This is a genomic window from Oleidesulfovibrio sp. (assembly GCF_047973035.1).
GTDB lineage: Bacteria > Desulfobacterota > Desulfovibrionia > Desulfovibrionales > Desulfovibrionaceae > Oleidesulfovibrio.
In genome coordinates, this window is sequence record NZ_JBKEBF010000036.1 from 57,672 (window position 1) to 115,021 (window position 57,350).

47 protein-coding genes and 2 tRNA genes (1 of these 49 only partly in view) are annotated in these 57,350 nt (G+C 51.4%); 34 read left to right on the plus strand and 15 right to left on the minus strand.

Features of this window, described 5'->3' with window-relative positions; translation table 11 throughout:
* Window positions 1-1,352, plus strand: the 3' portion of a protein-coding gene (locus ACK5LI_RS12015; RefSeq protein WP_416949626.1) for a FapA family protein. Its footprint begins 589 nt before the window's first position; only the last 1,352 of its 1,941 coding nucleotides appear in the window; its start codon lies off the left edge, out of view; its stop codon occupies window positions 1,350-1,352.
* A gap of 99 nt (window positions 1,353-1,451) precedes the next feature.
* On the opposite strand, the gene ACK5LI_RS12020 is transcribed toward ACK5LI_RS12015, so the two are convergent.
* The 3 genes from ACK5LI_RS12020 to ACK5LI_RS12030 form a co-directional block, all read right to left on the minus strand.
* Window positions 1,452-1,859: a calcium-binding protein gene (locus tag ACK5LI_RS12020; protein ID WP_416949628.1), complete on the minus strand. Its 408-nt coding sequence runs from the start codon at window positions 1,857-1,859 to the stop codon at window positions 1,452-1,454.
* Window positions 1,860-2,091: 232 nt separating this feature from the next.
* Window positions 2,092-2,167 (minus strand) — tRNA-Asn (locus ACK5LI_RS12025).
* Between the two features lie 390 nt (window positions 2,168-2,557).
* Window positions 2,558-2,633: transfer RNA gene (locus ACK5LI_RS12030), tRNA-Asn, on the minus strand.
* A 277-nt stretch (window positions 2,634-2,910) separates the two neighbouring features.
* On the opposite strand from ACK5LI_RS12030, the gene lysS reads away from it, so the two are divergent.
* From lysS to ACK5LI_RS12100, 14 genes are all read left to right on the plus strand, one after another.
* Window positions 2,911-4,416: a lysine--tRNA ligase gene (gene lysS, locus ACK5LI_RS12035; RefSeq protein WP_416949719.1), complete on the plus strand. Its 1,506-nt coding sequence runs from the start codon at window positions 2,911-2,913 to the stop codon at window positions 4,414-4,416.
* A gap of 53 nt (window positions 4,417-4,469) precedes the next feature.
* Window positions 4,470-5,696 (plus strand): lipoprotein-releasing ABC transporter permease subunit, encoded by a 1,227-nt coding sequence (locus ACK5LI_RS12040; RefSeq protein ID WP_416949630.1) that lies wholly within the window; start codon window positions 4,470-4,472, stop codon window positions 5,694-5,696.
* Between the two features lie 11 nt (window positions 5,697-5,707).
* Window positions 5,708-6,388, plus strand: coding sequence for an ABC transporter ATP-binding protein (locus ACK5LI_RS12045; RefSeq protein ID WP_416949632.1), 681 nt, complete (start codon window positions 5,708-5,710; stop codon window positions 6,386-6,388).
* Window positions 6,372-9,053 (plus strand): outer membrane protein assembly factor BamA, encoded by a 2,682-nt coding sequence (gene bamA / locus ACK5LI_RS12050; protein ID WP_416949634.1) that lies wholly within the window; start codon window positions 6,372-6,374, stop codon window positions 9,051-9,053. The genes ACK5LI_RS12045 and bamA overlap by 17 nt, the downstream gene beginning before the upstream one ends.
* Window positions 9,054-9,237: 184 nt before the next feature.
* Window positions 9,238-11,043 carry an N-acetylmuramoyl-L-alanine amidase gene (locus ACK5LI_RS12055; RefSeq protein ID WP_416949636.1) on the plus strand — a complete coding sequence of 602 codons (1,806 nt, stop codon included), beginning with the start codon at window positions 9,238-9,240 and terminating at the stop codon, window positions 11,041-11,043.
* A 142-nt stretch (window positions 11,044-11,185) separates the two neighbouring features.
* Entirely contained in the window at window positions 11,186-11,719 is a 534-nt protein-coding gene (locus ACK5LI_RS12060; protein WP_416949638.1) for an OmpH family outer membrane protein, read from the plus strand.
* 12 nt (window positions 11,720-11,731) lie between these two features.
* The gene (gene lpxD / locus ACK5LI_RS12065) at window positions 11,732-12,775 is read left to right on the plus strand and encodes a UDP-3-O-(3-hydroxymyristoyl)glucosamine N-acyltransferase (RefSeq protein WP_416949640.1); all 1,044 of its coding nucleotides are present in this window, start codon (window positions 11,732-11,734) and stop codon (window positions 12,773-12,775) included.
* Window positions 12,775-13,239: a 3-hydroxyacyl-ACP dehydratase FabZ gene (gene fabZ, locus ACK5LI_RS12070; protein ID WP_416949642.1), complete on the plus strand. Its 465-nt coding sequence runs from the start codon at window positions 12,775-12,777 to the stop codon at window positions 13,237-13,239. Before lpxD ends, fabZ begins: the two co-directional genes overlap by 1 nt.
* Before the next feature lies 1 nt (window position 13,240).
* Entirely contained in the window at window positions 13,241-14,026 is a 786-nt protein-coding gene (lpxA, locus tag ACK5LI_RS12075; RefSeq protein ID WP_416949644.1) for an acyl-ACP--UDP-N-acetylglucosamine O-acyltransferase, read from the plus strand.
* A 149-nt stretch (window positions 14,027-14,175) separates the two neighbouring features.
* On the plus strand, window positions 14,176-15,027 hold the full coding sequence (locus ACK5LI_RS12080) for an LpxI family protein (RefSeq protein ID WP_416949646.1): 852 nt from the start codon (window positions 14,176-14,178) through the stop codon (window positions 15,025-15,027).
* Between the two features lie 27 nt (window positions 15,028-15,054).
* On the plus strand, window positions 15,055-16,230 hold the full coding sequence (locus tag ACK5LI_RS12085) for a PLP-dependent aminotransferase family protein (RefSeq protein WP_416949648.1): 1,176 nt from the start codon (window positions 15,055-15,057) through the stop codon (window positions 16,228-16,230).
* 270 nt (window positions 16,231-16,500) lie between these two features.
* Window positions 16,501-17,304, plus strand: a complete 804-nt coding sequence (gene thiM, locus ACK5LI_RS12090; protein ID WP_416949650.1) for a hydroxyethylthiazole kinase — start codon at window positions 16,501-16,503, stop codon at window positions 17,302-17,304.
* Window positions 17,301-17,945: a thiamine phosphate synthase gene (gene thiE / locus ACK5LI_RS12095; RefSeq protein WP_416949652.1), complete on the plus strand. Its 645-nt coding sequence runs from the start codon at window positions 17,301-17,303 to the stop codon at window positions 17,943-17,945. The genes thiM and thiE overlap by 4 nt, the downstream gene beginning before the upstream one ends.
* Window positions 17,946-17,994: 49 nt before the next feature.
* Entirely contained in the window at window positions 17,995-18,327 is a 333-nt protein-coding gene (locus ACK5LI_RS12100; RefSeq protein ID WP_416949654.1) for a NifB/NifX family molybdenum-iron cluster-binding protein, read from the plus strand.
* Window positions 18,328-18,433: 106 nt separating this feature from the next.
* Here ACK5LI_RS12100 and ACK5LI_RS12105 read toward each other — a convergent pair whose 3' ends face one another.
* Entirely contained in the window at window positions 18,434-19,180 is a 747-nt protein-coding gene (locus tag ACK5LI_RS12105; protein WP_416949656.1) for an FAD/NAD-binding family oxidoreductase, read from the minus strand.
* Between the two features lie 193 nt (window positions 19,181-19,373).
* On the opposite strand from ACK5LI_RS12105, the gene ACK5LI_RS12110 reads away from it, so the two are divergent.
* From ACK5LI_RS12110 to yjgA, 13 genes are all read left to right on the plus strand, one after another.
* Complete coding sequence (locus ACK5LI_RS12110; protein ID WP_416949658.1) at window positions 19,374-22,328, plus strand: NAD-glutamate dehydrogenase domain-containing protein; 2,955 nt, start codon at window positions 19,374-19,376, stop codon at window positions 22,326-22,328.
* A gap of 196 nt (window positions 22,329-22,524) precedes the next feature.
* Window positions 22,525-22,701 (plus strand): hypothetical protein, encoded by a 177-nt coding sequence (locus tag ACK5LI_RS12115; RefSeq protein ID WP_416949661.1) that lies wholly within the window; start codon window positions 22,525-22,527, stop codon window positions 22,699-22,701.
* A 50-nt stretch (window positions 22,702-22,751) separates the two neighbouring features.
* A complete protein-coding gene (locus ACK5LI_RS12120; RefSeq protein WP_416949663.1) occupies window positions 22,752-23,570 on the plus strand; it encodes a transporter substrate-binding domain-containing protein in 819 nt (272 codons plus the stop codon).
* Between the two features lie 166 nt (window positions 23,571-23,736).
* Entirely contained in the window at window positions 23,737-24,750 is a 1,014-nt protein-coding gene (locus ACK5LI_RS12125; protein WP_416949665.1) for an ABC transporter permease subunit, read from the plus strand.
* Entirely contained in the window at window positions 24,747-25,478 is a 732-nt protein-coding gene (locus ACK5LI_RS12130; RefSeq protein ID WP_416949667.1) for an amino acid ABC transporter ATP-binding protein, read from the plus strand. Before ACK5LI_RS12125 ends, ACK5LI_RS12130 begins: the two co-directional genes overlap by 4 nt.
* A 194-nt stretch (window positions 25,479-25,672) precedes the next feature.
* Window positions 25,673-26,401, plus strand: coding sequence for a LysE family translocator (locus ACK5LI_RS12135; RefSeq protein WP_416949669.1), 729 nt, complete (start codon window positions 25,673-25,675; stop codon window positions 26,399-26,401).
* Window positions 26,402-26,454: 53 nt separating this feature from the next.
* Entirely contained in the window at window positions 26,455-26,925 is a 471-nt protein-coding gene (locus ACK5LI_RS12140) for a hypothetical protein (RefSeq protein ID WP_416949671.1), read from the plus strand.
* Between the two features lie 61 nt (window positions 26,926-26,986).
* Window positions 26,987-27,811: a MogA/MoaB family molybdenum cofactor biosynthesis protein gene (locus ACK5LI_RS12145; RefSeq protein ID WP_416949673.1), complete on the plus strand. Its 825-nt coding sequence runs from the start codon at window positions 26,987-26,989 to the stop codon at window positions 27,809-27,811.
* A gap of 52 nt (window positions 27,812-27,863) precedes the next feature.
* Entirely contained in the window at window positions 27,864-29,171 is a 1,308-nt protein-coding gene (locus tag ACK5LI_RS12150) for an HD-GYP domain-containing protein (RefSeq protein WP_416949675.1), read from the plus strand.
* Entirely contained in the window at window positions 29,155-30,012 is an 858-nt protein-coding gene (locus ACK5LI_RS12155) for a 4-hydroxybenzoate octaprenyltransferase (protein ID WP_416949677.1), read from the plus strand. The genes ACK5LI_RS12150 and ACK5LI_RS12155 overlap by 17 nt, the downstream gene beginning before the upstream one ends.
* 34 nt (window positions 30,013-30,046) lie before the next feature.
* Window positions 30,047-30,361: a hypothetical protein gene (locus tag ACK5LI_RS12160; protein WP_416949679.1), complete on the plus strand. Its 315-nt coding sequence runs from the start codon at window positions 30,047-30,049 to the stop codon at window positions 30,359-30,361.
* A gap of 329 nt (window positions 30,362-30,690) precedes the next feature.
* On the plus strand, window positions 30,691-31,107 hold the full coding sequence (locus tag ACK5LI_RS12165) for a hypothetical protein (RefSeq protein WP_416949681.1): 417 nt from the start codon (window positions 30,691-30,693) through the stop codon (window positions 31,105-31,107).
* A gap of 98 nt (window positions 31,108-31,205) precedes the next feature.
* On the plus strand, window positions 31,206-31,730 hold the full coding sequence (gene yjgA, locus ACK5LI_RS12170; RefSeq protein ID WP_416949683.1) for a ribosome biogenesis factor YjgA: 525 nt from the start codon (window positions 31,206-31,208) through the stop codon (window positions 31,728-31,730).
* Between the two features lie 42 nt (window positions 31,731-31,772).
* Here the strand turns inward: yjgA and ACK5LI_RS12175 are convergent, their stop codons facing one another.
* A complete protein-coding gene (locus ACK5LI_RS12175; RefSeq protein ID WP_416949685.1) occupies window positions 31,773-33,413 on the minus strand; it encodes a sigma 54-interacting transcriptional regulator in 1,641 nt (546 codons plus the stop codon).
* Window positions 33,414-33,748: 335 nt separating this feature from the next.
* Here ACK5LI_RS12175 and ACK5LI_RS12180 point away from each other — a divergent pair, with 335 nt between their 5' ends.
* Window positions 33,749-34,846, plus strand: coding sequence for an HDOD domain-containing protein (locus ACK5LI_RS12180; RefSeq protein ID WP_416949687.1), 1,098 nt, complete (start codon window positions 33,749-33,751; stop codon window positions 34,844-34,846).
* A 273-nt stretch (window positions 34,847-35,119) separates the two neighbouring features.
* Here the strand turns inward: ACK5LI_RS12180 and ACK5LI_RS12185 are convergent, their stop codons facing one another.
* From ACK5LI_RS12185 to larB, 4 genes are all read right to left on the minus strand, one after another.
* Complete coding sequence (locus ACK5LI_RS12185; RefSeq protein ID WP_416949689.1) at window positions 35,120-36,256, minus strand: pyridoxal phosphate-dependent aminotransferase; 1,137 nt, start codon at window positions 36,254-36,256, stop codon at window positions 35,120-35,122.
* A 233-nt stretch (window positions 36,257-36,489) separates the two neighbouring features.
* Window positions 36,490-37,578 (minus strand): glycosyltransferase family 4 protein, encoded by a 1,089-nt coding sequence (locus tag ACK5LI_RS12190; RefSeq protein WP_416949691.1) that lies wholly within the window; start codon window positions 37,576-37,578, stop codon window positions 36,490-36,492.
* Complete coding sequence (locus ACK5LI_RS12195) at window positions 37,578-38,663, minus strand: glycosyltransferase (protein ID WP_416949693.1); 1,086 nt, start codon at window positions 38,661-38,663, stop codon at window positions 37,578-37,580. Before ACK5LI_RS12195 ends, ACK5LI_RS12190 begins: the two co-directional genes overlap by 1 nt.
* On the minus strand, window positions 38,654-39,457 hold the full coding sequence (larB, locus tag ACK5LI_RS12200) for a nickel pincer cofactor biosynthesis protein LarB (protein WP_416949695.1): 804 nt from the start codon (window positions 39,455-39,457) through the stop codon (window positions 38,654-38,656). The genes ACK5LI_RS12195 and larB overlap by 10 nt, the downstream gene beginning before the upstream one ends.
* Window positions 39,458-39,640: 183 nt before the next feature.
* Here larB and ACK5LI_RS12205 point away from each other — a divergent pair, with 183 nt between their 5' ends.
* The 4 genes from ACK5LI_RS12205 to ACK5LI_RS12220 all read left to right on the plus strand — a co-directional run bounded on the left by ACK5LI_RS12205 (window position 39,641) and on the right by ACK5LI_RS12220 (window position 45,922).
* Window positions 39,641-41,068: a sigma 54-interacting transcriptional regulator gene (locus ACK5LI_RS12205; protein ID WP_416949722.1), complete on the plus strand. Its 1,428-nt coding sequence runs from the start codon at window positions 39,641-39,643 to the stop codon at window positions 41,066-41,068.
* Between the two features lie 340 nt (window positions 41,069-41,408).
* Window positions 41,409-43,340, plus strand: a complete 1,932-nt coding sequence (locus ACK5LI_RS12210) for an aconitate hydratase (RefSeq protein WP_416949697.1) — start codon at window positions 41,409-41,411, stop codon at window positions 43,338-43,340.
* Between the two features lie 36 nt (window positions 43,341-43,376).
* Window positions 43,377-45,266: a SurA N-terminal domain-containing protein gene (locus ACK5LI_RS12215; RefSeq protein ID WP_416949699.1), complete on the plus strand. Its 1,890-nt coding sequence runs from the start codon at window positions 43,377-43,379 to the stop codon at window positions 45,264-45,266.
* Between the two features lie 149 nt (window positions 45,267-45,415).
* The gene (locus tag ACK5LI_RS12220; RefSeq protein ID WP_416949701.1) at window positions 45,416-45,922 is read left to right on the plus strand and encodes a hypothetical protein; all 507 of its coding nucleotides are present in this window, start codon (window positions 45,416-45,418) and stop codon (window positions 45,920-45,922) included.
* 143 nt (window positions 45,923-46,065) lie between these two features.
* On the opposite strand, the gene dnaB is transcribed toward ACK5LI_RS12220, so the two are convergent.
* From dnaB to rpsF, 4 genes are read right to left on the minus strand one after another with little or no spacing between them, the layout of a single operon-like run.
* Entirely contained in the window at window positions 46,066-47,541 is a 1,476-nt protein-coding gene (dnaB, locus tag ACK5LI_RS12225; RefSeq protein ID WP_416949703.1) for a replicative DNA helicase, read from the minus strand.
* Window positions 47,495-48,001: a 50S ribosomal protein L9 gene (gene rplI / locus ACK5LI_RS12230; RefSeq protein WP_416949724.1), complete on the minus strand. Its 507-nt coding sequence runs from the start codon at window positions 47,999-48,001 to the stop codon at window positions 47,495-47,497. The genes dnaB and rplI overlap by 47 nt, the downstream gene beginning before the upstream one ends.
* A gap of 13 nt (window positions 48,002-48,014) precedes the next feature.
* Entirely contained in the window at window positions 48,015-48,278 is a 264-nt protein-coding gene (gene rpsR / locus ACK5LI_RS12235) for a 30S ribosomal protein S18 (RefSeq protein WP_416949705.1), read from the minus strand.
* A gap of 1 nt (window position 48,279) precedes the next feature.
* Complete coding sequence (gene rpsF, locus ACK5LI_RS12240; protein WP_416949707.1) at window positions 48,280-48,585, minus strand: 30S ribosomal protein S6; 306 nt, start codon at window positions 48,583-48,585, stop codon at window positions 48,280-48,282.
* A 369-nt stretch (window positions 48,586-48,954) separates the two neighbouring features.
* Here rpsF and ACK5LI_RS12245 point away from each other — a divergent pair, with 369 nt between their 5' ends.
* Window positions 48,955-51,243 carry an LPS-assembly protein LptD gene (locus tag ACK5LI_RS12245; protein ID WP_416949709.1) on the plus strand — a complete coding sequence of 763 codons (2,289 nt, stop codon included), beginning with the start codon at window positions 48,955-48,957 and terminating at the stop codon, window positions 51,241-51,243.
* A gap of 385 nt (window positions 51,244-51,628) precedes the next feature.
* Here ACK5LI_RS12245 and ACK5LI_RS12250 read toward each other — a convergent pair whose 3' ends face one another.
* Both ACK5LI_RS12250 and ACK5LI_RS12255 read right to left on the minus strand, forming a co-directional pair.
* Window positions 51,629-52,987, minus strand: coding sequence for a TolC family outer membrane protein (locus ACK5LI_RS12250; RefSeq protein ID WP_416949711.1), 1,359 nt, complete (start codon window positions 52,985-52,987; stop codon window positions 51,629-51,631).
* Window positions 52,988-53,128: 141 nt separating this feature from the next.
* On the minus strand, window positions 53,129-57,350 hold a 4,222-nt coding region (locus ACK5LI_RS12255), incomplete at its 5' end, for a type I secretion C-terminal target domain-containing protein (protein ID WP_416949713.1).

Sequence of the window (57,350 nt, forward strand, 5' to 3'; positions counted from 1 at the left end):
GCTTGGGGATGCCCATAACGCTTGAACGTATGCAGCGCCTTTTGTCTGATATGGGTGTGGTGGCCCCTCTTAACGAAGGGCTGGTGCGCAATGCTTTGCTGCGCGCTGCGGAGACGGGCGGTGCGATTCAGGATGTTGAACTGGCGCGCGGAGTGTTGCCGCATCATGGTACAGATGGCTGTCTGGAACTGCTCTTTGATACAATGGAAATGGCAGGCACTGTGACTGAAGACGGGGCCATTAACTATAAGGCTCGCGGTGCAGTGCCTGTTGTTTGTGAAGGAGATCCTGTTGCCATGTTGTTCCCGCCGACGTCAGGCGAGGCGGGAAAGGATGTTTTCGGGGAAGTCGTTCCTGCAATACAAGGACGCCCTGTTCCTTGCGTCTTGTGCCCTGCAAGTATTCTGGAAGATGAAGACGGTGTTACGTTACGGGCAAAGATCGATGGCGTTGTGCAGCATGCCAAAGGGCGTCTTTCTGTAGAAGACTTGTTTATTGTCAGTAGCGATGTAGGGATGGAGACAGGCAATGTTGAACTGCAGCGCGCAGCATTGCTTGTCCGGGGCAACGTGTTAAGCGGGTTTTCCGTACGGGCTCCTGCCAACGTTACTGTTCAGGGGGTGGTAGAAGCCGCTTCTGTGCATGTTGGCGGAGACTTTCTGGCGGGGGGGCTGGTTTTGCAAAAGCAGGGAGAAGTTTTTGTGGAAGGTTGCCTGAATGCCGGCTTTATAAATGAAGGAACCGTTGTAGTTCAGGGGAACGTGCAAGTAAAAAAGTCTATCGATAATTCACAGCTTACTTGCGATGGCTTTGTGGCTCTAGGGCATACCGGCAGGATTGTCGGAGGCACGCTTCGCTGCAAGGGCGGGCTGCGAACCGGGCAGCTGGGAAATGATCTGGGTGTGCGGACTCATATCATCGTTGATCTGGACATGAAGGCTCTGGAAGATATGGAAGAAGAGGTGTTGACAAAAACAGCTGCTGTAAAAAGAATTAATCAGGCACTGGGAACAGGAAGTGATGAGGAGATATTGAAGCAGACTCGTCAGGATAAATATAAGGCTGTCGAAAAGCTGTTGATGATCCGTCAGGAGGCTGCCGTTGCTGCGAAAGAGGGGCATGCCAAATTGAAAGACCTCAAGAAGCAATGTCGCGAACGATTGTCATCTGTGAGTGTTCAGGTCAGCGGAGTAGTGTATCCCGGTGTTATTGTAACATTTGAAAATCGCTCGTTTGTGGTCAGCAGCCCTGTTTCGCAGTGCGAATTCAGGCTGGCGCCAAGTGGCAAAAGCGTAGAGCTTCGTTCGCTGGGTAAAATCATCGGAGAGTCTGAACTGTCGGATGATGACTAAACGCCACGGGTAATTTGTTTTTGGGCGTGGCTTTCTACGCTTTTTTTGTGTCCTGATACGGGCATAAAAAAAGGCCGGATAAACCGGCCTTGCATCTTGCTATTCTTTCGGGGGCTCTATCATCATTTTTCCGCCTTCGGGCTTCTGTCCTGAAGGGGGCATGATAAGCTGCTTCCCACCTTCCTTTTTCATCATTCCCTTCGGTGGCATGGTCATGCCTTCCGGTGGCATTTTCATGCCGGAAGCAGAGTCCATGCCTTCCATCCCTTTTCCGTCTTTGCCGTGACGATCGCGGAACATGTGCCATTCTTCATGGCTCATCTGTTTGTCATTGTTCGTGTCAATGGCGGCAAAAGCAGGCTCGCGCATTGATGGATAAGCAGCCGAGAATTCTTCCCAGTTGACTACTCCATCGCCGTTGGTGTCCATGCGGCCGAATTCCTCACCGGCGGCAAGGGGCCCCGCGCTGATTAATATAAAAGCGCTGGCAAGTAATAACCGTTTCATGTGTATATCCTCGTGTTTATCTGCTGAAAATGACATGGCCGGCTTAGAAGGGCGTACAGGTTGCCTTGCTTGAGCAACGTCTCCGGCGTGTTACATTGTTCCATGTTCTAGGTAGCGCAGGCAAAATCGTCAAGTCTGAGTTGCCGGATGTTCTGGAATAACACAAACAAGTTGCAGGAAAAAAGTGATAGGAAAAAGAAAAAGCCCCTACCGAAGTAGGGGCTGTATTCTCTGGCTCCCCGGGACGGACTTGAACCGCCAACCTAGTGATTAACAGTCACCCGCTCTGCCTATTGAGCCACCAGGGAGTATGTCGTTGAACGCTGTCTCGCTCAACGAGGGAGGTGTATATGTGGTATCTAATCAGGCGTCAAGCAAAAAAAGAAAAAGGTGAAAAAATATTTCGCATTGCCCGTCTGACGCTGAATGCATTTTGGGGGATTGCGGTATTACTATATTGATGCAGAGTGTCAGGAGGCTGGGGGGTTGGCGCCAGCGACAAAATGAGATGCAAGTGAATTGTGCTTGCAGGGGGGGGCAGGCACTATAAAGTCAGAAAGAGTAGCTTCGTGCCCTCTGGCCAATGTGGAAATGATGCGTGCTGGTTGCAGAAATATTTTGACGTAAGGCCGGACTGTTCGTGCGGGTGGGAAAGCGTAAAAAGAAAAAGCCCTTACCGAAGTAAGGGCTAAATTCTCTGGCTCCCCGGGACGGACTTGAACCGCCAACCTAGTGATTAACAGTCACCCGCTCTGCCTATTGAGCTACCAGGGAGTGTTGTAAGGACAACTCATGTCCGGCGAAGGGCAGTGATATAGAGAACCGGCGTATTCGTCAAGCAGAAAATGTCGCGAAATGAAAAAAATCTTAAAAAGCCATGAAGGGTCAGGGTTCCTTGACGAGTCGACTCAATTGGAATACCCATACCCGATTCAGCGTTAGCGACTAATAAAAGAGCATGGAGATATTTCCCTTGAGTAATCAAGATTCCTCAAACCGCAAAAAAATCAAGCTTCCCACCAAGTCCGAGCATTCTGCTTACTTTATGCCCATGCTTACGAGGCTTGATGAACGTGACGAACTGAACGAAGTCATTAAAGGCCGTGTCGCCAAGTCCTGTGACATGCTGGACGCCGGGGTAGAACTTTTCCCCAATCACTTTAATAAAGATACGGATCTGGCAGAAGTTCTGGCAGGTTATGAAGGCCTTGAGGCCGAAGAGCTGGAAAATCTCGAGCAGGAATTCAGCTGTGCCGGTCGTATCGTTTCCAGCCGCTCTTTTGGCAAGGTGGCTTTTTTTCACCTGCTGGATAAAAGTGGAAAAATGCAGTGCTATGCTTCCCGTGATACTCTCGGGCAGGAACAGTACAGCATTTTTAAGAAATTTGACATCGGCGACATCGTTGGAGTTACGGGTACGCTTTTCCGCACCAAAACCGGTGAATTGACTATTCAGTGCAGTGTGGTGCAACTGCTTACCAAATCTATCCGTCCGCTCCCCGAAAAATACCACGGACTCAAGGACGTCGAGACAAGATACCGCCAGCGCTACGTTGACCTTATCGTAACTCCCCGTACCCGCGAGATTTTCCGCAAACGCGGCCAGATTGTGCGTGAGTTCAGAGACTTTATGGAAGAGCACGGGTTCATGGAAGTGGAAACTCCCATGATGCAGCCGATTCCCGGCGGTGCTACCGCAAAGCCCTTCATTACACATCACAATGCGCTTGATATGCAGCTTTATATGCGTATTGCGCCGGAGCTGTACCTCAAGCGTCTGCTTGTAGGCGGCTTTGAAAAGGTGTTCGAAATCAACCGTAACTTCCGAAACGAAGGTATTTCCACGCAGCACAACCCGGAATTCACCATGTGTGAATTTTACTGGGCTTACGCGACCTTCGAAGATCTTATGGATCTGACGGAACAGTTGTTTGCCCGCATTGCAAAAAAAGTGTGCGGCGATACTGTCGTCACGTATCAGGGTGATGAAATTGACCTTGCACCCGGTAAGTGGACGCGACTTACTTTCCACGAATCTCTTGAAAAGATCGGCGGTCATTCCCCCGAGCTTTATAACGATTATGACAAGCTTGCCGCATATGTGCGCGAGCGTGGTGAAAAAGTGATGGAAGGTGAAAAGCTGGGCAAATTGCAGGCCAAGCTTTTTGACCTTGATGTAGAATATAAGCTTATTCAGCCTCACTTCATTTATCACTACCCGACTGATATTTCGCCGCTTTCCCGTCGGAATGATAAAAAACCCGACGTTACCGACCGTTTTGAACTGTTTATGACCGGTCGTGAAATGGCAAATGCTTTTTCCGAGCTGAATGACCCTGTGGATCAGCGTAAGCGCTTTGAAGATCAGGTAACGGAAAAAGAAGCCGGTGATGATGAAGCACACTTTATGGATGAAGACTACCTGCGAGCGCTTGAGTATGGTATGCCACCTGCTGCTGGGCAGGGGGTAGGCATTGACCGCCTTGTCATGCTGATGACCGACTCGGCTTCCATCCGCGAGGTTATTCTCTTCCCGCTGCTGAAGCTGGAAAGCTAGCAGGCTGCGTTCGCGTCGCCTCTATCAATTTTACGGAAGGATTATTCCACAGCATGCGTTTTGAGCTGTTTGTAGCGTTGCGCTATCTGTTTGCCCGTCGCAGGCAGACATTTATCTCTGTCATCTCCATTATTTCGGTACTTGGGGTGGCGCTGGGCGTTGCGTCGCTGATAGTGGTTCTGGGGGTGATGAACGGCTTTACGGTAGATATCCGCGAAAAGATTCTGGGCGTGAACGCTCATGTAATCACGCTGGCTGCCGGAGGCGGTGTTTCCGATTATCCCCAGCTTATCAAAAAGCTTGATGGCATACCGCAGGTGAAAGGGGCAACCCCCTTTATTTATTCCGAGGTTATGCTTTCCACTCGCTACGGGGTAAAAGGGGTTGTGCTTCGCGGTGTCGACCCTGCTACTGCTCCCAGTGTTCTGGGTATTGCTGATCGTATGGTCTCCGGCTCTTTGGCAGACCTTGAACGAGAAGGTTCTCCCGGTGTAGTGATAGGCAAAGAACTCGCAAAACGCCTTGGTATTATTGTAGGAAGCAGAGTTAACCTGCTTTCTCCTTCCGGCGAAAAAACAAGCGCGGGGTTTACCCCGCGCATTCTTGCTTTCAAAGTGGTGGGAATTTTTTCCACCGGTATGTTTGAATACGATTCCTCATTAGGATTCGTTTCGCTTGATTCTGCCCGCGAGTTACTCGGGATGCCTGAAGGAACGGTTTCCGGACTGGAAATTGTTGTGGATGATATCTACAGCGCCGACAAGGTTGCTACGCAAGTAACTGAAGCGCTGGGCGGGTATCCTTTCTATAGCCGTAACTGGATGGAAATGAATGCCAACCTGTTTGCAGCGCTCAAGCTGGAAAAGGTCGGCATGTCCATTATGCTTACCCTGATTGTGCTGGTAGGGTCTTTTTCCATTATTACTACATTGGTGATGCTGGTTATGGAAAAGTCCAGAGATATTGCCATTATGATGTCCATGGGCGCGACCAAAACAAATATCCGGCGCATTTTCATGCTGCAGGGAAGCATTATCGGGCTGGTGGGGACATCGCTTGGTTTTGTGCTGGGGATGGGTGTCTGCTGGTTGCTTAAGCGATACCAGTTTATCAAGCTGCCCCCCGGTGTGTACTCAATGGATCATCTGCCGGTACTTTTGCAGTGGCAGGATCTTGTGGCTATCGGAATCGGAGCTATGTTGCTATGCTTTCTGGCAACCATTTACCCCGCACGACAGGCTTCTTCTCTGGAACCTGCAGAGGCACTCCGGTACGAGTAATGGAAAAAAATATGTTTTTATATAACCTCAAGGGTGTTGGAAAAGAATATCAAGGCCCTGCAGAAAAGGTTATAATATTCAAAGAGTTGAGCATTGATGTCGCAGAAGGGGATTCCATTGCCGTTGTCGGAGCTTCCGGCTCCGGTAAATCCACCCTATTGCATCTCTTGGGAACCCTTGATAATCCTTCTTGGGGCACCGTATTATTCAGGGAGAAGAATATTGCGGATATGTCTGCGGGGCAGAAGGCGCTGATGCGCAGTAACGATGTTGGATTTGTTTTTCAGTTTCATCATCTGTTGCCGGAATTTAATACGCAGGAAAACGTGGCTATGCAGGCCATCATTGCCGGTGTGCCTCGTCACGTTGCTTTGAAAAAAGCAGCCGAAGCGATGGAGCTTGTCGGCATTTCCGGCAGGGCTCGCCACAAGGTGGGAACCCTGTCCGGCGGAGAGCGACAACGGGCCGCTATTGCCCGGGCTATACTTATGCGTCCTGCGGTGCTGCTGGCCGACGAACCTACGGGAAATCTCGATGAACGCACCGGTGACAGCGTAGGGAATCTGCTGCTGGAATTGAACAGGGAGTTGGGGATGACGCTTGTTGTGGTGACACACAACAGCTCCTTGGCTTCTCTCATGAATAGACGTCTAGAATTGAGAGCTGGAGAACTTTATGACCAGAATTGCTAGGCTGTGGCTTTATGCGGCCTCATGCCTGCTGGTTTGTCTGGGGGCCTTTCAGGCTAATGCCGCCACACCCGCGAACTTGCGTGTGCTTGTACTCCCTTTTGAAGTAAATGCTGAGCCTGACTTGGCCTATCTGGAAGACAGCCTGCCTGATCTGGTCATTGAACGACTGGTCGCGCAGGGCTTTTCTGTTGTTCCCCGTGAAGAAGTACAAAAGCTGCTGGCAGAGCAGGGTCTGAAGACTCTTGATCTTGCTTCTGTGCGTGACTTGTCGCTGCTGGCCCGTGCAAACTATGCACTTTACGGTAGCTTTACGCAGCTTGGTGAAAGCATCAGCCTTGACGCCCGCCTTGTTGAGGCTTTGGGCGTTCAGCCTGCAAAGCCTTTGTTTATCCAGAAAGAAGGCCTCATCAATATTCTTCCCGCTGTGGATGAAATGGCGCAGCGCGTAGCTGCCAATCTGCTGAAGCAGGACTCCATTGCTGAAGTGGAAGTCCGCGGAACTAAAGTTCTTGATGCCGACGTTGTGCTTATGCGCCTTAGTTCCCGTAAGGGAGATAAGCTTGATCCTAAAATGATCAACCGCGAAATTAAGCGCATTTACGACCTCGGCTATTTCAGCGACGTTAAAGCCACGGCAGAGCAGACCTCAGACGGGCTTAAACTTATTTATACCGTACAGGAAAAGCCGCGGATCGAAGCGATTACGGTAGAAGGTTCCGATGCGGTTGATACCGATGAAATTTTCAGCGTCATGAGTACGAAGACCGGCTCGGTCATGAACGAAAAGCTTATGTCGCAGGATATTATTAAAGTGACTGACCTGTACCGCCAGAAGGGGTACTATCTTGCAGAAGTTTCGCATCGGGTTGTGGAAGGCACGAAAGGGGCTGCCAGCCTTGTGCTTTCTGTGAACGAAGGCCAGAAGCTCTACATCAAGGAAGTACGCATTGTCGGTGCGGAGCAGATTGATGAAAGTGATATTCTGGACGAACTTGCTCTGCGTCCGCGCAACATGATTTCGTGGATTACCGGTACAGGCGTGTTGCGTGAAGAGTATCTTGAGCGTGATGGTGCCGCAATCGGCGCTTATTACCTGAACCGTGGTTTTATGGATGTCCGCGTGTCTGATGCGGATGTCGTTTACGAAGAAGACGGTATTATTGTTGCCTTTGCCGTTAAAGAAGGCACCCGTTATAAAGTTGGTAAAGTGGAATTCCGTGGCGATCTTATCGATACCGATGAAAAGCTCTTTTCACTTACAAAGATGGATGAGTTCGCAAACGGCGAAGGGTTCTTCAACTACGAAGAACTGCAGAACGATACCAAGAAGCTTACTCAGTACTATAACGACTACGGCTATGCTTTTGCCGACAGTAACTTCCGTACAGAGCGTCGTGACGGCGATATCGTAGACATCACGTATGTTATCAATAAAAAACAGAAAGTGTATGTCCGCCGTGTGGAAGTGGAAGGAAACAAGCATACCAGAGACAATGTTATCCGCCGTGAAATGCGTTTGACTGACGGAGACCTGTACAGCGGCAGCAAGTTGCGCCGCAGTAACCAGCGTCTTAATAACCTTGGTTACTTTGCGCAGGCTGATATTGAAATGATTCCCACTTCCAATCCTGAAGAAGTGGATCTGAAAGTTAAGGTAAAAGAGAAAAATACCGGACAGATTGCTGCTGGTGTGGCGTATTCTACGTACTCCAGCTTTGGTATCGGCGGCTCAATCAGCGAAGCCAACCTGTTTGGTAAAGGCTACCGAGCTGCTCTTACTGCTACGTTCAGTGGTCGTGATAACGAGTTTGATTTTACCTTTATCAACCCTCACTACAACGACACCAAGCTGCAGGTAGGCGTGAACGCGTATCTGCGTGACAGCGACATGGACGACTACGACAAGTCGACCATCGGTGGCGTGCTGAGCTTTGCTTACCCGCTGGGTGAATACACTCGTGCCAGCTGGTATTACCGTCTTGACCAGTACAAGTACTCTAACGTTGATGATGACGCTGCAAAGACTATCCGTGACTATGAAGGAACCAACCTCGCCAGTGTCACCGGATTTGCCATCAGCCGCGATACCATCGACAACCGTATGCGTCCGACAGGTGGTACGTATGTAAAGGGTGCTATCGATTATGGCGGAGGCATGCTGCAGGGTACGGACCACTTTATCAGGCTCTTCGGTGATGCACGCTACTTCCAGAAGCTTACCAATGACCACGTAATCCATTTGCGTGTACGTGGCGCAACCTTGTTCGAGAACGACAGCAGCGAAGAGATTCCTGTGCACGAAAGGATTTACCTTGGTGGCATCAACTCTATTCGTGGCTACGACAGGCGGGATATTTCGCCTAAAGACCCCGAAAGCGACGACAGCATAGGCGGTACTCGCGCGGCATACGCAAACCTCGAATACATCTGGTACTTCGATGATGAAATGGGCATCTACTTTATTCCCTTCTTCGACTCCGGTTTCGTTATCGATCCGGAACAGGGACAGGAGTGGGCAGATGAGATCAAGAGCAGTGTGGGTCTGGAAGTCCGCTGGCAATCTCCTCTTGGCAACCTGCGCTTTGCTTACGGCTATCCGCTTAACAAGGTGGACGGCAAGCGCAAGAGCGGCAAGTTCGAGTTTACCATGGGCCAGACCTTCTAATCTGAGCTGATAACAAAGGGGATGTCTTTATGGCATCCCCTTTTTTTGTTGTCTTTTGACTGGTGAGTTATCGCAGCTTTATACAGCGGGTTGCGATAAATGATACTATGCCGTATTGTCTGGCATCTTCAGAACAGTTCGGCAGCAGAAAGCTGCAGCCGTTTATGGATATCTCATAATGCCTATGTCTATAAGGTTATACCCCCGTCTGCTGTGGCAATGTCTTATCATAGCGGTTTTATTGGCGTGCATGCCTGTTCCTCAGGCGGATGCTGCTTCCCTTGATGCTTCGTTCAATACTGCGTGGCGTGAGTTTCATGCCCTTAGCAAAGATAAGCGTAAAGCCAAGTATCGTGAAAACTGGCTTCGTATAGAACAGAAATTTGTGGACGTGTATAAACGCAGTCCGCGTAGTTCTTATGCTCCCAAAGCCTTGTTTTATGCCGGTAGAACACGCACTGAGTTAGGCGCACGTTCTTTCCTTTCTTCTGACTTTCGTAAAGCTGTCGATTACTACGGCAGACTTGCCAGTCATTTTCCATCCCATTCATGGACGGATGACGGATTGTACCAGGCTGCACTGGTCAACAAAGACCGCCTGAATGACCTTGCGGCTGCACGCCGTGACCTGAATGCCATTCTGCGGGACCATCAGCAGGGAGATATGTATTATAAAGCCCTTGCTCTGCATCGGTCACTTGACGGTAAGGGGACTGCCACAGCGCAGGCTTCCCCGAAACCTGTTCAAAAGGCTCCCGCTCCCAAGGTTTCCAAACCTGTTCAGGCCGAGCCTGTAAAAGCTTCACGTATCTTCAAAAGCAAGACCATAAGCAGCGGGCCGCCCGCTACCCTAGTTGATGTCCGTTACCAGTCCAGTGATGATTACACTCGTGTGGTTCTGGAATGCAGCAAAGAAGTTGCATATCGTTACCAGTTCCTTCCCGAAGATAGAAAAGCTGGAAAGCCTTACCGGCTGTATGTGGATATTGAGAACGCCACCCCCGGAAAGCTTGTTCGCAGCCATGAGACTGTTGCGGACGGCATCCTTAAAGAGGTTCGCACAGGCAGACCTCGCGATGGCGTAAGCCGCGTGGTTCTCGATTTCTCATCGGTGCGTAAATATAACGTATTTACATTGGATAACCCCTTTCGGGTTGTGATTGATGTGACTTCGCCTGATGACAAATCAGAAGACTCTGTACAGGTAGCACAGACCAAGCCCGAGCCGAAAGCTCCACCTAAGCCGTATCAGGTTCCCAGCGGAAGCAAAGGTCAGGTGAAAGATCTTGTAGAACAACTCGGGCTTACGCTGAACACCATTATGATTGATGCCGGACATGGCGGAAAAGATCCCGGAACCCAGCACAATGGTATCAGGGAACGCGAATACACATTGAAAATGGTGAAAATTATTGGCAGAAAGCTTGAGGCAAAAGGCTTTAATGTGCTGTATACACGTACAAAAGATGTTTTTGTGCCGCTGGAAGATCGCACTGCCATGGCCAATGTGAAAAAGGCAGATATGTTTTTATCTGTTCATATCAACGCCAATAACAGCTCAAAAATTCACGGGTTTGAAACGTACTATCTGAACCTTGCGCGTTCAGCCAGCGCGGTGCGGGTTGCCGCGCGTGAAAACGCTGTCAGTGAAAAACGTATCAGTGATCTGCAGTTTATTCTTACCGACCTTATGCTGAATTCGAAAATGCAGGAGTCGAAGGATCTTGCTGAGTTGATCCAGAAAAATGTCATAGGCACGGTAAAGAAAAAATACGGATATTCCACCCGTGACAATGGTGTACGATCAGCTCCGTTTTATGTATTAATGGGGGCTAAAATGCCCTCGGTGCTTGTAGAGCTCGGGTACTGCACCAATCCTTCAGAAGCAAGACGCCTTAAGTCAGAAAAATATCTGGAGAGAATGGCTGAGGGCATTGTGGACGGTGTGGTTGCATACAAAAAGAAAATTAACCGGTATGCCTCCATGTAGGTTTTGTGAATAGCTTGACGGTTGCACCCGCATGGAGCTATTCCACATAGTCCTTTATGCGAAATGTAGTACGGAAATTCTGAATGGGCCAATAACTATTTGAATTTGTATTGTAAATGGAAAGACTCATAGGAGAGCTTTAATGCGTAAAATACTGCTCGCGCTTGTCGCACTTTCTCTTTTTGCCGCTGCACCTGCTCACGCTCAGCAGCCTCAGAAAATCGGCCTTATCAATCTGCAGAAGCTGATGCTGGAAAGCGCACCTGCTGCGGAAGCCAAAAAGAAAATGGAAGCAAATTTCTCCGCTGAAAAGAAAGAAATCGACAAGAAGTCTGAAGAGCTGAAGAAGATGTCCGAACAGCTTCGTCTTCAGTCTGCGGCACTTACTCCTGAAGCCCGCGAAGACAAGAAGGTCGATTTTGTTCGCATGAAGCGTGACCTTGAAGATCAGGCACGTACCTTTACCCGTAAGGTTCAGGCTGCTGATGCACAGATTCGTCAGGACATTCTTACCGTTATTGCAAAAGCTTGCTCCGAGTACGGAAAAAAACAGGGCTTTGCTGCCATTTTTGATGCCACTCATGCAGGTGTTGCCTATGCAGACCCCGCTTTGGATGTGACCAGCGAAGTGATGGTGGAAGTAAACCGCATCTGGCGCGCCGGTGCCAAAAAGTAGTAGACGGAGCACATGCTGAAAACCGTCATGAAAGTTTCGGATATTGCCAAAGCTCTCGGGCTTACTTTGAAAGGGCCTGACTGCGAAGTTTCGGGGATGAATACTCTAGAAGGCGCAGGACCTGAAGAGCTCAGCTTTCTGGCAAATCCGAAATACATCCCGATACTGGCTGGCACGCGTGCTGCGGCAGTCATTGTAAGTGAAGAGTTTGCGGATCAGGTTGAAACTGCTCTGATCAGTGCAAACCCGTACTTTGACTTTGGCAGGACCTTGCATTTGTTTGCCAAACCGCAGGGTAACTTTTCCGGTATCAGCGATATGGCATATATCCATCCGGAAGCTGAAGTTGCCGATGGCTGCACCGTGTACCCCAATGTGTACATAGGTGCCAGAGCCAAGGTTGGCAAAGGTTCAACCTTTTTCCCCGGTTGCTACATCGGGGAAGATTGCACCGTTGGTGAAAACTGCACTTTCTATCCCAATGTCACGCTGATGGCTGCTACTTCGGTGGGAGACGATTGTGTTTTCCACGCCGGAGTTGTTTTGGGAGCTGACGGTTTCGGTTTTGCCCGTACCGATTATGGAATCCAGAAAATCCCGCAGATAGGCAGGGTGGAAATTGGTAACGATGTGGAAATCGGTGCTAATACCGCCATTGACCGTGCTGTGCTCGGGGTTACTACCGTAGGCGATGGTACTAAAGTGGATAACCTTGTTCAGGTAGGCCACAACGTTACCATCGGCAACGATTGCCTGATAGTTTCTCAGGTAGGGATTTCCGGCAGTACACAGGTAGGCAACAGGGTGACCATGGCCGGACAGGTCGGGGTTGCAGGGCATATCTCCATTGGTGACGATGTTACCTTGGGACCCAAGGCCGGCGTTGCAAAAAGCATTGAAGCAGGCAAGACCATGGGCGGACAGCCCGCAGTCGAACGCGATGTGTTCATGCGCACGCTTACCGTGATGCCTAAATTGCCTGATATGTATAAGCGACTGAGAAAAATAGAAAAAGAGCTTGAGGCGCTGAAGGCTGACTCAAGTAAGGATAGCTGATGAACGATACGGCAAAAAGCATTCTTGATATCAGGCAGATTCTTGGTCTGCTTCCGCATAGATATCCTTTTCTGCTTGTAGACAGGGTGTTGGACTATACCCCCGGCGAGAGCATTATCGCCATGAAAAACGTCACCATGAACGAGCCTTTTTTTCAGGGCCACTTCCCTGAAGTGCCAGTTATGCCCGGTGTGCTGATTATGGAAGCACTGGCGCAGGCAGGTGGTATTCTAGTGGTGAAAAGCACCGACACCAGCGTGGAAGGCAAGTTGTTCCTGTTTACAGGCATGGAAAAAGTGCGTTTCAGAAAGCCTGTTTACCCCGGCGACACGTTGGAGCTGCACTGCCGTCTGTTGCGCCACAAGCTTAAGCTGTGGAAAATGGAAGGCAAGGCCTATGTTGATGGAAAGCTTGCTGCAGAGGCGGAAATGACCGCTGCCGTGATGAATAAGGAGGATATGTAGCGTGGCTACAAATATCCATCCTTCTGCTTTTGTAGACGAAAAAGCACAACTTGGTTCCGATGTCGTTATCGGCCCCTGTGCGGTTGTGGAAGCAAACACCATCATCGGCGACCGTTGCCGTATTGATGCTTTTGCCTCTGTAAAAGAGTTTACCCGTATGGGCTGTGACAACCATATATACTCTTATGCTGCCGTAGGCGGCGAGCCGCAGGACCTGAAGTTTGCCGGTGAAGAGTCTTGGCTTGTGCTGGGCGACCGTAACCGTGTGCGCGAATTTGCCACGCTTAACCGCGGTACTGAAGGCGGCGGCGGTAAAACGGTTATAGGTGATGATAACCTGCTTATGGCCTACACCCATGTGGCACACGATTGCCATGTCAAGAACGGCGTTATCATGTCTAACGGCGCTACGCTGGCCGGACATGTCACGGTTGAAGATCATGCCATTCTGGCCGGTCTTTCTGCTGTACATCAGTTTGTGCGCATCGGGCGTAATGCATTCGTGGGCGGTATGAGCGGGATTTCTCAGGATCTGCCTCCCTTTATGCTGGCCGTGGGCAACCGCGCCGGAGTACACGGCCCCAACCTTGTCGGCCTGCGCCGTATGAAGGCCTCCCGCGACCTGATTGCAGCTTTCAAAAGTGCCTACCGTCTGGTCTGGAACTCCGATACTCCCCGAAAGGAAGCGTTGGAACAGCTAGAATACGAGTACGGCATGTTCCCTGAACTCATTGACTTTGTGGAATTTATCCGAGCCAGTGAGCGGGGGATTCTGTCCGTGGAATAATCACGGCCGGTTACTGAACTCAAAAGGGGAAAGCGGGCGTGGCCTTCTTTCCCCTTTTTTATGCCTTAACGAGCCGGACTATATTGCTCTATCTTTCCGGTTCCTTTAAAGACTTCCGGTGTTAACGACATTTAGATGCAGGATTATCCATGAGCCATGAACGTATAGGAATCATCGCAGGTAGCGGGCAATTTCCCTTGCTGGTAGCCCGTGCCGCCCGCCAGGAAGGACATGCTGTTGTCATGTGTGGTTTTTACGGTCACACAGATGAAGCCTTGCAAGCGGAAGTGGACGAATGGAAAATGCTGCATCTGGGGCAGCTTAACAAGCTGATCAATTATTTTCTGGATAACGGGGTAAAGCGTCTTTGCTTTGCCGGAGCCATCAGCAAACCGCGCGCCCTTGATTTGCGGCCGGACATGCGTGCGGCAACAGTTCTTTTCAAGCTGCGGTCGAAAGGCGATGACGTGCTGCTGCGCGCTGTTCTTGGCGAGCTGGAATCAGAAGGGCTTGCCATCGTGCAGGCTGCAGAGCTTGTGCCGGGGCTGCTCGGGCCGGAAGGGGTTTTGACAAAAACGCAGCCTTCAGAGGATGACTGGCAGGATTTACGCTACGGCTGGCCCATTGCCATGCAGATTGGCGCTATGGATATCGGCCAATGTGTCGTCGTTAAGCGCGGCATGGTGGTGGCGGTAGAGGGGCTGGAAGGCACTGATGCCACGTTGCGTCGCGGGGGCGACCTTGGCGGCGAAGGCTGCGTGGCATTGAAGATAGTCAAACCCGGACAGGATGAACGTATCGATCTGCCTGCCCTCGGGCTTGGCACTATCCGCACATTGCAGCAGGGCGGGTATTCCTGCCTTTGTTATCAGGCCGGTAAGGCGTTGTTTTTTGACAGAGAAGAAAGCATCTCTCTGGCAGATAGATATGGAATTTCCATTGTGGGAATAGGCCCCGCGTTGTCTGAAGAATTAACGGGCAACGCAGACAGAAAATTGTAACTCCGCCTTCGCTTAAGGAGACACGAAATGCGATTCGCCGGAAGAATGAATAGTGTGCACCGCTCGTACATTCGCGAGATTCTCAAAGTTACCGCACGTCCTGAAGTTATTTCTTTCGCCGGCGGCCTACCTAATCCCGCATCTTTTCCCGTGCAGCAGCTTGCAGAAGCAGCTGCGGAAGAAATGGCTCAGAGCGGTCCTCAGGCTTTGCAGTACAGCACCACTGAAGGCTATCTGCCGCTGCGCGAATGGATTGCCGACCGCTATGCAAAACAAGGCATGACTGTTTCTGCTGATGAGATTCTTATTACTGGCGGTTCGCAGCAGGCTCTGGATATTCTGGCAAAAGCCATGCTGGACGAAGGCGATACTGTGTTGATGGAACGCCCGGGCTACCTTGGTGCTATCCAGTGTTTCAGTATGTACGGAGTTAAATTTTCTCCGCTGGAGCTGGCTGCCGGTGGCGTAGATACCGATGCACTGGAAAAGGCCTTAGCCGAAGGTTCGCCAAAACTTTTTTACGCTGTACCCAGCTTTCAGAACCCTTCGGGTATCAGCTATGATGCTGAAACACGTCGCAGAACAGCCGAGTTGATTGCTGCTTCCGACTGCCTGCTGGTGGAAGACAACCCCTACGGCGAGTTACGCTTCATGGGGGAAAAACTGCCCCCCGTCAAAGCTTACATGAACGGAGCGCCTTCTGTGCTTCTGGGGTCATTTTCCAAAGTTGTTGCCCCAGGCCTGCGGTTAGGCTGGGTTTGCGCCCCTGCTGCGCTTATGGAAAAGCTGGTTACGGTTAAACAGGCATCCGACCTGCATACTCCGACATTTAACCAGAGAGTGTTGTACCGATATCTGACACAGAATGATGTTAACTCTCATATTGCATCTATCTGTGAACAATACGGGCGTCACCGTGATGTAATGGTTCAGGCCATACAGGAACATTTTCCGCAGCAGGTGCAGTATACAGAGCCTGAAGGCGGCATGTTCCTGTGGTGTACACTGCCCGAGGGCTGTGATTCGGAAGAGATTTTCAAACGCGCAATCGAACGTAATGTTGCGTTTGTACCCGGCAGACCGTTCTATGTGGATGGAACGACAAATACATTCCGGCTTAACTATTCCAATGCCAGCGAAGACACTATCCGTGAAGGTATCAGCAGGCTTGGCTCCTGCCTGAGAGAAGCTCTTTCGGAATAATTTGCATTCAGCGCAATTTATTATCGGGCTGTCTTCGGGCAGCCCTTTTTATTTGTATTGCCAGCATGATGCCCGCAGTGCCGGACCCAGGTGTTTTGTTTTTTGCCGCCTTTTCGGCAAGGCAGAGTGAAGCCGCTGCGGAATTAATCTGCCAGGAATCACAAAAAGTTTCGCAACCTGCAGATAATTGTATGTCAGGAATGGACGCGATGCTCAGTCCGCGTTATCCTTGACAGGACTACAACAGTGTAAAACAGAAGGAACAGATATATGAGCGAACATGATTTCGTTTGGGACGCGGTTCAGCGTGTCCGTACCGGCGGTCCGCTGGTGCACAACATCACTAATTACGTTGTAATGAATAATACGGCCAATGCGCTGCTTGCAGCGGGGGCTTCTCCCATTATGGCCCATGCCCGCGAAGAGGTAGAAGAACTGGCAGGGCTGGTATCGGCTCTTGTTCTGAATATCGGTACGTTGAGCCTGCCGTGGATTGAAGCCATGTTTGTGGCAGGAAATGTTGCAGCGCAACGCGGAGTGCCCATTGTTGTTGACCCTGTGGGTGCCGGAGCATCCGTGTTGCGCACTGAAACCAGCATAAAGTTGCTTGCCGAACTGAAGCCTTCGATTCTGCGGGGCAATGCCTCTGAGATACTGGCAGTTGCCGGGGCTAAAGGCGCAACCAAAGGCGTGGACAGTACCCATAAAGCTTCGGATGCAGCGGACGCTGCCCGCGCTATCGCAACGCAATATGGTTGTACGGTTGTTGTCAGCGGGGTAGAGGATTTTGTCACCGACGGCAAACGGGAAGCCCTCATCTTCGGTGGTCACGATATAATGCCGAAAGTAACCGGGATGGGCTGCACTGCCTCTGCCATTGTCGGTGCTCATGCTGCGGTAGCGGATTATCCTTTCGAGGGTGCTGTGGCTGGTATGGCCGTAATGGCGGTAGCCGGGACAATCGCTGCCCGCAAGGCAAAAGGTCCGGGCAGTTTTCAGGTAAACTTCATTGATGCGTTGTATGGTATGCAGCCGCTTGATGTGGAAGCAGGCGTTAAGGTTGAATGGAAATGAGGCAGCAACCCGATTATTCAGTGTATCTGGTAACGGATCGGGGGTTATGCGCTTCCGGTCCGCTGGATGAAGTAGTGCTTCGTGCTGTTTCCGGCGGCGCGAGCATTGTCCAGCTGCGTGAAAAGGACACGGATACCCGTGGATTTGTGGAATTCGCCCGTGCGTTGAAAGCCCGTCTTTCTTTGACGGGTGTACCGTTGCTTATTAACGACAGGGTTGATGTGGCACTTGCCTGCGGAGCGGACGGTGTACATGTGGGACAAAGTGATATGCTTGTGCCGGATGTGCGCGGTATAATGGGACGGGATGCCATCATCGGTCTTTCCGTGGAATCCCTGACGCATGTGGCAGAGGCCGAAGAATACGGCGTTGACTACATGGGCGTAAGTCCGGTTTTTGAAACACCTACTAAAACGGACACTTCTTTTCCATGGGGGCTGGAAGGGCTGCGGGTGTTGCGTACGCGCACCCTCTGCCCGCTGGTAGCCATCGGCGGAATAGATGAGCATAACGCCGCCGATGTGTTTGAGGCAGGTGCCGATGGTGTGGCTGTGGTGTCTGCCATATGTGCCAGTGACGACCCTAAAAGTGCGGCTGCTGTTTTGCGCAGAATCGCTGTGGAGCATCGCCTGCAGCGGTAAAAAGTTGCCTAAGGGGGATGTGGTCCGGCACAAAGAATAAGGAGGGTTGATGATTATTGCTGTTGCTGCCGATGGTGCGCAGATGAGTGCCAAAGTCGAACCTGTGTTCGGCAGAGCGGACTGGTATATTCTGGTTTCAGTGGAAGATATGCAGTTTGAAGCAATACAGAATCCTTTTCGTGATGAACGCGAAAAAGCCGGGAGAAAGGTCGCCGCTTTGTTGCACGAACGCGGAACACAGGCCGTACTGTGCGGCGACTGCGGGTCCAAGGCCAAACTTGCGCTTGCCGAAGCGGGCATCAGGGTTGGCATAGGCTTTGAGGGGCCTGTAAAAGCAGCAGTGGAAAAATTCCTGTCTCTTGATGATACTCTGCTAGGGTAGCTGGCATTCGTCCCGTAAGCAGGGGGCTACTTTCCGTCTTACTCCTTTTCAGCGTGGCCTTACAGAGGCAGCGAGGAAGTAGGCAGGTGTAACGTCTGCTTGCTTGTTATTTTTCAAACACAAAGAGCTCTTTGGCCACGCTCTCAGGTGCAATGCCGTATGCGGCCATTTCTTCGAGCACATGCTCCTGCATGGGGCCCGGGCCGCATAAGTAAAATGAAGCTGTCGTCGATTTGATATGGCGTTCCAGCATCTCGCGTGAAAAGTGGCCTTTTTCAAATCGGATTTGCGGCTTCTCTTCCTCTTCGTACAGGTCCGGCTTGTGCTCTCTGCTTAAGATGTGCACTACCGTAAGCTTCAGCTCCTTTGCCATCTCTTCCAGTTCTGCCGCGGCAAAAGCATTGGCATATGTTCTGTTGCACCAGAAAAGTACAATGTTGTTTGTGGCAGCCGTATTCCGGAAGTGGCGCAGAACGCTTAAAAACGGCGTGATGCCAACCCCGCCAGCCACAAAGACAATCTGTTCCTGCCCTTCAATATCGCGGCAGAAGGCCCCGTAGGGGCCGGCGCATTGAATAGGGATGCCGGCTTTAAGATGCGGGACGACTTTGTCGGTAAAGTGTCCTTTTCTTTTGATTGTCATGCGAAGCGTATCGCCGGGAGCGCCGGATATAGTGAACGGATGCGGATCACTCCAGCCTTCGTCTGTCATCACGCGAATGGTGGCAAACTGGCCGGGGCGGAATGCTTTGAAGCGTTCGGAATCCTCAGGCTTGAAGAATATAGTCGTGGTGTCACCGTTTTCCACAACCGTATCCACGATCATGCCGTTTTTTTGATTCATTTCTGCCATGGCGGCTCCGTATGCTTGAAAAAAAAGAGTTATCGTCCAGTTTGTATTGTGAACCAAGCCTTCTGGAGTGTCCAGTGTATAAGGAAGCGGGCCGGAGATTATATTTAGTTTATGAAAAAAATGTTGCTCTTGCGCGATGATGCGGTATTCTGCCTGCAATTATATAGTGAGCGGCTAGGCAAGGAGGAACTGCATGGCTACACACGATTCTCTGGCTGGCAACGTTCTGAAGTCAGTCAAAACCGGACTGGACAGTGTGGCAGATGGCGTTGTCCCGTGGTTTTACGCCAATATGCCAGATTATTATTTCAAAACTCACTCCACAGACGATCAGGTCCAGCACCTGCAGACCATCATTTCCGGACGTGTGACAACTGATAGTCATACGGTCAATCTGGTCGCCCCCGACCGAAAGACAATCACTTACATTGCTCCTAAAGGCAGCGAAGTGGCCCTGCTTGAAATTTTACAGGGGCACGTAGGCGACAGCATTGAAACAGCCCGTCTGTATTCCAGTTACGACGGGCAGTTGAAGCTGTGCACAATTCTATTATCGGAGCAGCCCAAGGCGCAGCAGGATTCAGCGGAATTTGCCGAAGCTGTCAATGTCTCCATTGCCGAAGGTCTTATCAGGGAAGACGAACGGGAAGATTATGTCGCTTTTCTGGCCGGGGCCAACAGCGACTATGTGCAGAAGTATGAACCTTCCCGCGCTGTACGGCACTACCGTACCATGCAGGAACTGACGGACAGCGAGGATACTTTTGTTTCGCTGGAGCAATGCTCGACGGATAAAGAATCGCGCATTGCCATTGCGATGATAAATCCGCCCAGCACCGGTTTGCTGTTGCAGGTGACGAAAATTCTGAACAGGGAAGGGCTTTCCATACGCAGAGCATATGGAGACTTATTTACTCTGACAAACGGAAAGACTTTTGCTGTACTCAGTTTTTATGTGCGCTATAAAAACGATCTTGTACTGCCGGATTCTGAACTCTGGCATAAACTGACCCGTAAACTGAATCTGGTAAAGTGGTTTGCTCCCCACGATCTTGAACGCTACGCGGATGAAGAAGGGTGGCCGCTTAAGCGGGTTATGCTGCTACAGGCAGCGTGTGAGTTTGCACATGTATTTCTGGTGAAGGATAACCTGTGGGCCTACACTGCCGATAACGTGGTGAACGTGGCGCTGGTCCGTCGCGATGAGATTGTGAAGCTTGTGGAGTACTTCGAGGCACGCTTTGATCCATCCCGCGGAAACAGGCAGAGCATGCTGGCCGAGCTGGAACAGATGATCGGCACCATGCTTGATGAGTGCGTTGAAGAAAATGAACGCCGGATTTTAAACATTATTTACGGTTTCTTCCGTAATACTCTGCGGACCAACTATTATCTGGATCAGATTTACGGTCTGTCGTTCCGCATCGACTCCGCATTTATGGTGGAATGCTCCGGTGGCTGCCCCAAGGAAGACCAGCCTTACGGGGTTTTCTTTTTTCACGGACCGTATGCGCAGGGATTCCATGTGCGATACCGCGATATGGCGCGCGGCGGTGTGCGTGTGGTTACAACGCGCACGCAGGAGCAGTTCGAACTGGAATCCAACCGGCTATACGATGAAGTCACAGCGTTGGCTCGTGCTCAGCACTACAAAAATAAGGATATCCCTGAAGGCGGCTCAAAGGCTGTTATGCTGCTTGGGCCGAGGGGCGACATCAATCTTGCCGTGTACAGCATGATCAATTCGTTGCTGGATATTATTCTGACCGGCGAAGATTCGCCCGCGCTTTCAAGCGTTGTGGATTATCTTGGCAAAGAGGAAATCATCTACCTCGGGCCGGACGAACACATTACGCCGGAACATATTGAGTGGACTATCAAACGTGCAAGGGAACGCGGGTATCGCTGGCCTTCTGCTTTCATGAGCTCCAAGCCCAAAGCGGGCATTAACCACAAAGAGTTTGGCGTTACCAGCCTCGGGGTAATGGTTTTTGCGGACGAGGTGTTGCGCAGCATGGGCATTGCTCCGGAACAGGAACGCTTTACCTGCAAGATTACCGGCGGACCTAAAGGCGACGTTGCCGGTAATGTAATGAAAATTCTGCACAGGGATTACGGTGAAAATGCACGGGTTGTGGCTATTACAGATGGCCATGGTGCGGCATATGATCCGGACGGACTTGCATGGGATGAGCTTTTCAGGCTTATCGAAATTCAAAAGTCCATAGATGCGTTCGACAGAACAAAGCTTACTGGAGAAGGGGCGTTTGTTGTCAGTGCCGACACTCCGGAAAATGCTCGTATCCGCAACACGCTGCATAACAAAGCCGTTGCCGATATATTCATTCCGTCCGGCGGCAGACCTGATACCATCAACATGAAGAACTGGCGTGACTTTTTTGATGAAAGCGGCACGCCTTCTGCCAGAGCGATCGTTGAGGGCGCAAACCTCTTTATTTCGCCGGATGCCCGTCAGAAGATAGCAGAAAAAGACGTGCTCATTGTGCATGGTTCTTCAGCGAACAAAACCGGTGTAATCTGCTCTTCGTATGAAATTCTGGGCGGTCTGGTCATGACCGAAGATGAGTTTATTGCGAATAAAAAAGATTACGTAGAGGGTGTTTTTGAAATTCTTCGAAAGCGGGCGCGTGATGAGGCCCGCCTGCTGCTGCGCGAGCGCAAAAAGTGCGATAACTGCAAGCCTCTGCATGAGATTTCTGTGGAATTGTCTACTGAGATAAACCGTGTTGCAGACGCATTGTACAGCAGCTTTGTTGTCGATCAGCCTGATATCGCGAATGATCCGTTATTGTGCGAATTGCTCCTGGAATATTGCCCCGCGGTTCTTGTGGAGCAGTATCGGGACAGGATCTTTACGCAGGTTCCGTTGCGGCACCAGTACTCTCTGATAAGCGCATATATTGCTTCGCGCATTGTATATCAGGAAGGCATGGGATGGCTGAATGAACTGGCGCATACGCGTGATGTCCGTCAGGTTATGCGTAATTACAGGCAGGCGGAGCATACCGTCAGTGATTACGTGGAAGCGCTGCGCAAGGCGACGGTTGCAGATGTGGACAGCATCGTGGAATTGATGGAATCAGGTGGCCGCCGTCTGCTTGTTATGCAGCAGCTTGGTCTTGTCTGATTTCGGTTGCTATAAGTATGGTTAAGAAAAGCGTCCGGCAATAACGTCTGACGCTTTTTTGCATTTTTGTGTATCTGCGGCAAAGCGGGGTGTGTTTTTTCTTGATTTTAGAAATAAATTCGCGAAGAATGTCCGGTCTGTCAGCAACGTATATTCCGTTGCTGTATTACCTGTTTTTCATCCTACGAGGTGAGTTATGAACAAGGACACTAAACCGCTGCAGAACCGCTATCGGCGGGAGTTTGTGGAAGTGATATGCCCGAAGTGTCGGCAGACTCAGATAATCGCCTTGCCTGAGGAGCCAATGCCCAAGTGCCCTGTATGCCGCAAGGACATGATCATCAAGGAAGTGTTGACCGAAGGCAAGTACTAGTGAGGAGAGGCCCGTTGGGGGCCGTACGGGAAAATTTTGGAGGTGTCCTGATGAAATTTGTAAAGGCGCTCGTTCTGCTTATGCTCGTGACTGTTATGGCGGTTCCGGCTTTCGCAGGCGACATCGAAGTGGCTAAAAAGTCCGTTATCAACGATATCCTGAAGCGTGGCGAGCTGCGTGTCGGTTTTGACGCCGGTTACCCACCCTTTGAGATGACTGACAAGTCCGGTAACTTTGTCGGCTTTGACATTGACCTTGCAAAAGAACTTGCCAAGGCAATGGGCGTTAAGTTTGTGCCTGTAAACACAGACTTTGACGGTATGATTCCTTCGCTGCTGTCCGACAAGTTTGATGTCATTATTTCCGGCATGACACTGACTCAGGAACGTAACCTGAAGATCGGTTTCTCCGATCCTTATCTGGTTATGGGACAGACCGTGCTGGTTTCTGCCAAGCATAAGGGTGCTGTAAAGTCCTACCGCGATCTGAATGATCCTAAATTCACTGTTGTTTCCCGTATGGGCACCACCGGTGAGGAAGCCACTAAAAAGCACCTGCCCAAGGCAACTTACAAGTCTTTTGACAAAGAAGTTGACTGCGCCATGGAAGTGGTGAACGGCCGTGCGGATGCCTTTGTTTACGACCGTCCTGTAAACGAAGTGTTCCAGTCCAAGCACGGCAAGGATAAAACCTTCCTGCTGGAAGAAGCTTTCACCTTCGAGCCTATGGCTATCGGTTATAAGCAGGGCGATCCTGATTTTGCCAACTTTATTAATCACTTTCTGCTCCAGCTGAAGAACGACGGCCGCTACCAGCGTATGGTAGACAAGTGGCTGATGTCCGACGCGTGGCAGAAACAGATTCAGTAATCACGGCGTAAGCCAACTGACGGGCCGGAGTGTGCGCACTCCGGCCCTGACATTCATTCCGTATTCCTGGTTCCCGGGAGGGCGGCGCTTTGCGTCGTCGCCCCCAGAGCCGGGAATATTTGCGCCGCCGGCTGGCGGCGACATCGTTTGTGAGGTTTAGCATACTATGAGTACTTATAGAGGACTGGATGCTCCTAAGAGCCCTTCGTACTACATGTTCTGGAAGGCGGCGTTTGTTGTGGTGCTGCTGGGCATGATGGGGTTTATGTGGGTTGCCTCCAGCTCCGTTGAGTATGTATGGCGGTGGAACCGCATTCCCCAGTACTTCTGGGTGGAAAAGAGTGTTGAAGTGCGTGCGGAAGAGCAGGGCACTTTGCAGGAAGTCATCAATAAAAACGGCGCCGAGTTTGTGGTGCTGGAGGACGACGGGGGCAGTCGGGTAGAGCAGCGCCTTAACGCCGGCACTTCTGTGACCCTTTCGCCCGGTGACTATGTATATATGGGCGATGTGCTTGGCTCGTACCGTATCAGTGAACCCGGGGTGCTGCTGCAGGGTCTCAAAGTCACATTTGAGGTCAGCCTGGTTTCGATTGTGTTCGGTATTCTGCTTGGTGTGCTGACCGGCCTTGCACGTATCTCGGACAACCCCGCATTGAAGTGGGGCGCCATTACATACGTCGAGTTTATCCGCGGAACGCCGCTGCTTGTTCAGATTTTTCTCTGGTATTTTGTTGCGGGTACGCTGGTGAACAATATGCTTCAGCAAGTGGGCATGGGCCCTGTTCCTGCAATGTGGTTCGGCGTGTTTGCGCTGTCCATGTTTACCGGTGCCTATGTGGGCGAGATTGTCCGTGCCGGTATCCAGTCGGTCCATCGCGGGCAGATGGAAGCCGCGCGTTCGCTGGGGCTTAACTATAATCAGGCTATGCGCAAGATTATTCTGCCTCAGGCGTTCCGCCGTATCATGCCTCCTCTGGCAGGACAGTTTATCAGCCTTATCAAAGATTCTTCGCTGCTCGGCGTAATCGCAATCCGCGATCTTACAAAGGCAACCCGTGAAGTTGTCAGCTCTTCGTTGCAGCCTTTTGAGCTGTGGATTCTGTGTGCGCTTATGTACCTGTTGCTGACATTCACACTTTCTGTTTTTGTTTCTTATCTGGAAAGTAAGGCGGTTCGATGATCAAAGCAAAAAACGTACACAAGATATTCTACACTCCTGAGCCGTTGCACGCGCTTAAGGATGTGTCTCTGGACGTGAAAGCCGGAGAAGTGGTGGTTGTCATCGGGCCTTCCGGTTCTGGTAAGTCTACCTTCCTGCGGTGTCTGAACAGGTTGGAATATGCCGATCAGGGCGAGATTACTATCGAAGGGGTTAATATTCTTGACCCTGCCTGCGATATTAACAAGATTCGTGCTGAAGTGGGCATGGTATTCCAGTCGTTTAACCTGTTTCCCCACATGACTGTGCTGGAAAACCTGACAATGGCTCAGATGACCGTGCGGGGACGTAACCGCAAGGATGCTGAAGCCAAGGGGCTGGCGCTGCTTAAGAAGGTCGGTATTTCCGACAAGCAGGGCGTATACCCCGACCAACTTTCCGGCGGTCAGCAGCAGCGTGTTGCCATTGCCCGTGCTCTGGCAATGGACCCTAAAGTCATGCTGTTTGACGAACCCACTTCCGCTCTTGACCCTGAAATGGTCGGTGAAGTGCTGGATGTTATGAAGACGCTTGCCCGTGAAGGCATGACCATGGTTGTTGTGACTCACGAAATGGGCTTTGCCCGAGAAGTGGCAGACAGGGTGGTCTTTATGGATATGGGACAGCTTATCGAGCAGGGAACCCCTGATCATTTCTTTACCAGTCCTCAGCATGAGCGTGCAAAGCTGTTCCTCAGTCAGATTCTGTAATCATGGTTTAAACAGCGTGCCGCCTCTTCGGGCGTGCCTGTTTTTATAGACCCGATGTAGGGTCGGGCGGCGGTTTCCTGGCGGGCCGTCGCCTTTTGTTTTCTGCAGTAGCTTTCTTCTTGCTACGGCGGGGCAAGTGACTTTACGATGCATCATATTGCTTGCTGCTGTACTTGGCTGATAAGGAAGTGTGTATGTTTCTAGCCTCTGCATTTGCTGATGTAATTAATTTGCTTCCTGAAATGGCTATGCTGGCCGGTGTTGCTTTGGTTCTTACTGTTACGCCGGGGCCTGATACATTTCTTGTGCTGCGTAATGCGCTGACTGGCGGCGCCGGCTGCGGCAGACAGACGGCCTGCGGAATTGCCAGCGGGCTGCTGTTTCACGCCACATTGGCGGGTCTGGGATTATCTGCTGTGCTTGTTCATTCGGCTCAGGCATATTCTTTGGTACGCTGGTGCGGTGCCGCGTATCTTGTCTGGCTGGGTATAAAAGCTCTTTACGGAGTATGGCGGGCAGGCGGACTGCGCGAAACGGTGCATGAAACTGCACGTGCGTGTACACCCGTTTCGGATGGCAACAGCGAGCAATGTGATAGCCTTGCTGGCAAATTGCCAACTTCTGGGACAAAACATAGCGCCTTTCGTGAAGGGTTGATAACAAATATTCTTAACCCTAAAGTTGCCGTGTTTTATCTGGCTGTGCTTCCTCAGGTTATGGGCGCCAGTCCGGAAGCATGGCGGGCTGTATGGTTTGCCTTTATGCATGTGGCTGTGACGATCTGCTGGTTTTTTCTGCTCAGCAAGGGATGCGGCAGAGCAGGGGCTGTGCTTCGTCCTGTGGTAATGAGGCTGCTTGATGCGCTTGCCGGCGGCCTGATGCTTGCCTTCGGTCTGCGACTGGCTTTCGATCAAGGCCGTTGATCTGAAAGTTTTATGCAACATGTTTGCAATAAACATTTTTTCGGGGTTGGGTTATGATTCAGCGTTGCGTATTTGCTTTTGCTGCTTTAACAGTCTTGCTGGTAGTTTGCGGCTGCATGACCGGTTCCGGTTCGTCCTATAGCGCAGGCAACCACACTGGTGGAAGTGCCGTTAGTTCCGACAGCCAGCGGGTACAGGTTGATGAGCGGACGCTCTATAATGCTTGCCTTGAACGTTGCCGCCGTGACGATGAACTTGCGCGAATGACAGTAAAAGGCTGTGTGCCCGGTTGCGCCATGGCCCGCGAAGATTTTTCGTTGACCGGTGATGTTTATCCTTCTGTCGAAGCCTGTGTCAGTGCGGTGCAGGACTATAGAATCGAGGAGCAGGTGCGTGATGCCAAGGCGGAATGTGATGAGCAGTTTTCGCATCTGTATCACCGGAAAGGCTGCAAAGATGCAGCGGATGCCTATTACCGGATTTTGTTTCCTGCCCTTTGTAAAGAAGCAGGCCGGACAGAATAGTGCGGGGTTTTTTATATAACGGCACATGGCACCCCGATTTTTACTTTTAAGGAGCGAGCGAATGCAGTCACCGGTTTCCTATAGCCTGACTTTGAAGGCCTCCTGTTCTGCAGGGGCTTCTGCCATAGTGTCCGCTTATCCTATAAGCAGTGACGACCCGCTACAGGGCGTATGTGCAGGAACGCTTGAATCCGCGAAAGATATTGCCACCGGAGTGCCGGTGCCTTTGCGCGTCGGAACCGTGCTTGCGGATTCTGCGGGACAGCATCTTCTGCGGATTACGGGACGTGTGCCTCTTGTCTCCGGCGCTCGCGACCATGCTGTTTATGGATATACTGTGGCATTTTCGATTGACGCGGAATGCGGTGTCTACAAAGGCGTTGCAAAGGGCTCTGGACTGACGGCAGCATGGGTGACTCTTTCTGATAAGGGCGCTGCCGGTCAGAGAGTTGATTCCAGCGGGCCGACCATCGGCGCGATGTTTCAGCAGGCTTTTGCCGAAGGGTATGTGCAGGGCTATATGCTGCCTGATGACGGCTCCGCCTTGAAAGCTCTTCTTGTCGATCTTGCCCTGACGCAAGGTTATGATTTTATTTTTACTACAGGCGGTACGGGGCTCGGGCCTCGTGACGTTACTCCTGAAGCGACTCTGACAGTTATAGAAAAGAGACTGCACGGTTTTGAACATGCCATGATGGCTGCGAGTCTGTGTAAAACTCCGCACGCTGTTATCTCGCGTGCGGTGGTCGGAACGTTAGGGCACTCAATTATTGTTAATATGCCCGGAAGCCGTAAGGCTGTTACAGAAAATTTAGAAGCCGTACTCCCTGCTCTGGCTCATGCAGTTGCCAAGCTGCAAGGCGACAAAGCGGACTGCGGCACATAACGCGATATCATGTCTCATGCGGCGGGGGCGGTATGAGAGTACGAGATGAAACATGAAATCCAGACTACAGGTTGGATTATTTCCAATGGTGTGGGCTCTTGCCAAGGCGCTGGACCTTGTAAGCAGAGAAGTTTCACACCACCATACACGTGTTGCCTGCCTTACGGACAGCATTGCTGTTGAACTGGGGCTGCCGTTGGCAGACAGGCGTAACTTGTTGCTTGCTGCCTTGCTCCATGATGCCGGTGCGCTTTCATTGCAAGGGCGGCTTGAGGCGCTTAGCTTTGAAACAGACGGGATTACGCATTCACAGGCAGGGTATGCGCTTTTAAGCCTCAGCCCGCATCTGGCTGACGTGGCGCGTTTGGTGCTTCACCATCATACCAGCTATAATCTGCTTAAAAGTATTGCTCCTGATTTGTCGCAGGCAAATATTATCAATCTTGCAGACCGGCTTGATGTGATGTTGCCCCGTAGGGGGGGCGCTGTTGAAAGCGTGGATGACGCCGTGATAAAACTGGCCGGAAATGCCGGGACAATGTTTCATCCCGACTATGTTGCAGCGTTGCGCCGCGCATCTATGCGCGGCTCATTGCACGAATGTTTTTCGTCGCCGTGGGCATTGCTCAATCGCCTTGACCCTGCGATGGCGTGTGAAACGCTTGATACGCAAGGTCTGCTGGATTTTTCTGCAGTTTTTTCCCATATCATTGACTTCCGGAGCCGCTTTACAGCTACGCATTCACGCGGAGTGGCTGCATGTGCCCGAAAACTGGGGGAGCTGAGCGGTTTTACAGAAGAAGAGCAGTTGGAAATTTATCTGGCCGGCTTGTTACACGACATTGGAAAGCTGGCTATTAGCAGTGAAATTCTGGAAAAGCCTGCAGGGTTAAGTGAAGATGAGTTTCATCGTATGAAAACCCATCCCGAGCGCACGGCAGAGGTGCTGGGCGAGATTCCGGGACTGGAACGGGTGAACCGCTGGGCGTCTCAGCATCATGAGCGTGTTGACGGCTCTGGCTATCCTCATGGCCTGAAAGGGCCGGAACTTGAGATTGGCTCGCGCATTATGGCTGTTGCGGACATTTTTACAGCTCTTTCCGAAGATAGGCCCTATCGGTCTGGTATGACGGAAGAGCAGACCCGCAGCGTGCTGACAGAGCTTTGCGAAACAGGCGCCCTTGATCCTATTGTGGCCAATCTGCTTTTTGCGAACTATGCAGCGCTGGATGCGGAGCGGCGGGGGGCACAACTGTCGGCGTTAAGCGAGTTCAAAGCTTTTTCTGAGTGGCTGGAGCAAAGAACAGCCAACGGACCAATCAATAACTTTATGGAAGAACTTCATGAATCTGTTGGGTAAATTCGGTGCGGTATGCCGCATGGTGAAGATTGAGCATTCTGTTTTTGCATTGCCTTTTGCCTATGCCGGTGCGTTTATGGCCGCTGGCGGGTGGCCCGGCTGGTACACCATGCTGGTGCTTACCGTTGCCATGGTCGCAGTTCGTTCCTTTGCCATGGCTTTTAACAGAGTAATTGACCTGCCTATTGATAAAGCGAACCCCCGTACACAGGGGCGGCCGCTTGTCACTGGTGAAATAACCCCCATGCAGACGTGGGCATTCATCGCGGTAATGGGCGTTATTTTTGTAGCGGCCTGTGCAGCTATGAACCCTTTATGCCTGCAGCTTGCCCCTGTGGCTCTGATTATGTCTGCTGTGTACAGTCTGTTCAAGCGCTTTACATGGGGGTGTCATTTCTTTTTGGGGGCGGTGCTGGGGCTTGCTCCCATTGCCGGTTCCATAGCGGTGGAGCCCGTTTTTTCCGTTGCTGTAATTCTGTTTTTCTGGGGCGTTTTGTTCTGGGTGGCCGGCTTTGATATTCTGTATTCGTGTCAGGATGAAGAGTTTGACAGAAGGTCGGGGCTTCATTCCGTTCCTGCCAGAGTGGGAGTGCGCTCTGCCCTGATAGTGTCCTCTTTCTGCCATGTGAATACATCTGTATTTTTCCTTATGGCAGGCTGGGCGGCCGGTTTCTCATGGCCTTTTTTTGCTGTGTGGGCGTTAGTGACAGCTATCTTATTTATTGAGCATAAAATTATTTCTGCAGAGGACATGAGCAGGGTAAATATGGCATTCTTTACCATGAATGGAGTAATTTCCGTGGTTGTATTCATCGGGGTGTTGCTGGGAATTTATCTGTAGCCCTTTTTACAGTTTTTCAGGCCGGAGGTGATGTATGCGGTTCAGCATGGAGCAGGAGTTTATCCGCCGCAGGGTGCAGGCCATGTACAACGAGGTGGCAGTTCCTTTGACCGGTCAGAATATAATGCTGGATGATGAAGCCAGAAAAGCCTTTGAATCTGCGCTTGAACAGATAGCGGATAATGCAAATGTTGCCAGAGGAGAGGTTGCGCGTCGCCTTTCTGAATTTATGTATTTATTAGATAGTTCACAGACAATCGTGGGGGTTCTGGCGTTGCCGGAGACAGGAAATGAATTGTTTGTGGAAGTTCCCTCAAGCCAATGGTCGTTTAGCAAGCCCGAACTCTGATAATTCCCTGCGTTTTGCCTTGAGCGAAAAGCAGGAAAAAACGTCCGCCTGTACGGATTTTCAGGATTAATATTCCGTTTTTTCCGTACTAGGCTTAAGATGAAAGGGGCTTATCAGGTTTGGCTCATTGCGTATTTACTTTGCACATAAGCTTTTTTGTAAAGCGGTGCGATATTTGCTTGGGGTAATACATGAAGCACTGTTTAGAAGGCACTGGTTCCTGTTTGGCACGGCAGAGTGGGCCGTAAGGCCGATGACGCAGCAGGTAAGGCATGAGACACTTTGCAGGCCAGCCTACTGACCGGAACAATGGTGCTGCGGGGGGCGTTATGACATACCTTACTTGGCCTTTCAGGGGCGCTTGGCAGGAGTCAGAGGGCATTCAGGACATATTTGATACCGAACTTGCAGAAGAGCGCTTTGAGCCTCCGGGGGAAGAGTTGCGTAAACTTTATGCAGGTGAGATGCTTGTCGCTATCCGTGAAGATGAAATTCATCTGCTGAGCGGGGCAGAAAAAGTGCTGGGCAGCGCAGTTGAGCGACTGGTCGAGTATATCGGAGACGGCACAGCCAGCAGAGAGTTGTATCGCAAAGTTGCTGCCCGCCTGTACAGGCATATGTACCATGTAATTACCAGTGGAGTACTGGTGCTGGTCATTGGTATTCCGCAAACCGAGCGCAAAGCCTATGTCGAAATTCCCGCGCATCTTTGGAGTATGAAGGCTGGCGGGCGGTATGTTAACTAGTTTGCAATGTAAATACTGCGCCTTTGGCATTCTTTTGACAGCCGGTGCCAAAGGCGCGTTTATTTTTTTAGATAATTATCTGGCTTAAAAACGGTTTTATGAAAGAACAGAATAAATACATGTACGAGGACGAGCCGGAAGCAAAAAGCCGGTCGCAAAAAAAGCGCGAAAGCACCGCCATGCAACGCATGGGTGAAGACTTAACCAAACTTTCTGCCTCGGCCCTGAAAGCGCTTGGGCTGCCGCCTCTTCTGGTGGAAGCTGTGCGTGAGTATCGCAGCATGACTACGCATGAGTCCCGGCGGCGCCAGATGCAGTACATCGGGCGCATGATGCGCGAAGTGGAAGACCCCGAAGGGCTTGCAGAGCGTCTGACCGCACTTGGCGAAGGTAAGCAGGCAGAGTCCGAGGCGTTTCATCATCTGGAACAGATGCGCGAACGTCTGATGAACGATGATGCAGATGCGGTGCCCGAGTTGCTTGAAAAATTTCCGGATATTGATGTTCAGCACCTGCGTCAGCTTGTGCGCAATGCCAAAAAAGAGAGGGAAAAGGCGAAAGCGCCTAAAAGCTTCCGCGCTCTTTTTCGCTATTTGCGGGATATGGAAGAAAGCGCAAAATAGAAATCATAAAAAAAGCCTGACTTGTCAGGCTTTTTTGTATGATCACTTTGTAATGCCGTATTTTTTTATTCGTGATTGCAACGTGGTCGGTCGCAATCCCAATAGTTCGGCAGCTCCTTCCGGCCCGTGAATCCGCCCGTTACAGGCAGCCAGCGCCCGTTCAATATTTTTTTTCTGCAGGCTTTCCCATTGGTCTTCGCGGATAACTTCTTGCGACAGCCGTGTAATACCGTAAGCTCCCGTCTGTGACGAGGCGGCTAGCTGCTGCATTTCTTCGGGGGGAGGCGGCTCAGGCAGTGTCTCGCCTGATATTACTCCGCCGTCTGCCATGATTACGGCACGTTCCATGACGTTTTGCAATTCCCGGACGTTGCCGGGCCAGCTGTATGCCGCAAGCTTGCGGATATTGCGGTAGGGAAGGCGCGGTTCGGGAATGCCAAGCCGTCTGCTGGCTTTCGCAATAAAGTGCCGGGCAAGAATGGGAATATCTTCCGGACGGTCGCGAAGTGGCGGGGTGTTAATGGGAAATACGCTGAGTCTGAAGTACAGATCCTGACGGAACGTACCCTTGCGTACCTCTTCAAGCAGGTCTTTGTTTGTTGCAGCCACAATGCGCACATTGACCGAGCGACTTTTCTCATCGCCGATTCGTTCAAAGGTTCCTTCCTGCAGCACTCTGAGCAGTTTTCCCTGAAGCTCCAGCGGAATTTCTCCTACCTCATCAAGAAACAAGGTTCCCCCGTCAGCAAGTTGAAAGCGCCCCGTACGATCACGCACCGCGCCTGTAAATGAACCTTTGACATGGCCGAAGAATTCACTTTCAAAGAGCTCACGCGGGATTGCAGAACAGTTAACGCGCACCAGCGGCTTATCCTGCCTCTGACTGTTAGAGTGGATGGCTTGGGCTAACAGTTCCTTACCCGTGCCCGACTCTCCCAGAAGCAATACGGTAGCATCTGTGGGGGCAACAACTTCAATCTGTTCCAGCACTTTTTTCAGCGTCGGGCTTTCGCCTACAATGTCTTCGCCCAGATTGTTGGCAGTGCTCACAGCCCTGCGAAGGTACTCATTTTCCATTTCCAGTTCACGGCGCAGACTCTGAATTTCTTCAAATGCACGCGCGTTTGCCAGTGCGGCTGCAAGGGAGTCTGCAAATATGGTGTGCATTTTTCTGTGCATACGCATGACGTCTGCCAGCTTTTCCAGCATGGGACGATCGTAGAATACCGCCATGACACCAAGCAATTCGCTTTTAAAGATCAGCGGATACGTTGCGTATGCATGAATACCTTCGTCAATCGCCCATTGGGGGCGTTGCCACTGTGAGCTGTTTTCTGCGTGGGAAGGATGCCCTGTCTGAGCGCAATGCCCGATAACCGGCTCGCTGAAAGGCACCAGAGTATACGTGCCTTCGCTGTGGCGCCATTCACGCGGATTTTGCTTGGTCCAGCCGGAGTATGCCATCAGCCGCAGGGCACGGCTGGATTTTTGCGTTTTATCAGACGTTGCCGGAGGATTCTCTAAAAACCACAAAGCACCGCTGATAACATGGGTACCTCTGTAAGCCCGCTCTGTCAGGTCTAAAAGAGCCTCGACAGAACGTTCTCTGGCCATAGCCAGCATAAGGTCCAGAAACGGTGAAATATCAAGATCATGTATGCGCGTGGGCATGCTTTCAGACATAGGAAAACCTCGCTTTCGACTATTTATCGTTACGAAATATCGTTGTCAACGAAATATCGTTAGGCTCCGAGGTGTGCTTGTGAGTTGTAACATTCTGTATTGTATCGGTTATTATCTTCTGATCGGGTTGGCACGGCTTGTGCTTTATATAGTGCAAACAGAGAACGGCTATCCGCTTTTCTCGGTGTTAGAGTCCGTGTGGTCCCTCGCTTCACGGGCTTCGATTCAGTCGCTTCATTTTGGCAAGACCCCGATGGTTCCCCCCATCGGGGTCTTGGCTTTTTATTGCCTAAGCTGTAGGGTGTCACTCTAATTATGACACCCGGGGGGAGGGTATGGATTGTTTGCAGTTGGACGATGTACAACGTGACTGGTTGCGACACAGGTTTAAGGCGGCAGATGCAGGGCATCCGGCTATTGCTGCGCTTCACCGGTCTGTTAGTGCGCTTATTGCGTCCGATGCCTCTGTTGTACGGGCAGACTGGCGTGTACCTGCTGCTGATGCTGCATACGGTATTCCCAGGCTTTGCAGCAGGGTACCTTTGCCCCCGGAACAGGATGATTGCGAAGACCTGCTTGCTTCCATTTTAGAAAATGCCCGCTTACCCGCCTTGCCTATCGTTTTTCATAAGCTTCAGCAGCAGTTGGAAGATCCGGATACTTCAGTAGATGATGTCGCATGGACCATCAGTATGGACCCGAAGCTGACCGTTTCTTTGCTCAGACTGGTAAATAGTGCCTTTTTCGGGCTGAAAGTTCATGTAGAAACCGTTTCCCGGGCAGTTGCCATACTTGGTGCCAAACGCCTTTCAGCCTTGGCCACAGGAACACTGTTGCTAGGGCTTTTTCATGAGCGTCCCCCGCAAGCCATTGATGTTGATGAATTCTGGAGGCATTCAGTTGCTTGCGGTCTGGCTGCGCGAACAATTGGAATTTGTATCGGCCGTGAAACGCCTGAACGGCTTTTCGTTGCCGGTCTGCTTCATGATATCGGGTGGCTTGCGCTATGCTGTGAAAGGCCTGACTTGGCTTGCGGCGCTCTGCGCGAGTCGGCACACAGTGGAGATATGTTGCATGAGTGCGAACAACGTGTGCTTGGGTTTGATCACGGTGTGCTGGGGTATAGATTGGCTGCAAAGTGGAATCTGCCGCCCGCAATTGCCAGTGCCATCGCGTGGCACCATGAACCGGAAAAGGCCGTAGCAGATTCTGCGAACGCTCTTCATATGGATGACGTAGATATTGTGCACTTTGCCGATCTGGTAGTGCATGCCATGGGCGCAAGCATCACTTGTGACCAGTTTGTACCGCGACTTGACCCGCAAAGCTGGGAGCGGCTGGGTATGGCTCCGGAACATGTTGGAATGGTGGTACATGCCGTTGCTACTGAGCTTGAAATGACTCTTGAGTTGTTACGCGCAGAAGCTGCATAGTGCCGATTTATTCCGGTATGTTGTATACTGGCAGAAACGCAGATGTCTAACGGCGTAAAAGGGCTCAGGAATTTTATCAGCCATGTAAGGGGAGCGTTTTGCCCGGGCTGCGTTACGAGTAACGCTTTTTTTATGCCTTGCCGCAAATTTTTTCACGGCAAACTTTCAATTTTTCGGACCTGCTTTTATGGAAGCGGGCTTTTTTTAAATGTACAGATAGTCCGCCGGAAAAGAAACAATGTAAATTGAAGGCTGGCAGGAATGCCTGAAACACTATGCCGTGTGTTTTACTATGATACTGAGCGCTTCTGTTAAGGGAAGCCACGCGGCTTTTTCGCGTGCCTGCATGCGTATGAAGTTTGCGGGCATACCGGGTATGTTATCGCACAATCGCACGAGCATACCTTGCTTAAGCAGCTTCTGATAGACAACTTTACCTGATAAATGCGCGTTTAGTCCGGCTGTGACAAAGTTCGCCCCTTCAAAAATGTTGCCGTCGGCAAATGCGCCACTTTGTTGCAGGGCTTTTGCAAATTCTCGTTTTTCTTTTCTCATTTCCGGCAGCCGACTGCGGTATTCGTCGATGCGGTCAATAAATGCCATGCCTGCCTGTTGCGCAATTTCCCATACCGACCATGGCGTTTTGCTGGGCTCCATGCGGCTGATTGTTTCTGCGTCAGAATGGCAGTAGCCCAGCCTGATGCCGGTGCAATAAAAAAACTTGGTCATGCTGCGTAAGGAAATGATCCGGCTTTCCGGCGCTGCATAACTTTGGTAAGCCTGCATCTCATGCTGAACATAGGCGTTGGTCCCCCACAGAAAATCAAGATAGCTGTTGTCGATAAGAATGTAAGGACTGCGGAGTTCGCCTATCAGCCGTGCAATATCAGAATAAGCTGTGCAGGCAGGGTTGTTCGGAGTGCAAAGAATAGCCATGTCCGGCTGGTACGTTGCCACCATCTGCCGGATCGCCAGCATATCTGCCTCTGTTACATCAAAACCGCTTTCCGGCGTGGGTGAGAACAGCTTATAGCCAATCCCGAATGCGTCACAGGCTCGGGCATATTCTGAAAAAATCGGTGCGACCATCAGCACCCGTGCAGGGCGTAATGTCTGAAGCGCAAGGTAGATAAGCTCGGACGAACCGTTGCCTGCCAGAATCTGTTCCGCGTCGGCATGTTCGTGTCGGGCAATCCGCTGACGGAGCGCTGTACAGTCGCTATCGGGGTAGCGTTGATACGTTAACGGCAGAGAATCCAGAACAGAACGCGTCAGGTCGTCGCAAAGCGAGTTGGCATTGCTGCTGAAGTCCAGAATAGACTCGGGAGCAACTCCCAGTAGTTGAGCGAGGCGGATGACCTCCCCCCCGTGCGTCCCGTGGCTGTTTGTCTGCGTTTTGTTGGTTATCATCAGTGCTGTTCCGGCTGTGGTGGGCGTTCTCAGGCTCTCTTGTTCTGCCTGCTCAGCGATACGTTTCAGCCTTGGTTACCTGATTCTGAAGGCTGCCGGAAGCTGAACGGAGCGGGAGTTTTTACTGCAAAAAACTATGTGCTTTTGCCACAGGGGTCGTTTTGCATACATAGGCTTGCCTTAGGTCAGCATCAAATCTCCGCAGGCTTCTGTTGCACATGAACTGGCTACTGTTAATTATCCGGCAATCCGCGCCTTTTAAGCTGCTGCCGGTAAATGTTTTCAATAATCTCAACTCTGCGTTCCATATCATATTGCGGTGCTAGAGCACGGCTGGCTGCAGCCCATGTTTCGCGTTGTTTCGGGGTGTTGTGTATGCCGCGCAGTGCGCAGGACATGGCATCGGAGTCTGAAGCGGGAATGAGAATGCCGTTACCTTGTACAAGTTCAGGTACACCTCCCACACGTGTGGCTATGGCAGGTAGCCCCATGCGTATAGCTTCCATCAAGGTATTAGGCATTGATTCGGTTAGTGAAGGCAGGACAAAGACATCCATAAGCTGTAAATAGTCTGCGACACATTCTGTCTTTCCCACCAGTTTGACAGCATTGCTGATGCCAAGCTCGTCACATAGCGGTTGCCATTTTTTCGGAGTCACTCCAATGACAATGCACTTTGCATCGGTTAGTTGTGCCTGAGCAAAGCCGCGCAGTAAAATTTCTGTTCCTTTAATGGGATTGTCACCTGCCACAGTGCCGTAGACTATATCGGTTGCTGCAATAGACAGCCCCATAGTTTCTGCAGCCTGTTCCGCAGATTGTTGCGGAGTGCTGCGGTCATGCGGGATGCCGTTGTAAACAACCTTGATACGTGAGCTGCCAAGGCAATACCAGCGCAGAACATCGGCGCATGCCTTGGAGTTGACAATAAATGCCGAAATTCCGGGCGAAAGATAGGGCAGGGGATTGCCGGGACGGTAAACAACGCCTCTGTGACCGATGCATACAACGTTACGTCTGCGCCAGAGAACCCCCCACCATGCTGCCTTTTTTACTGCTTTGTTATGAAATGCATGGAAGATGGCAGGCTGGCCATCCGTTCCGACGGGGGGAAGCGCCTCTTCAACGGCTTTGCGCCACTTCTTTTTATCTTTGGGCAAGTCTCCCCAGTTCATATCCGGATCAAGCTCACGCAGAGCGGCTTTGGTTTCCGTAAAAAAAGTAACGTCATGCCCGCGGGCCTTAAGTCCTTGAGCAAGGTATAATGCCTGACGGGAACCGCCGCTTTTATTTGTAGAAGAAGTTGCCAGAATGATACGCATTATGCAGATGTTCCAGATATCAGGTTGTTAAAGAAAGCTTCCAGCTTCGGAGCCTGCGTTTGCATGGAAAAGCTGGTACGGCATTTTTCCCACGCTGCTTTAGAAAGAACATGCAACTGAGTCGGGTCTGTCTGAAGCAACATTTCAAGAGTCTGTTCAAGGCGGGTCTGGAAATTTGCATGAGGCAACAACATGCCTGCAGCCTCCTGTGGCCAGACCTCGTTTATGCCGCCTATGTCGCGCGCCACGGGGATAAGGCCTTGCGCCATGGCCTCCAGTAGTGTGTTGGGCAGTCCTTCGCTAAGAGAGGGGAGAATGAATACGTCGCCCAGTGCAAGAACGGCAGTAACGTTCTGGGTAAAGCCGTGCCATGTGATGTTATCTTGCAGCCCCAATGCGGCACACTGTGCTTTCAGGTCTTCCTGTTGTGTGCCTTTGCCCGCAACATGCCAGTGAAAGTTGTGGCCTTTGGCCTTAAGCCGCGCCAGTATCTGAAGTACATCTATATGACCTTTGTCTGCATTAAGCTGGCTGGTGGTCACAAATGTCAGCGGGTGCTTTTCGTCATGATGCTTCAGCACCGGAGCATTTTGTGCCGGTTTTTTTGCAGAAAGGATGACCGTTGAATCCTTTTTGTCGATAAACGGCAGCATCTGCAGCATGCCGCTGCGGATATATTCGCACGGGCACAGGTAATGCGGCTTGATCAGCTTGTGTACAGTGCGCACCTTCCAGTGGTTGCGCATATCGCGAGGCAGACCGATGCGGTGCGCAACAGGGATGCCGTATATAGCTGCAGCAATTCCGGCTGTACGCACATCCCGCCCTACATTGACCAGCACGGCGTCAGTACGATTTTTTTTGAAAAATGAAATAAAGCGGCTGATGGCAACGGGGTTGAAATCCGGCCCGAAGGAAACTGCGTGTGCAGGAAGACCCATGGCTGTGGCGCGTTCAACAAAAGGTCCGGGACGACCGAATATGTGAACTTCGTGGCCGCGTTGCTGCAACGCTGCGGCAAATTCCACTGTCCAGGTTTTTACGCCGCCCCAGCCTTTGGAGCTGTTAAAAAAAGCTAATCGCATGTATCTGATTGTATCCGGTGCTGATGCTGTTTCAGCATTTTTATGGCAAACGTGGCTGCGCCATAGCCGTTGTCGATGTTCGTTACGGTAACACCTGCTGCGCAGCTGTTAAGCATGGCCAGTAATGCGGCAATGCCTCCTGTACCGGTCCCATATCCTACAGAGGTCGGAACCGCTACCAGAGGTGCGCTGATGAAGCCTGCCAGAACGCTGGGCAACGCTCCTTCCATTCCGGCGCAGGCAATGACAACCCGCGTGTCAGCCAGTGCAGGCAGGTGGGGCTTCAGTCTGTGTAGACCGGCAACCCCCACATCGCATATGAGTCCGGCGTTGATGCCGGAAAAACGTAACGTCCCCAGTGCCTCCAGCGCGGTGCGCATGTCGGCTGTGCCGGCAGTTACAACAAGTGCTTCGCCGTTAAGGGGCCACGGCGGTGTAAGGTTTAATGGTCTGCCCAGTGAAAAAAGACCCGCCTGCGGCCAGAATTCTCCCGCAGGATGGCAGCGGGAAAGTAAACGACCTTGCTCCGGTGTGCAACGTGTAACTAGCACTGCGCCGTTTTGTCTATAAATTGAGTTTGTTGCTTCTGCTAGCCGGTCGTCGTCTTTGCCTTGCGCGAAGACTGTTTCACCCATGCCGGTACGTAGCAGACGGTGATGGTCGGGGCTTATGCCATCAAGAATTTCACTGAACGGGCCGATGGATAGTTGTTCCATGGCTTGTTGCGGTGTAACGTTTCCCGAGGCAACCGACTGCAGCAGGGTTGCGAGAGTCTTTACGCTGCATTTTGTCATGGCACTCCTTGCCGGGGCAGTGTTTTTTTCTGCTGCCACCGCTGGTTACGGTACCGTACAAAGCACCATGTGAAAAGCTATTGAATTCATGGTAAAACAGTTTTTTGCGTATCCCGTTGATTTGTGGCATTGTAGTGCATTGGGGCATTGCAACCAGTTGTTGTTATGGGTATTGATATAAGCATGTCATCAAGGCGTATTCTGTTTCTAGCACCGGCTCAGTCCGTCACGCGTATTTTTCCCCAGCTGAAAGAAGCCGGTTATGAAGTGGGCATTGCCGAAAACCTTAAAGGTGCTTCGGCGTTTATCCGCAAGTCCGGTCCGGCTGTTATTTTTTCACGCCCTCAGCTTCCCGGCTACAAGGTCGAAGACCTTCTGTCGGTCAGTGCGGACGATTCTTCTTTTCCTCCTGTCATTGTTTTTACGGATAAGGGTTCTGCCGATGAGGCAGAGCGTTACCTTGGCCTTGGAGCACAGGATTACTGGCTTGAGCCGCTGGTGTTTGAAAAAGTAAAGGCCGCTGTGCCTTCTGCACCACGTGCTGCCGTTGTCGCGCCAGTCAGCTCTACGTTGGGGGGACGGACACCTGAGCCTCAGGGAGAGGGCTCCCGGATTATCGGCTCGCATCCGGCAATATCCCGGGTGCTTGCGCTGGCAAAGCAGGTTGCGCCTTCGCGCGCGACTGTGCTTATTTCAGGCGAATCCGGTACCGGTAAGGAAATGTTCGCCCGCTTCCTGCATCGCAACAGCGACAGAGCAGATAAGCCTTTTGTTGCCGTGAACTGCGCGGCGTTACCGGAACACCTGCTGGAAAGCGAACTTTTTGGCCATGAAAAAGGCTCGTTCACCGGTGCCATTGCTCGCAAGCTGGGTAAATTTGAACTGGCTGATGGCGGTACCATTCTGCTGGATGAAATTTCCGAGATGGATCTTGGCTTGCAAGCCAAGCTGCTGCGAGTTTTGCAGGAAAGTGAAGTGGACAGAGTAGGCGGGACGGAAACCATTAAGGTTGACGTACGGGTACTTGCAACCACCAACCGCTCTCTTGAAGACTGGGTTAAAGAAGGCAAGTTCCGTCAGGATTTGTATTTCCGGCTTAACGTGATTCCTTTACGCCTGCCCTCACTGCGGGAGCGGGGTGACGATATCCTGCGGCTGGCTAACTTTTTTGTAGATATGTATGTGCGCGACTACGGGCTTAAGCAGTTAGACTTTGCCGCAGAAGCTGTGGAATGGCTTTCCGGCTATGAATGGCCCGGCAACGTACGAGAATTGCAGAACTTGATGGAACGCGCCACCTTGCTTGCCGGTAAAGGGCCGATTACCGTTGCACATTTTCTACTTGATCCGGACAGCTGGCCTGTTTTTGCAGAAGGCGAAGCGGACGATGCGGAAGATGGATCAGCCTTCAGTTCCGGTGAAGATGGTGGTGAAAATCCGTTCAGCGGGGGTGTTATTCCCTTGCACGAAATGGAACGCATCATGATTCTGAAAGGGCTTGAACAGACATCCGGTAACAGAACCATGGCAGCGGACCTGCTGGGCATCTCTGTGCGGACCCTAAGGAACAAGCTGAACGAGTACCGTAGCGCAGGGCTGGAAATTCCTTAGTCTGTGTTTTTTGAAATTTCAGGCAGTGCGCCTTTATGCGTCTGCCTACACCCGTGTTGCTTCGGGTTGCAAGCCGCCGTTCTGGCGGTTTGCGTGTGTATCGTACGTACAACCGTGTGCCGTCAATGCCACGGTAGCGGCATAGTGCCGCAAGTGAGCAGAGAGAAGCAGCCTCCGCGTAAAAGGAAGCCGCTTCAGAACCACATCCCTTGCGTGATTGCCAAGGGCGGATGAAACAGGCACTGCCGCATGTTATAAAATGCAGGTGGTGCAGCTTCCCCGTGTGCTGGTGCGCTTTGCGCAGCAACTTTTTTTATCCGTGAATGCGAGGGACTTAGCTATGACTATGAATTTGACGCAAAAGATCATTGCTGCTCACCTTGTGAGCGGCGAAATGACTCAGGGCAGTGAGATCGGGCTGCGTATCGACCAGACTCTGACTCAGGATGCCACCGGTACAATGGCCTGTCTGCAGTTCGAGGCCATCGGAGTTGACCGCGTGCGGACCGATCTTTCGGTAAGTTACGTCGATCACAACACGTTGCAGATGGGCTTCCGTAACCCTGATGACCACCGTTTTCTGCGTACTGTGGCGCAAAAATACGGAATGGTATTTTCCCCTGCAGGTACGGGTATCTGTCATCAGCTGCATCTGGAAAACTTTGCTGTACCCGGCGCTACGCTGGTCGGCTCTGACAGCCATACTCCCACAGCGGGCGGTATCGGCTCTCTGGCAATGGGGGCCGGTGGTCTTTCCGTCGCGCTCTCCATGGCCGGCGAACCGTACTTTATCACCATGCCCAAGGTGGTTAAAGTTCGTCTGGAAGGTAAGCTGAAAGGCTGGGCGACTGCCAAAGACGTTATTCTGCACCTGCTTGGCAAGCTGACTGTAAAAGGCGGCGTAGGCAAAGTGTTTGAATATGCCGGTCCGGGTGTGGCCGCTCTGAGCGTGCCCGAACGTGCGACTATCACCAATATGGGTGCGGAGCTTGGCGCTACCACGTCAATTTTCCCCAGCGATGAACGCACCCGTGCTTTTCTGGCTGCCATGGGCCGCGAAGATGTGTGGAAAGAACTGGCTGCCGATGAAGGCGCAGAATATGACGAGGAGATTGTCATTGATCTTTCTGCCCTTGAGCCGCTTGCCGCACAGCCGCATATGCCCGACAGGGTAGTGCCTGTGGCGCAGCTGGACGGCCTTAAGGTTGATCAGGCTGCCATCGGTTCCTGTACCAACTCGTCCTATGCCGACCTGAAAGGTGCAGTACAGATTCTGGCTGGAAAAAAAGTTTCTGCCGATACTGATACTTTGGTGTCCCCCGGTTCTAAACAAGTGTTGAAAATGCTGGCACGTGAAGGACTGGTGGAGCCCCTTCTGGACTCCGGTGCGCGTCTGCTTGAATGCTCTTGCGGTCCTTGTATCGGCATGGGTGGTTCTCCGGTATCCGGTGGTGTTTCGGCCCGTACGTTTAACAGAAACTTTGAAGGCCGCAGCGGAACCAAAGACGGGCAGGTCTATCTCGTAAGCCCGCTTACTGCCGCCATGGCAGCGCTGCGCGGCAAGTTTACCGATCCTGCCACATGGGGAGAGGCTCCTGAAGTGGCAGAGCTGCCCTCAGAAGTTCCTTCGATCCGCGATTTGTTTGTGTATCCGCCTGAAAGTGGTGACAATGTAGAAGTGGCATATGGTCCCAACATTGTTGCGCTGGAAAAGTTCGAGCCGCTGCCGGAGAAGCTGGAAGCTCCCGTTCTTATCCAGCTCGGCGACGACATCACTACCGACCACATCATGCCTGCCGGTGCGGAAATCACAGCGTTGCGGTCTAATGTGCCTGCCATTGCGCGTCACGTATTCGGTCGTGTGGATGAAGAATTTGTAGTGCGCGCTGATGCCGTGGACAGTGGTATTATAGTTGCCGGAGAAAACTACGGGCAGGGCTCCAGCCGTGAACATGCGGCGCTTGCTCCGCGCCATCTTGGCGTCCGTGCTGTGGTGGTAAAGTCGCTTGCGCGCATTCACCGTGCAAATCTTGTAAACTTCGGCATTCTGCCGCTCATCCTTGAAAACAAGAATGATTATGAAGCCCTTACGCAAGGCAGCATGCTGTCGCTGGATATAGCGCAGGTTACTGCAGGCGGGGCTGCGACTCTGGTTATCAACGGCGACCGCAAGGTTACCGTTAAGAATGATTTGACTGCGAAGGAATTGGACATTATTCGGGCAGGCGGACTTCTGAATTATGTTCGTCTCTCGAAAACGGCCGCCGACTAACGGCAGCCCATCCTGCTTTGAAAAAACGGAGTGCTCATGCTGGACTCAATAAGACAGAACGCCCAGTCGTGGGGCGTTAAAATCGCCTTCGGGCTTATTATCATCGTGTTTGTCTTCTGGGGCGTAGGCTCCATGGACAACCAGTCGCCCAACGTGTTGGCGATGGTGGGTAAAGATCCTATCACTATTAATGCCTTTGCCCGTCAGTACGAGCAGCAGGCAGAATTGGTACGTACCCAGTTTCCTGATGTAACCAGAGAAGATCTGGAAAAATTCGGCCTGAAGCAGCAGGTGCTGCAGCAGATGGTGGGCGAAATCCTGCTGGTGCAACAGGCAGAGAAAATGGGCTTCAGTATCTCTCCGGCTGAGCTGAAACTGCGTATTGCAGACATTCCTGTTTTTACTGACGAGCAGGGCGAGTTTGACGGTGAAAGATACAAGCAGATTCTGGCTGCTCAGGGGACCACACCCGGTGCCTTTGAAGAGCAGATGCGCCGCGAAATGCTGGCCCAGAAGATGCGTGACTACGTGATGCTTCCCGCCAATGTGACCGAGCAGGAAGCAAAGGCTATGTTTGATTATGTGGCTGAGCGCAGGAGCATGGATTATGTACTGTTCTCTGCATCTGATTACGTGAGCGGCATTGAGCCGACCAATGAAGAAATCGCTGCTGCATATGAAAAGAACCTTGAAGCATACAAGGTTGCTCCCCGTGTTGCGCTGCAGTACGTGTTGCTGACCCCTGCTACGCTTGCCAAAAACACCCCTGTGAGCGAAGAGCAAATTGCTGCATACTATGCTGAACATGCCGATGCGTATAAGCAGGATGAGCGTGTTCGTGCGCGTCATATTATTGTTCTTGCCAACGACAAGGCTTCTGAAGAAGAGCTGGCCGCTGCGGAAAAGAAAATTAATGACGCTTATGCACGTGTGCTGAAAGGCGAGGACTTTGCCGAAGTTGCGCGGGAACTTTCCGAAGGTCCCAGCGCACCGCTTGGCGGTGACCTCGGCTGGTTTGGGCGTGGTCAGATGGTTCCTCCGTTTGAAGAAGCTGCCTTTGCCACCAAGGCCGGTACAGTAAGCAAGCCCGTGCGCACCAGCTTCGGCTTTCATATTATTAAAGTGGAAGAAAAGGAAGATGCCCGTGTGAAATCGTTGGCAGAAGTGCATGATGAAATTGCGAAGCGTATTGCAGAAGATGCCGCTATTGAAAAAGTGACTCCTGTTCTCGACGAAGTGCTTGAGGCTGTTCTGGCTGGCGAAGACCTGCCCGCAGTTGCAAAGCGTATGAATCTGGAACTGCGAGACAGCGGCGAGTTCACTCGTCGTCAAGCTGCAGCTGCGGTGGGCGTGAATGAAAATGCCCTTGATCTCGTGTTTGCTACTCCTGCAGGAGCTGTCATTGATACTCCTCTGGAAGTGGAAAACGGCTACATCATCGCCAAGGTTGCTACCAGCAAGGATGAAACCTATCGCGAGCTTGAGGCTGTTAAAGCTGACGTTGTAGCACGTCTGAAGCAGGAAAAGGCTCTTGAAATGGCTGCTGCTGGCGCCCGCTCTGCTGTGGAAGCGTTGCGTAAAGATGGCGCTCTGCCCGAGGCAGTTGCTGCGAAGGCACAAAAAAGTGAGCCTTTCACCCGTCAGGGTTTTATCCCCGGAGTGGGACAGGCGCTGGACGTAACCAAGGCTGTTTTTTCCGCTGCTGACGATGCCTGGATTGCTGAGGCGTTCCAGACTCCTACCGGTGCAGTTATTGTAAAGCGTGCCGATGTTGTTGCTCCTTCTACGGAGCAGTGGGAAGCAACTAAGGGACGCGCAATGCAGGATATCCTGAATAACAAGCGTCAGGAACTGCTGCAGACTTACATGCAGAAACTGTATGCCGAAACCAAGGTTGAGCTGCGTAATCCTGATGCCTTGAAATAGCACGGAATAAATACGTATACTCCAAGGCCGTCTGATTCAGACGGCCTTTTTTTATTTATTATTTATGCTGGTATGCTTGTTGACAGTACAGGGTGAAACAGCTTTAGTTTCAGGGACAGTGCGATGAATGTGCTAAAGGAGTACCTGACATGAAAAGATCCTTTGTAATACTGTTGACGCTGGTGACGGTCGCTTTGACCGGCTGCGTGACTTCCGGCGTTCGAACCGGACCTGCCAGTGCTTATGGCGTTGAAGCGTTTAAGCCGGAGCAGCTTGCTGCTGATCTGGAGTCCTTCGATGTCTGGCTGTGCATTGACCGCGCCCGTCAGACCGCAATTCTATTCCTTCCAAAAGACTCAAGTTGGCAGATTGCCGTTCGGGAGGGTGGCTGGCGTCAGGTAGATCAGCCCGAAGTGGTCAATGATGCCATAATGTGGATGCGCACCTACTACCAAATCGGTAGATACGCCGAAGGAGTGGGGATTGTGGGCGATAATGATCAGCGTGAGTTTGTGGGATATCTGTTTGCTCCGACAAGACCGCAGATGTGGCAATCGGAAGAGGATGGCAAGACGTTGACGTTGCGCAGGCTGACGTGGGATCAGGTTGTGCGCGCAGGAAAGGTGCCTGGTGTGCCGTATCCTGACTCATTGTAGATGATAGATATATCCCTTTTGCGTGGTACAACGTAACCTGAGAGGGCAGTTAAGCACGACGTGCAACAACAGAAAAAGAAAGGCCGCATCCTTTGGATGCGGCCTTTTTCGTTGGCATTTCGGCTGTGAGTTGCGCGACGCTGCTATTGGAATTCCTCAGATGGAGGAGGAATTTCTGCAAGGTCTTCGAACGCAGTGTACGAGCCGATATATGCAAGCTCTGCAGTACCTGTAGGGCCGTTACGCTGCTTGCCGATAATGATTTCCGCAACCCCTTTTTTGGGGTTGTCGTCACGTTTGTTGTACACCTCGTCTCGGTATACAAACATAATGATGTCGGCGTCCTGCTCGATAGCACCTGATTCACGCAAGTCTGAAAGCATCGGGCGTTTGTTGGTACGCTCTTCAACTTTACGGTTTAGCTGTGAAAGTGCAATAACAGGAATATGAAGTTCTTTCGCCAGCGCTTTAAGGTTTCGCGAAATGTCGGAAATTTCCAGTTCTCGCGAGTCCGTACGGCGGCTTGAACGCATAAGTTGCAGGTAGTCGACAACTACCATGCCTACCCCTTTATCCGCGTGCAGGCGCCGTGTCCTCGCGCGCAGATCAAGCGTGGTGATAGAAGGGGTGTCGTCAATATAAATCGGAGCCTGAGAAAGGGCGTCCGCAGCTGTGTATAGCTTTGCCCAGTCCTCATCATCAAGAAAACCCTTACGCAGCTTGCCAAGGTCTACCTTGCCCCACGCACAAAGCATACGCATCATGAGTGACTCCATGGACATTTCCAGAGAGTAGATAGCGACAGGTGTTCCGGCATGTACGGCTGCACGCATGGCCATATTAAGAACAAACGCCGTCTTACCCATGGAGGGACGTGCCGCGATAATGATAAGGTCTGAAGGTTGCAGACCTGCCGTCATGTTATCAAGGCGGTAGTAGCCGGTGGTGACACCGGTAACCAACTCTTTTCGTTCAACACGCTTTTCAAGATCTTTAAAAACGCGTTCCACAAGCTCTTTGGAGCTTTTAAACACCTTTCCTGTCGTTCTTTCTGAAATGGAAAAAATGGATGATTCAGAAGCGTCCAGCAGGTGCTCAATATCCTGTGATGCATCAAAGCAGTTGCCGATGATGTCACTACAGGCGGTTATAAGGGAGCGTTGTAAAGACTTGTTGCGTACCAGCGTAGCATAATGCTCTGCGTTGGCAGCGCTGATGACAGACTCTGCAAGTTCGGCAAGGTAGACTGTGCCACCTGCCTGTTCCAGCAAGCTCTTGTCTTTTAAATATTCTGCTACGGTAATAAGGTCTATCGGAGAGTTACGGCGGTAAAGCTCTGAAAAAGACTCGAAAATGACCTTGTGTGCCGGAAGATAAAAGTCATCTTCCGTAACTATGTCCACTATTGTATGGAAAACCTGTCCACGTAAAAAAACCCCCCCGAGTACGGCTTGTTCAGCCTCAACACTATGGGGGGGCACTTTACGCAACAAGTCATCAGAAACCTGATCCACCTGTTCGAAAGAATCGCCCCCGCCCTGACGGGCGGAGGCGTTTCTTTTAAAACCAGTGCTATTCAGCGGCTTCTTCCACTGTGGGTTCTGCTGCTTCTTCTGCATCTTCTTCCTCGGTGCGGCCTTCGGCCACTACCTTGAGGGAGAGTTCGGCGTCAACGTCGGCGTGCAGACGCACACGGATGTCGAACTCGCCAAGAGAACGGATGGGAGCATCCAAGAGGATGCGACGACGATCAATTTCAACGCCTGCTGCGGCCAGAGCTTCAGCAATGTTGGCTGCGGTGACAGAACCGTACAGTTTATCATTTTCACCAACGCGAACAGCAATGCTGATGTCAGCGGCGCCGATTTTTGCTGCAAGAGTGTTCGCGGCTTCACGCACTGCGTCCATCTTTTCCTGCAGTTTCTTGCGTTCCATTTCGAACACTTTCATGTTCGAAGCGGTTGCGGTCATAGCCAGGCCCTGGGGCAACAGGTAGTTGCGGCCGTAACCTGGGCGAACTTCTACGATCTCGCCCAGGCTGCCCAGATTTTCAACGTCAGCTCTAAGAATAACCTTCATCATAGCGTGCCTCCTACAGCGAGCTCTTCTTCAGCACGTCACTTGCGTGAGTGGAAGTGTAAATGAGAAGAGCCATCTGACGGGCGCGCTTGATTTCGGTGGTAAGCAGGCGCTGGTGATGGGAGCAGGTGCCGGTGATACGACGTGCAATGATCTTGCCGCGCTCGGTTACAAAGTCACGAAGGATATCGGGACGCTTGTAGTTGAGGGGCAGATCTTTGTCTGCGCAGAAGCGGCAGAATTTACGCCGGGGAGTGAAACGTTTTTTGAAAGCCATGTTAAGCTGCCTCCTCTACTTCGTCCGCCAGCTTGACGGTAACAAACTTGTAAATGCCGTCGGTGATGCGGATGATACGCTCGAGTTCTGCAACAGAACCACCTTCAACAGCATATTCCAGACGTACGTAGTAGCCGCGCATGTGCTTGCGCACAGGGTAGGCGAGGTCACGCATGCCCCAGTGGTCAACTTCCAGAACAGTGCCCTGTTCACGCTCGATGACACCGGTGAGAACTGCAAGCAGTTCTTCGCGGGGCTGACTGCCAAGCTCGGGAGAGAGCAGCAGCAACGTTTCGAACTTTCTCATGTTAATCTCCTTATGGTCTTTAAAAAGGCCCGTCGCACAGGACGAGCAAGGGCGAAACAGGTTTATTAGCTGCACTGACAGGTTGTGTCAATTTGTTTTTACCTTATGATGGTAGCCATGCTAAGCTGGCGTTTCATATGAATGAAGTCTGGTCAGTTTTATCTTGCAGAGTGAAGTTGGCGCACTTTTCCTGCGGGCAAACCTGTGATACATGCGTTATGCATTTGCTGGCGTAAGGGGACGTCAGCATTGGCATATCTACTGCAATTACCGGAACATAAACTACGCTTTTTTGCGATGTGATATATCTTGGATGCGCTATTGATGCGAAAATATTGCCGAAATAATCTGTTGAGCTCTGTCATATTTATGGCATGTCTGATTTTGGCCTCTGCGGTAAGCGCAGCGGCAAACTCGATTGTGATAACTGATGACGAGCAGGAAACTGTAATCTGGAATCTGAGTGCTGACAGAGTTGTCACGTTCAGCGACAGTAAAATGATTGAGGCTTATGGTAATGTGGCCCTGCGGGAAGGCGATGACTACCTGAAGGCCGATTTTATCCGTTATTTCGGCGAAACGGAATGGGTGCTTTTAAAAGGCAACGTAAACGTGAAAATGGGCCGTGACGTGGTGGAAGCCACAGAGGCGGAATTTGATCTGAAAAACAGAGTTGGTTGGTTGCGCAACGGCTCTGTTTTTATGGATGGCCCACATGTTTATTTTACCGGAGAGCGCGTCAAGAAAGACTTCGGTGACTCGTACCGCTTCCGTAACGCCAAAATTACCGCCTGCGACGGAGATTCGCCTGCATGGTCGATTTCGGCACGTGAAGCGACAATAGAACTGGAAGGCTACTCCCAGCTTTGGCACACCAGCATGCAGGTAAAGAATCAAGATGTTCTGTATGCTCCCTATGCTATTTTACCCGCCAAGAAAAAGCGCCAGACGGGCTTTTTGTTGCCCGAAGTCGGACAAAGCTCCAAGCGCGGCATGTATTACAATCAGCCTTTTTTCTGGGCTATTGATGACACCACCGATATGACATTCAATGCGTATTGGATGGAAATGCGCGGCGTCATGACCGGCGTTGAATTCCGCCAGCATGCTACGGAGGACGAGAAAAGCTGGTTCAGGGCCGATTACCTGAAGGATGCCCGGAAAGACAGTACAGAAGAAGACGAGCCGGGCGGTCTTGGCGATGACGGACTCATCCGGAATAATGATGACAGGTTCTGGGTACGTGGTATGTTTGATGCGAACCTGCCCGACCCGCGCTGGAAAGTGAAAGGAACTCTTGATTATGTTTCTGACCAGAACTACCTGCGTGAGTTTTCTTCCGGCATGAGCGGTTTTGACCGCAGTCAGAGTGATTTTGAAGATATTTTCGGTCGTAGCCTTAGCAGCGAAGCACAGAACAGAACCAGTGAAGTGCTGCTGTCGCGTGAGTGGGAACGTGTCGGCCTCGGAATAAGCGGCAAATACACCCAGAATATCAACGTCGGAAACGGCAACCTGACTTCCAAGTCTGACAATACTGTTCAGACCTTGCCGCAGATCGACTTTTTCCTGTTTAAAAGCAATCTGATCGAAGATTCTCCCATTCCTGTTGAAATTCAGGCCACTGCCCAAGCCGTAAATTATTTACGTCATAATGGCACAACCGGTGCGCGCTTTGAAATTGCGCCTCAGGTCAGCATCCCGCTTTCCGGCCGTTATGGTTCCATCATTTCTACATTCGGTGTACGGCATACTGAATATTCTACCGACCATAAAGAGCCTGATGGCGTGAACGTGCTGAGTGCCACGGGAACTTCTCGTACTATTCCCAGCATGAATATCAGTGCATTTACTGAAGTCGCACGGACATTCAATCTGGCTGGTCAGGACCCTGTTGCGGGGATGCAGGCAGGCGATACCCGCTGGACAATGTTGCGGCACAGTCTGCAGCCCCGTGTAAGTTATGATAATACGGCAAATGTAGATCAGGACGATAATCCGTACTACACTGTTCATGACCGGATTCTTGCCCGTAACGAAATAACGTATTCGCTTACAAACCTGTTCACCAGAAAACGGCTTTCTGTAAGTGCTGCCTCTGAGGAAGAAGGCGGAGGGCTTGTCCAGCGCTATGACTATAGCGATTTCCTGCGTGTCAGATTGCAGCAAAGTTACGATATCCGTGAGGCTGACAGAACGGAACAACTTGATAAATACGAGACCCGGCCTTTCTCAGATATAGAAGCTGAAGTAACGATGAATTTTGATTCGTATGCCTGGCTTACCAGCCGTACTTTCTGGTCCCCGTACCTGAGTAAAATGACTCGCCACGAGCATACGTTAAACTTGAGCTATAGTGACTGGGTAAAGTTCCACACCACCTTTGACTTCAGAGAGGCTGTGGATGAATACAAGCGCAAAGAGACTGAGACCGACGACAAGTTGAGCTCAATGGACTCTCAGTTGGACCTTAAGCTTTGGGGGCCTTGGAGCGTAGCTTTGAACTACGAGGTTGATCTGGATAAAGGCAAAGACATTGAGAAGGGGATTGATGTCACCTATTCGCATCAGTGCTTTGACTTTATGGTCGGATACTCCAAGGACGGTGTTGAAGATGAGTTCTCCTTCTGGCTGGCTTTGCCGGGTATCAGTTTCTAATAGATAATTCCTTTTAGGTTATAGCCGCTCCTTGTTGTTCTGGGAGCGGCTTTTTTATGTGATGGGCTTACGCATTTCACAGGTCATTTACGTCTGGGAGAACTGCAGTATTACACGTTTCAGGTTTTGGGGCTTGTTTTTGCTAACTGCCTGCTTTTTTATTGAGCCAGAATATGCAGATACATAAAGCTAAGAAAGAAGGCTGAGCGGGCGGGCAGATGCCGCGTGGTGAGTAACCTTTGAATATTGTATGACTTTGCTGAATTGGACATCGTAGGTTAGGGGAGACTCTGTAAGGGAGTGGTTCTGCCCGTGGAGAGTATACGTAAAAAAAAGGGCCCGCAGTGCAGGCCCTTGCTGTTTTATAGGAACTTTCAGAAAGTCTCTAAGACTCTTCTTCAGTCTCAGCTTTTTTGTATACGTCGGGGTTAACGCCCATAGTGTCGATCAGCTTGCCGCCAAGGGCCACCAGACGATATTCCGCTACTACTTCGTTTACAGTAGCAGTAACCAACTGGATGGAAGAACTGTAAAGTTCGTTCTCTGCGTCGAGAACGTCAAGCAGACTGCGCTGTCCCACGCCGAACTGCTCAATGTACATGTCACGGGTCTGTGTATTGTATTCCACAGCCTCATTAAACAGGCGTTTTTGTTCACGTGCAGTCTCAAGAGAGTTCCATGTGTCACGAGTTTCCTGCATCAATGCTTCGTTGATATTCTGCAGGTCCATCATTGAGCGACGCTTACGGGCAGTTTCTGCCTTTTCTGCTGCAAGGTCAGATCCGCCGCGGAAGATATTCCATGAAACACGCAGTTGGAGGGCATTGTCAATTTCCCAAGTTGTGCTGCTTTCAATCTGATCTTTGTACACATTGCTAGCTTGTGCAGTAAACGTGGGATAGTATTCAGACTGTGCCAGCTCAATGCGCTGTTCGTTTTCTGTAATTTCGGCCTTCTGCGCTGCTATTTTCGGGTTGTTATCCAGAGCAAGTTGCAGGGCGGAATCAAAGGTGCCGGGAGTATTTTGCGGAGCGTCCACCCAGTCAACTTCCGGAGCGTCCATACCGACAATGCGCTTGTAGTTTGCTTCGGCAACCAGCAATTCCTGCCTTGCTGCACTTAACGAAGCTTGAGCACGGGCCAGACGGCCTTTTGTCTGCGATACGTCCGCCAAACTTGTAGCGCCCAGACGCTGACGTTCTTCCTGAGAGGCCAGAATATCTTCATGGTTTTTGACGTTTTGCTCTGCAAGCCCTACCAGGCTGCGCTGCCTGTACAGTTCAAGGTGTGCCCGTACAGCTTCGAGAGCAAGCACTTCGGCATTGTCTGTCAGTCTGCTGTCTGCATTGGCAAGGCGGGCTTCCTGTATGCCTATCTGGCTGTTCACTTTACCGCCGTCCCACAGCAACTGCGAAAGGGTCGTGCTGATGTCGCTACGTTCTTCCCAGTCATTCTTGCGACCATCAGTGCGGGTAAGAGCATCATTTACCTGCTCTGTGCCATAACCGGCGTCAAAGTCGAGGCGGGGAAACCAACCACCCTCTGCATCTCGTACATCGTGCTTTGCAGCGGCAACGCCTTCCCTGAATGACTTGATTACTGGATTGTTTTTCAGAGTTGCTTCCACGCTCTGCAGGGCTGAGGTACCTGCTAACGCCGGAGTTGTCATAAAAATAGCACCGGCTGCAGAAAACAGCACCACATTTTTGCAAGCCTTTTTGAAAGCAGATGATTCGTTAAACATAGCCGTTCCCCTGAAAAAATCTAATGTTCGAATGTGGTATATGCAAAACAAGTATAGGAGGGGTCATCTCTTTTGATGACCCCTCCTATACTTGTTATCAGGAATAAACTGGTTTGCCAAGTTTATCTGATGGTTCTGTTTCTAAGCATCAATGAGTTTATTCTGGTTGATCATGGCCTGCAAGGCCGCTTCAGGGCTGTCTGCGTTAAAAGCACCGCCCAGAGATTCAAGGCTTACGCCTTCCAGAATAATATGATGGCTGCTTTCACCGTTTGAAGAAGATACTGAAAGAACGGAATTAGCAGCGTTATCCGGATCTGCACCAAGCGTATAATCAAGTCCTGCCGCTCCATGCGTGTCCAGCAGCTGCGAAATGTCCAGTACATCTCCTTCCGCAGGATTGTAGTCCGTCACATAGTCATAGCTGTCAGTTCCGGCCTTCATATCATCACCGGTAAAGACAAAAGTATCCGCGCCGTGACCGCCAGTCAGAATATCTGAACCAGCACCGCCGGTAAGAACGTCGTTGCCGTCATGCCCGAAAAGCAGGTCGTTTCCATCATTGCCCAGCAGATTGTCCGGCAGGTTGCTGCCGATGAGTAACTCTGCATGCTCCGAGCCGGTAGCTTGTGCATGATTGGTGGTATGGACGGCTGTGATGTCGCCGCTGCCGCCGTGGTTAATTCCGTAACGGGAATCTTCCCAACCTATGCTTCCATCAGCGTTTAATACAGCGTGACTGTTGCCGCCGTTAAGCGAGGAATCGCTGAAGTAGATGTTTTCGCCCCAGCCGGTAGTCAGTTCCTGACCGTCAGCCGTTGTCATTTCCCACTTGGGTGCGTGTTCGGTTCCGTTGTTGCTGAAAGTCACATCAAGCCCGGCTTTCATGGTGTGCTCAATTGTAAAACCGGGGAACTGCCCGGGAGTATGAGCAATAGTGAAGTTCCATGAATGCGCATCAGGCGCGACAAAGTACCCGAAGGTCTCGGCCCCTTCCGGTATGTCGCCTGCCGGAATAGTTATGGTTCCCTGATCTCCGCTCGCTGCATTGGCATCCAGGATTATGCCTGAGATAGGATTACCGTCAGCATCGGCAAAGTATACGCCAAGCGAAGATTTGTAGAGGCCCGTTTCACTGGTGATGTTCGTGTTTATGGTCAGATCGTTTCCGGTAACCAGAGTGCCGGTAAGGCCATTTTCCTGTGCTGCATGCACGATCTGTGATGAATCCGTGAAGTTCAGCTCAAGAGTAGCCGTATCTGCAGCTTGACTATCATGCACTGTGACAGACAGGGAGTCTGCACCACCGTCTGTCCGGTAGTGGCGTGCTCCTTCCTCGGTCAGGTAGATATCTCCGGACTTGTAGCTGCCATCTTCTGCATCGCTGGTGTATATGCCGAAAAGCGGGTTTCCTGCTGCATCTACGGGAGAGTCAATGCTCAGGCGCATCGCATCGCCGTCTGCGTCGCTTGCATACGCGCTGGCTACCACGCTGAATGCAGAAAGTTCTGCCTGATTCAACGTGATGGAGTCTGTATCAAAGCTGACTTCAGGAGTGGTATTCTGCGGCTGCAACAGGTCTGCTGCACCATAACTCTGGCCGTTAAACTCAAAGTTTTCGATATTGGTTACAAATACGTAGCCATCTGCTCCGGTACCACTAATGTAGAAACCATCCTCGCCGTCGTAGGTACCTTGAGTGATGGTATAGTCTTCAAAGTTGCCGCTGAAGGACAATGAGTCCTTGCCTTCACCGCCATCAATGGAGGCAAAGCCCTCCAGCGTACCGATGTAGATGGTGTCGTGTCCGTCTCCCGCATCAATAGATCCGTTCTTTGTCGTTAGTGACGAATACTTACCCAGATTGATAATATCGTGCTGGTCACCGGTCTCAAGTTTAAAATCCGATATGGTGCCACTGACACTAACTGTGTCATTTCCGTGGCCAGTTTCGACTTCAGCTTCGCCAAAATTACCACTGATCGTAACGTTATCAGCGTGCTTGCCGGAGTCGATATCAAGGGATTCGCTCCGCCCGCTGACCATTATGGTATCAGCGTGATCTCCGGTATTAATTTCAATTTCATCGCTGTCGGTCGATATTCTGACAATATCATCATGGTCAGCGGTTTCGATATCGATCTTGTTGTAATTAGTGCTGACGTCTACAATGTCTGCAATATCAGGAGACTGAGGACGGTAGATGAAATCGTTGCCGCCACCGGCGTTTGTAATTTCATCATAGATATCTTCAGCGCTATGCATTCCATCATTGAAATGCAACTCTTCGGCACCGCTTATAAAGTCCGTACCGTCAGAATCCGCACCTTCTCTGAGGTCGTTAACGATGAAGCCCTGGTTTACCTCATCCCATGTGATTTCGTAGTCACTGCGATTTCCGGAGAAGATAACCATGTCGGTTTTTCCGGCACCGGCATAGATATGGTCGTTACCATTGCCTGCCACAATGACGTCGTTACCGGCACCGCCATAGATCGTGTCGTTGCCGCTTCCGCCGTCAAGGTAGTCGTCATTGGCTCCGCCATCCAGCGAGTCATTGTCAGCGCCGCCAGCAAGGCTGTCTTTGCCACTGCCGCCCAGCAGAGTATCCGCACCGTCGGCCCCATAGATCGTGTCGTTGCCGCTGCTGCCGGAAACAGTATCGTTGCCCGCGCCTGCATTTACTTCCGCATCGATATTGCCGTTGATTGTCACGGTGTCGTTTCCGACACCGGCATTGACCACAGTGGAGGAGTGGTTTCCGGATACTGTGATGTCGTCTGCGCCTTCTCCGGAGTTAATAAGCAAGCTGTCGCTATTGCCCGCAACGGAGATAGTGTCATTATCCGAGCCGGTATCAATGTTGACGGACTGATGTGCCCCATCAATGGAAACACTATCGTTACCGGTTCCTGTGGTAATGGTCAGGCTTTCGCTTGTTGAACCGGTCACTGTAACCGAGTCTGCCTCGGAACCTGTATCCAGACTGGCTGTTTTATAACTGCCTGCTAGCGAAACATTATCCGTTCCGGCATCGGTTGTTACATCAACGGATTTTCCATTCATCTCGATGTCTACAGTATCGTTTCCGATTCCGCTGGCGACAGTAAGAATGGTAGATTTGTTCGTATGGCTGAATTGCGAGCCGTTACGGACGGTGATGGTATCGTCACCTTCGTTTGTAGTAACGTTCAGGTGGTTCCACCGGTCATTTTCGCCGCGATCATTGGAGGCAACGTTGACGGTTACAGTGTCATTGCCGTCACCGGTTTCAATCTCGCCTCGCTTGATGTTGTCGAGAGTAACATTGCTATCTCCGCCGTCACCAAGAGATACATCTGCCCGGACGAATCCGGAAAGATGGATATTCGCTGATTCATCACTTTCGGCTTTTACGCTTTTAATGGTGTTCCATCCGGAATCAACAGATACGTCCGTGTCGTCATTGTTTGTGACAACCGTTGCGCTTCCGGAACCGCCCAGTTCTGCACCAACATTGTGAGTGCCATTAGAAGAACCGTCCATGTTGGCGTTTTCAGACGTCCAGTCCGGAGTAGGCTGCTGCTGGTTGTTAAACGTAATCGTAAGCGGGTTAACTATTTCTTCGGGAGTGTACTTACCGTCAGCGAATTGCAGGTTTTCTATGTCGGAAACAATGTTTGTGCCGTCTCTTCCGTTAACTGTATCTTCTATACGGTAACCACCATCTTCAGTTCGGGTGATGATGTAATCGTCAAGATTACCGGTAAAAATGGCTGTATCGTCACCCTCGCCACCATGCATAGTATCGTCGCCGGTGCCGCCGATAAACGTGTCATTGCCGGAGCCTCCGTAGAGGTTGTCATTACCGTCCTGACCGTAGAGCTTGTCGTTGCCTTCATCGCCGTGCAGCGTATCATTGCCTTCACCGCCGAGCAGGGTGTCGTTGTCCGCACCGCCCAGCAAAGCGTCATCGCCACTGCCGCCGATGAGGGTGTCTTCGCCTGCATCACCGTTCAGGTAATCGTTGTCTGCGCCGCCATCCAGCCTGTCGTTGCCGATGCCGCCTTCAAGCAGGTCGCTGTCGTCCCCACCGTAGAGTTTATCGTCGCCGATGCCGCCGTACAGATTATCGTCACCGGAGCCGCCGATAAGGGTATCGTTTCCGTCTTCGCCGTGAAGCTGGTCGTTCCAAGCACCACCGTTAACAAGGTCATTACCGGTACCAGCGTAGAGGGTGTCGTTGCCGTCCTGTCCGTAGAGCTTGTCGTCGCCTTCATCGCCGTGCAACGTATCATTGCCTTCACCGCCGAGCAGGGTGTCGTTGTCCGCACCGCCCAGCAAAGCGTCATCGCCACTGCCGCCGATGAGGGTGTCTTCGCCT

Coding starts and splice junctions, on each gene's coding strand:
- ACK5LI_RS12020 (WP_416949628.1), bottom strand. CDS start 1,859: ATGAAACGGTTATTACTTGCCAGCGCTTTTATATTAATCAGCGCGGGG.
- lysS (WP_416949719.1), top strand. CDS start 2,911: ATGCTTACGAGGCTTGATGAACGTGACGAACTGAACGAAGTCATTAAA.
- ACK5LI_RS12040 (WP_416949630.1), top strand. CDS start 4,470: ATGCGTTTTGAGCTGTTTGTAGCGTTGCGCTATCTGTTTGCCCGTCGC.
- ACK5LI_RS12045 (WP_416949632.1), top strand. CDS start 5,708: ATGTTTTTATATAACCTCAAGGGTGTTGGAAAAGAATATCAAGGCCCT.
- bamA (WP_416949634.1), top strand. CDS start 6,372: ATGACCAGAATTGCTAGGCTGTGGCTTTATGCGGCCTCATGCCTGCTG.
- ACK5LI_RS12055 (WP_416949636.1), top strand. CDS start 9,238: ATGTCTATAAGGTTATACCCCCGTCTGCTGTGGCAATGTCTTATCATA.
- ACK5LI_RS12060 (WP_416949638.1), top strand. CDS start 11,186: ATGCGTAAAATACTGCTCGCGCTTGTCGCACTTTCTCTTTTTGCCGCT.
- lpxD (WP_416949640.1), top strand. CDS start 11,732: ATGCTGAAAACCGTCATGAAAGTTTCGGATATTGCCAAAGCTCTCGGG.
- fabZ (WP_416949642.1), top strand. CDS start 12,775: ATGAACGATACGGCAAAAAGCATTCTTGATATCAGGCAGATTCTTGGT.
- ACK5LI_RS12080 (WP_416949646.1), top strand. CDS start 14,176: ATGAGCCATGAACGTATAGGAATCATCGCAGGTAGCGGGCAATTTCCC.
- ACK5LI_RS12085 (WP_416949648.1), top strand. CDS start 15,055: ATGCGATTCGCCGGAAGAATGAATAGTGTGCACCGCTCGTACATTCGC.
- thiM (WP_416949650.1), top strand. CDS start 16,501: ATGAGCGAACATGATTTCGTTTGGGACGCGGTTCAGCGTGTCCGTACC.
- thiE (WP_416949652.1), top strand. CDS start 17,301: ATGAGGCAGCAACCCGATTATTCAGTGTATCTGGTAACGGATCGGGGG.
- ACK5LI_RS12100 (WP_416949654.1), top strand. CDS start 17,995: ATGATTATTGCTGTTGCTGCCGATGGTGCGCAGATGAGTGCCAAAGTC.
- ACK5LI_RS12105 (WP_416949656.1), bottom strand. CDS start 19,180: ATGGCAGAAATGAATCAAAAAAACGGCATGATCGTGGATACGGTTGTG.
- ACK5LI_RS12110 (WP_416949658.1), top strand. CDS start 19,374: ATGGCTACACACGATTCTCTGGCTGGCAACGTTCTGAAGTCAGTCAAA.
- ACK5LI_RS12115 (WP_416949661.1), top strand. CDS start 22,525: ATGAACAAGGACACTAAACCGCTGCAGAACCGCTATCGGCGGGAGTTT.
- ACK5LI_RS12120 (WP_416949663.1), top strand. CDS start 22,752: ATGAAATTTGTAAAGGCGCTCGTTCTGCTTATGCTCGTGACTGTTATG.
- ACK5LI_RS12125 (WP_416949665.1), top strand. CDS start 23,737: ATGAGTACTTATAGAGGACTGGATGCTCCTAAGAGCCCTTCGTACTAC.
- ACK5LI_RS12130 (WP_416949667.1), top strand. CDS start 24,747: ATGATCAAAGCAAAAAACGTACACAAGATATTCTACACTCCTGAGCCG.
- ACK5LI_RS12135 (WP_416949669.1), top strand. CDS start 25,673: ATGTTTCTAGCCTCTGCATTTGCTGATGTAATTAATTTGCTTCCTGAA.
- ACK5LI_RS12140 (WP_416949671.1), top strand. CDS start 26,455: ATGATTCAGCGTTGCGTATTTGCTTTTGCTGCTTTAACAGTCTTGCTG.
- ACK5LI_RS12145 (WP_416949673.1), top strand. CDS start 26,987: ATGCAGTCACCGGTTTCCTATAGCCTGACTTTGAAGGCCTCCTGTTCT.
- ACK5LI_RS12150 (WP_416949675.1), top strand. CDS start 27,864: ATGAAATCCAGACTACAGGTTGGATTATTTCCAATGGTGTGGGCTCTT.
- ACK5LI_RS12155 (WP_416949677.1), top strand. CDS start 29,155: ATGAATCTGTTGGGTAAATTCGGTGCGGTATGCCGCATGGTGAAGATT.
- ACK5LI_RS12160 (WP_416949679.1), top strand. CDS start 30,047: ATGCGGTTCAGCATGGAGCAGGAGTTTATCCGCCGCAGGGTGCAGGCC.
- ACK5LI_RS12165 (WP_416949681.1), top strand. CDS start 30,691: ATGACATACCTTACTTGGCCTTTCAGGGGCGCTTGGCAGGAGTCAGAG.
- yjgA (WP_416949683.1), top strand. CDS start 31,206: ATGAAAGAACAGAATAAATACATGTACGAGGACGAGCCGGAAGCAAAA.
- ACK5LI_RS12175 (WP_416949685.1), bottom strand. CDS start 33,413: ATGTCTGAAAGCATGCCCACGCGCATACATGATCTTGATATTTCACCG.
- ACK5LI_RS12180 (WP_416949687.1), top strand. CDS start 33,749: ATGGATTGTTTGCAGTTGGACGATGTACAACGTGACTGGTTGCGACAC.
- ACK5LI_RS12185 (WP_416949689.1), bottom strand. CDS start 36,256: ATGATAACCAACAAAACGCAGACAAACAGCCACGGGACGCACGGGGGG.
- ACK5LI_RS12190 (WP_416949691.1), bottom strand. CDS start 37,578: ATGCGTATCATTCTGGCAACTTCTTCTACAAATAAAAGCGGCGGTTCC.
- ACK5LI_RS12195 (WP_416949693.1), bottom strand. CDS start 38,663: ATGCGATTAGCTTTTTTTAACAGCTCCAAAGGCTGGGGCGGCGTAAAA.
- larB (WP_416949695.1), bottom strand. CDS start 39,457: ATGACAAAATGCAGCGTAAAGACTCTCGCAACCCTGCTGCAGTCGGTT.
- ACK5LI_RS12205 (WP_416949722.1), top strand. CDS start 39,641: ATGTCATCAAGGCGTATTCTGTTTCTAGCACCGGCTCAGTCCGTCACG.
- ACK5LI_RS12210 (WP_416949697.1), top strand. CDS start 41,409: ATGACTATGAATTTGACGCAAAAGATCATTGCTGCTCACCTTGTGAGC.
- ACK5LI_RS12215 (WP_416949699.1), top strand. CDS start 43,377: ATGCTGGACTCAATAAGACAGAACGCCCAGTCGTGGGGCGTTAAAATC.
- ACK5LI_RS12220 (WP_416949701.1), top strand. CDS start 45,416: ATGAAAAGATCCTTTGTAATACTGTTGACGCTGGTGACGGTCGCTTTG.
- dnaB (WP_416949703.1), bottom strand. CDS start 47,541: ATGCAGAAGAAGCAGCAGAACCCACAGTGGAAGAAGCCGCTGAATAGC.
- rplI (WP_416949724.1), bottom strand. CDS start 48,001: ATGAAGGTTATTCTTAGAGCTGACGTTGAAAATCTGGGCAGCCTGGGC.
- rpsR (WP_416949705.1), bottom strand. CDS start 48,278: ATGGCTTTCAAAAAACGTTTCACTCCCCGGCGTAAATTCTGCCGCTTC.
- rpsF (WP_416949707.1), bottom strand. CDS start 48,585: ATGAGAAAGTTCGAAACGTTGCTGCTGCTCTCTCCCGAGCTTGGCAGT.
- ACK5LI_RS12245 (WP_416949709.1), top strand. CDS start 48,955: ATGGCATGTCTGATTTTGGCCTCTGCGGTAAGCGCAGCGGCAAACTCG.
- ACK5LI_RS12250 (WP_416949711.1), bottom strand. CDS start 52,987: ATGTTTAACGAATCATCTGCTTTCAAAAAGGCTTGCAAAAATGTGGTG.